We start from the raw sequence: 57539 nt of genomic DNA on the forward strand, positions 1-57539 counted from the left end.
ATCTCTTCGCCATATAAAAAGACGGTGCCCGCCAGGAAGGCGAGAATCAGGAAGACAAAAATTTTACGATACATCGGTTCACCTCAAATGTCCTATCTCCCAACATTCTATCATTCCCTGCAACAGATATAGAATGGTGAAGGCTTCTCAATCTTCTGCGTTTGCAATAGCCGCTCACATGTTGTATGTTTTAGGTCGGTTCAATTAGAAAGTAGGGAAAAAGCGTGGAGCAAAAATCATTATTACAAAATCGAATTTTCGTTCTTCTTTTTATTGCTGGTATCTTTGCAGTTGTCGGTTTTAGTATGTTCTTAACAACAGTCTCTTGGTATGCCATTAGTGAGCTGGGCTCGGCAACTGCTGTCGGATTGGTCTTAATCTCTGCCACGATCCCCCGTTTGTTAATGATGATTTTCGGCGGTGTCGTCGCTGATAAATATAAAAAAACAACCATTATGTTCACGACAAACCTTATCCAGGCCATCTTGCTGTTCAGCATGTATCTGTTCGTTGCTAGTGACCACTTAACATTGACGGTGTTGCTCGTCCTTGCTGGTGTTTTTGGGATGCTGGACGCTTTTTTCGGACCGGCGAGTGTTTCACTCATTCCGAAAGTCGTTCCGAAACAGCAATTGCAGCAGGCAAACGCGATTTTTCAGGGGGCTGACCAGATCTCTTTTATCATCGGTCCGATTATTGCCGGAATAACGATGGAATCGTTGGGGGTGGCTTCCAGCTTTTTGATCGCGACGATCCTTGTCTTTCTTTCGGCGGCAATTATCTTTCCGCCATTTCTTAAGGAAGCGCCGGTCGATGAGAGCGTACCGCAAAGCCCGTGGAAAGATTTAAAAGAGGGACTGACTTATGTTCGGCATTCAAGTTTTCTCCTGACGGGGCTTATCGTTTTGATTGCCTTGAACTTTTTCGTTTTTGGCGCCCTTCATATAGCCATGCCGTTACTCGTGGACGTGCATGATGGTTCGCCGTTGAATTTAAGTTTCATGGAGGCCAGTCTAGGCATCGGTATGCTCCTGGGCAGTTTTATTTTAAGTGTGTATACGATAAAAAGACGTCGGGGCGCGGTGACCATTTATGGATTAATAGCGTCTTTGCTTCTTTTCGTGGCTTTTAGTCAAGTACCGTCTCTTTCGTGGCTCACCGTGTTTTTATTTTTCATCGGCTTCGCGATGGTTTTCGTTTACATTCCTTTTTTTACGGTAGCGCAAGAGAAAACGGAAAACCGTATCATGGGGAGGGTGATGAGTATTATTTTCCTTGCCATGAATGGATTTGACCCGGTTTCTTATGGCATTATTGCCGGCTTTGTATCAGCGGGAATTCCGGTGCAAATGGTCTTGTTTGGATTGGGGGCGGCCGGAATGCTGATCGCGCTTCTCGTTTTTTTCAGAGCAAAGGAATTTCGAGAAGTTTAACGTGAACAATAAAAAGGAATAGAAGCTAGGGAAAAATAAAGTAAGGTGATGGGAATGCAAAGATATAAGGATACATTATTCGATCAAGGACATATCAGCAATCACATTTTAAAAAACCGGTATATCGTCGGACCGATGACGAGGGTAAGTTCCGAAGCTGACGGCACACCGAATGAACGGGTTCATCGTTATTATGAACGTTTCGCGAAAGGCGGATTTGCCGCGGTGATGACCGAGGGCACGTACCCGGATACGATGTATAGCCAGGGGTATGAAAACCAGGCAGGATTGGCAACAGAGAAACACGCCGAAGCTTGGGCGCCGATCGTACGAGACGTAAAAGCGCACGGCGCAAAAATGATCGTGCAACTGATGCACGCCGGCGGTCAATCACAAGGGAATTATTATAAGGATACGAGTGTCGCGCCCTCGCCCTTTCAACCACCGAATCCGATGGTGGAAGTCTACGGCGGCCAAGGAGATTTTCCGGTTGCAAAAGAAATGACAAAAGATGACATTGAAGATGTCAAAGACGGATTCGTCCGGTCTGCGCGTTTAGCCGCGAGTGCCGGATTTGACGGGATTGAACTTCACGGCGCCAATGGTTATTTATTGGATCAGTTCTTATCTGAGAATATTAACCAAAGAGAGGATGAATACGGCGGTTCCATCGAAAATCGCCTGCGCCTTCTCATTGAATTAATCGATGATGTGCGAGAGGCAGTGGGTGAGCAGATGATGCTTGGTATTCGCATTTCTCAATTAAAAGCGACGAATGGAGCTTATAAATGGCCGGGTGGAGAGAAGGACGCGGAAGTCATTTTCTCTAGATTAGGTGAAACGGACGTAGATTTTATTCATCTTTCCGATGATGATGCGACAACTCCCGGCTTTGGGGAAGGAACGATGACGATGTCGGAAGCGGCGAAAAAATATTCCGGAAAACCGATTATCGCTTGCGGAAATCTTAGCGATCCTGAGGTAGCCGCCGGACTCATTGCCGATGGGCAGTGTGATTTCGTCGCGATCGCCCGGCAAGCGTTGGCCAACCCGGATACGCCTAATCGCGTATTGGAAAATAAGCCGTTGGAGGCCTTTGATGCCGGAAGCATCATGAAACCGAAAGCATACGTGAAAGATCACGAACTAGAGCAACCATTAATTGAAAATGAGTAATGAAGCGTTCATAAAGAGTGGATTTGCGCGGGAATCGGTCGCCATGAACGGGTCATGAGGCCTGAAATCGCTGCGGCGTCCCGTCTTCGGTCGCCATGAGCGGGTTATGGAGCCCGAAATCGCCGATCCACTCCGGTTTCGGTCATCATGAGTGGTTCATGGAGCCCGGAATCGCCGAACCTCACCGGCTTCGGTCGCCATGAACGGGTCATTAAGCCCGAAACTGCTAGTCCACTCCAGTTTGGGTCGCCATGAGTGGATCATGAAGCCTGAAAGTGTCGGCCGTCCCCGGTTTCAGTCACCATGTGTCATGAATCCAGTGCGCCAAAATAAGAAGCCTGAGTTCTTTTTCGGTGAACTCAGGCTTTTTTTCTAAGCATTCGTTTCCTGTTCATTTGGCATTTTTTGCCCGAACATGCGATTCAGCGCAAACGCCAACAGAATTAATGCGACAATCCCTACTAACAGTGACAGCCATATGGATTCCGTATACCCGGCAATCACGAAAGCGATAACTCCGCTTGCTCCAGCAGTGAGTGCATAGGGAAGTTGGGTGCGGACGTGATCGACCAAGTCACACGATGAACCTGCAGACGAAAGCACGGTCGTATCCGAGATCGGAGAACAATGATCCCCGAAGACCCCTCCACTTAGTACAGCGGCGATCGCCAACGGCATCGAGATGTCCAAGGAAGCAGCAATCGGCATCGCGATCGGAATCATAATCGCGAAGGTACCGTACGAAGTGCCGGTTGTAAACGCGACAATCCCGGATATGATAAAAATCAGCGCCGGTATAATCGCGGGCGTAAACAACTGCTGAGCGAGGTTGCTCACGTATTCCGCCGTTCCGACTTCCGAGGCGATATCCCCGATCGACCAGGCAAGGATTAAGATGATAAACACAAGAACCATCCCTTTAATGCCACTCATGTAGATCGATACCGCTTCTTTAAACGAGAATAGTTTTTGCGCCAATCCCATAATCAATCCAATCAATCCTGCTGTGAAAGCGGCTAAAAGAATGGATATTGCGCCGTCCGCTTCACCGATGGCAACGACAAAGTCATTTTCCGGATATCCGCCCGTCCACAAAAATAGCGGTGGAATCATAGCAAGCAAGACGATCAATGGAACGAGTAAATTCATTAATTTTGGCTTGGAAGTCATTGGCTCTGCTTGGGTAATTTCATCCGCGGATGGCGGTTGCGCCCCGTCACGTTGAACTTTTCCGCTCGTCATTGTACGGAATTCCGCTTTTGCCATCGGTCCATAATCGAGCTTTAGAAAAATTATGACGAAAACGAACAAGACTGCAAAGATGGAGTAAAAATTAAACGGGATCGTCGTCACATAGGCAAAATATTCCGATTGGGAAATGCCCAGTTCCGCAAATTGGGCACCGATTAATCCCATGACAAACACGACCCAAGTGGACACAGGCACGAGCAGTGCAGTCGGTGCGGAGGTAGAGTCAACAATATAAGCAAGTTTTTCCCTTGACACTTTCATGCGATCCGTCACCGAACGCATGACACTCCCCGCTGTTAGCGCATTAAAATAATCATCAATGAATAAAAGGATGCCTACTCCTCCGGTAGATCCTTGTGCGCCCCGGCGGCTTTTTACTTTCCCGGAAATAAGCTTCGCTAATGCTTCAGCACCTCCGGTTCGTTGGAAAAATGCCATCAAGACGCCAAATAATGCTACATAAACCAACACGGTAGCATTCCACTCATCTCCGATCACAGGGATAATAAAGTCCTGAAACGTAACATAGAAGCCCATCAAGGGATTCCAGTCTGCCAACATCGTTGCCCCGATCCAAACACCGGCAAATAAAGAAGGTATCACATTACGTGTCACAATCGCGAGAACGATCGCCAGCAACGGGGGAAGCAACGTTAAAACGCCGAATTCCATTCAGTACCTACTCCTTTCATATATGTGTCAATCCCCATGAATTTTATCATTTCCCTTTACAATATACGAGATTTACCTATCAAAAACCTGCAAATGTTTTGTATTTTTTAATAGAAAGACACGTTGACTTACGATGCCAACGTGTCAAACATTATTTTAGGTGTTCGATTGAAATGCTTTGTCTTTGTATTCGGACCGCTCGACATAAACAGTAGCAGCACTGTCGCCGAGAATGTTCGTGCCGGTTCGGATCATATCAAGGATACGGTCGATGGCCGCGACGAGGGCAACCCCTTCGAGCGGCAAACCGACCGCCGTGAGCGTAATGGTCAGCATAATCAATCCCGCTCCGGGAACACCGGCTGTACCGATGGCAGCAAGTGTTGCCACGACCATTACAGTGCCGATCTCCAAAAAGGAAAGTTGAACCCCGTAAAATTGGGCGATAAACAGGACCGCGACGCCGTTATAAAGAGCGGTTCCGTCCATGTTAATGGTCGCGCCGAGAGGGATAACAAAACTGCTCGTTTTGTTGGACACCCCAACGTTCTCTTGAACGTTTTTCATGGAAAGCGGAATAGTGGCCGCGCTACTCGCGCTTGAGAAAGCAAATAGGAACGCGGGAGTCATCCCTTTAAAAAATTTCAACGGTGAAATCTTTCCAAGAAATCTGACGGTACTTCCGTAAATGAGCAAAATGTGGAGCAAACAACCAACCGCTAGAGCCGCAATAACCACGAAGAGTGGCATTAAAACGGCTAAGCCATGTTCGCCGACCACCGGTGCCAAAATGCCAAACACACCAAGCGGGGCTACCTTCATGATGCCGCCGGTAACTTTAAACATAACCTCGGCCAGAGCGTCAAAAAAGTTTTTCACTGGTTCCGCGCGCTCCCCGACGAGAAGGATGCCAATCCCTAAGGCTAATGCAAAAAAGATGACTTGCAAGATATCCGCTTGCGCCATGCCTTCGATAGGGTTCTCAGGCACAATGCTTAAAATCACGTCAACGACATCATCATCTTGTTCTTCAGCGTCCTCCAATTCCTCATCCACTTCTTCTTCGGTCGGTGGATCTATATCGGCGACCTCACCGGGGTTGAACAAAAAGCCCATAGACAGCCCAATGCCTACCGCGATGAAAGAAGTGATGAGAAAATAACCGACCGTTTTTCCGCCGAGGCGAAGCATTTGCTTTCCTGACCCCAGGCTTGTAACCCCGACGATGAGAGAGGCCAACACAAGCGGAACGATTACAAATTGAATTAGCCGCAAAAACAGATCGCCCAGAGGTTCCACGACGAAAATGGCTTCGCCGAATATGGCGCCAAATAGGATAGCGAGAATGAATGCGATCAAAATTTGATAAACTAAAGAAATTCTCACAGTTAACTCCCCTTTCGGAATAAAAAAAATAGTATAAAAATATAAACGGAAGTAGTTTGCTTCGTATTTTCTTTTATCTCCCCCAATCTTTCTGATGAAAATACAGTTTCATCCTACACTAGTATATAGGAGGTGACAAGAATGTTACATATAATCATTGTCATTATTAAATATGAGACATCTCAGGCTTGTAGAACCAATCGTCAGCATTGGAATGAATGAGGGTGAAATAAGTACTTACATTGCCAAAAACAATTTCTCTCTACTTTTTTTGCTGAAAATGTTATAAATAAAGAAGAGGAGTTGATCACGAAAGTGGCAAAAACACTTATTATGACCGCAGTAGAAGTAGAGAAAGAGGCGGTTGAACGCGGGATCGGCGAGGGGCAAAATATCGATGTCGCGCTCTGCGGCGTCGGTCCGGCCCAGGCAGCGGCCCGGACTGCTTTTGCTTTGACAAAAGATGATTACAACATGGTGATAAGCGCGGGAATCGCTGGCGGTTTTAAAAACAGAGCAGCGATCGGTGACGTGGTTATTGGCGAGCGCCTGATTGCCGCTGACTTGGGTGCGGAATCATCGACGGAGAGCTTCCTTCCCATCGATGAACTCGGGTTTGGTTCAAACGTGATTGCTGCCGATGCTTCTTCCGCTCAACAAATGGCCATCCGATTAAGCGAAAATGGTCAAAAGGTGCGAACAGGAACGATTGTGACGCTCTCGACGGTGACGGGGACGGAGGACACTGCCACGATGCTTATGCAAAGGTTTACCGATGCTTACGCAGAAGCAATGGAAGGATTCGGTGTCGCTACAGCCGCGGCTGAAAAAAATTTGTCCGTCTTGGAAATCCGTGCGGTTTCCAACCTCATAGGTCCAAGAGATAAAGAAAACTGGAACATTAAAGAAGCGCTTGCCACGCTTGAGAAGGTGGGAGTTGCTATAAAGGAGATATCCGAATGAAAATCGCTTATTCCCCGTGCCCGAACGATACATTTGTTTTTCACGCCCTGACCCACGGTTTGATTAAAGGGACACCCCCTTTTGACGTTACCTATGCGGATATCGATGTCACGAACCATTTGGCGATTGACGGGGATCCCAAGAAACACGACGTCATGAAAATTTCATTCGCGGCTCTCCCGTGGGTGTTGGAAGATTACGCGTTATTATCTTGCGGAGGGGCACTCGGACGCGGCTGCGGCCCACTTGTTTTAACCGCAAACGATGAAAATAATCCGAATGATTTACAAGGCAAACGGGTGGCGGTCCCGAGCGAACGTTCCACCGCTTACTTATTGTTTCGGCTGTGGACGGCACAGCAAGTGGAAGGCAATATTGGCGACGTCGTTGTAATGCCGTTCCATGACATTATGCCGGCCGTACAAAACGGGGACGTAGACGCCGGACTCGTCATCCACGAAGCGCGTTTTACGTACCAAAACTATGGGTTGAAAAAATTAGTCGATCTCGGCGATTGGTGGGAAAAAGACACCGGTTACGCGATTCCGTTAGGTGCGATCATTGCCCGCCGCTCCATGGATCGGGAAGCTCTTGCCGGTTGGATCAAGCAATCGGTGGACTATGCGTGGGAACACCCGGAAGCATCACGGGAATATGTGCGGACTCATGCACAAGAAATGGACGAAGAAGTCGCCCAAAATCATATTGATCTATACGTCAATGAATTCACGAAAGAACTGGGCGAAGAAGGCTACGGTGCCGTTGAAGCATTTTTGGGGCGGGCAGCCAAAGAAGGGCTCGTACCCGACGATCAATTGCACCGGTTGCGTTTTTGAAAAGATTGATAGAGCCGTGAAACGTTTATGAAGCCTGAAATTCGACCTGGGTTTCGGTTTCGGTCACCATGGAGCGTTTATGAAGCCCGAAATCGTCTCCGCGCCTCGGACCCGGTCGGCAAGAAGCGCTCATGAAGCCCGAAATCGTCTCCACACCTCGGTTACGGTCGCCATGAAACCACTCATTAACCCTGAACTCCGCGCCATCATAATGAACAAGGAGGAGATCACGTGCACGTTGATTATTTTGTCACAAAAGAATGGCTTCACGACCATCTCCATGACCCTAATATTGTGATTGCAGACTGCCGCTATGACCTAAAGGATCCGGAAGCCGGTTGGCAGTCGTATCAAAACGGCCATGTCCCGGGGGCTATCTTTTTTGATCTAAAAAAAGACCTCTCCGGTTCCGTCGCTACCCACGGCGGAAGGCATCCGTTGCCGGCGGTGGCTGATTTTGCCGCGACGGTTAGTGCTTCCGGAATCGACACTCATAAACATGTTATCGTCTACGACGACCAGCACGGATCGATGGCGGGACGATTATGGTGGTTGTTACGCTATGTCGGCCATCCCAGCGTCTCGCTTCTGGATGAGAACTATTCCGAATGGGAGGCCCATGGATACCCGACGAGCATGGAGGTCCCGATTCTTCGGCCGACCAATTTTGAACCGCAACTACAACCTGACATGCGCGTCGATATAGACGATGTGAAAGAATTAAAAGAAAAAGATAACGTCGCCGTTCTTGATGCGCGGGCACCGGAACGTTACCGCGGTGAACGGGAACCGCTGGATAAAAAAGCCGGGCACATTCCGGGGGCAGAAAATTGGTTTTGGAAGGAGAATGTCGGAAGCGAGGGTAAATGGAAATCAACCGAAGCGCTCGTCGAACGCTTCCGTTCCTTGCGACAGAAAGACGCCGTCGTCGTGTATTGTGGTTCCGGTGTGTCCGCAAATGCGAACATTATTGCTTTAAAACAAGCGGGCATCGAAAATGTGAAATTGTACCCCGGGAGTTGGAGCGATTGGGCTTCCTACGATCATAATCCTATTGCCAGGGGAGAAAAACCGTGAACACATCTGAAAAACTCGATGAATTTGCCGCAAAAATAAATACAAGTCTTGAGCACATTGTAGATTTTACAAGATGCTATCATGTGGTATTAAAGCCGGAAGGTTATTATGAACTGATGTTTTCCGATGAACAGTTCACATTGAGCGAAAAAAATTTCATCAAACTTCTCGATGGAGATTGGGAGTCCCGCAAAGGCATTTATGATGGGGCAGCAAAAGTAGAAGGAAAACTGGGGCACGCGCTGAAGTTACGCCAAATCGTAAAAACATATAACGAATAAGCAAACCCCCTTCCTGATAGTTGGAAGGGGTTATCCTTTATTCCTTATGTTCAAATATAAGTGAAGCACAATGTTTAATAATATCGCGGCGTCTTACAATTCCGATAAAATATTCTGAGTCATCTGTGACGGGAATGAAGTTTTGATCCGCTGATAGGGCGATGAGATCTTCCATCTGTGCGTGTATGAAAATAGGTATGTTTTGCACGCGTAGCGTAATGTCTTTAAGCCTGAGGCTCATCGCTTTGTCGAGCCCCTCTACTTTATTGTCGACGAGCTGCCAAAGGAGATCCCCTTCGGTGACTGTGCCGGCATACCTTCCTTCCTCATTAACGAGCGGGGCCGCCGTGTAACTATGATGGCGCATTTTTTCAAGTGCTTGTCGTACCGTTGCTTCCGGGCTTAAATATTTTACTTCTTGTTTTGGCAACAGAAAAAATCCGATGTTCAATCGTAAATTCCCCCTTTTCGTACTCAAAAGCTTGGCTTACAGAGGTGGCGATTTTAGCCGGTGTGCCTTAAAAAGCTCCGAAGGGAGGAAAGAGCCCCCTCGGATGGAAGTCTACTTAATTATAAGCGGTGGACAAGCTTTCTTGCAATACTGTTCTTGGACTATAAATCTTCTCCGATAATTTTGACCTCCGTGTGTAAGTCGACGTCGAATTTTTCCTTCACGGTAAGTTGAATATGGTTGATCAATGATAAATAATCCGTGGCTGTTGCCCGGTCGACGTTAACGATAAAGCCAGCGTGCTTGTCGGAAACTTCGGCGCCGCCAATACGCACTTTTTGCAGGCCGCTATCTTGAATCAATTTCCCTGCGAAGTGATTGGGCGGGCGTTTAAACACGCTTCCGCATGAGGGGAATTCCAACGGTTGCTTGGATTCCCGTAAATAGGTCAATTCATCCATCTTTGCTTTAATGGCATAATACTGTCCGGGCTCTAATCCGAAGACAGCTTCCAAAACGATGTAATCTTTTTTTGATATAATACTGCTTCGGTAAGAAAGTTCCAATTCTTCATTGCTGAGGGTAATGATTTCTCCTTCTTTTGTTAGGAGCGTTGCATTTACCAATACGTTCGAAACTTCCCCGCCATACGCCCCTGCGTTCATGACGAGCGCTCCGCCTACGGAACCGGGAATACCACAAGCAAATTCCATCCCTGTCAACGTCTGGCTAAGGGCTGTTCTTGAAACATCAATGATGGCAGCCCCGCTTTGTGCAATAATGGTGTTTCCTTGAACGGTTATTTTGCTTAAACGGTTAAAGTGCAGGACGACCCCTCTTATTCCGCCGTCTCGGACGATCATGTTGGAGCCGTTGCCGAGCATCGTCAGCGGGACCCCTGTTTCGTAAGCAAGAGCGGTCACTGCGCTCGCTTCTTCATACGTATGCGGCAATACGAGATAATCTGCCTTGCCCCCGGTTTTCGTGTGCGTATAGTTGTCGAGCGACTCATTTCGACGAATCCTTTCGCTCGGCAACGACAATTTTAAAGCATCATATAATTTATCATCACTCATGTTTGTTCACCCTTTGCATTCGATCCATACAAACCTTTCATTATCCATCATAGCAAGGCTACCGTATTTTTGCACTAGATTCATTTAAAATGAAGCTAACGTAGCGTTTCTAAAATAATTTATGTCAAAGGCACACATGAAGTGAGCACGGAGGGGTGTCTCTGATTATTTTCGCCTAACTTGAGCCATTTCAATCGACTGTGTAAAATAAAAACAAGAACCCTCTACATAAATAATATACATCATCATCGAAGAGGATGTGAAACCATGAAAATCATTGTTATCGGCGGAGGAATTGCAGGAATGAGCACGGCCTATCATTTGGCCCGTGAAGATGGTATAGACGTAACCTTGATCGATCAAACACATGAAGGGCAAGCGACCGCGGCGGGCGCCGGCATTGTCTGCCCATGGATTTCCGAACGAAAAGACAATCAGGCCTGGTACGAATTGGCGCGTGGCGGTGCACACTATTATGAGGCGCTCGTAGAGCGGTTAACAGAAGATGGGGAAGATCGATGGGGTTTTAAGCGCGTTGGCGCACTTGCCGTCAGCGAGGATGAAACGGAACTGGATGACATTGAAAAAAGTGCGCGTGATGCGAAACAAACCTCGCCGGAACTGGGCGATATTAAGCGCTTGGCAAACGAAGCAGCCAAGGATCTTTTTCCGCCGTTAGGGGATGGTTTCGGTGCCGTTCACCTCTCAGGTGCCATCCGCATTGACGGAAGACAACTAAGAGACGCCCTTAAGCGCGCGGCGATCAAACATCATGCAGACATCCGCCAAGGAGAAGCGCGTCTGGCAAAAGAAGATGGTCAAGTGAATGGCGTCTACTTGGAAGAAACGTTTCATCCGGCCGATCATGTCATCGTAGCCGCGGGCGCCTGGGCACCGGAATTGCTTGCGCCGGTCGGTGTCACGCTTCCGATTGAACCCCAGCGCGGTCAGATTGTGCATTTGCAAATCCCGGAAGCGGACACGTCCAAGTGGCCGATGATTCTTCCGAGAACGAGTTATTACATGCTAGCCTTTGACGATTCCCGGATAGTTGCAGGGGCTTCCCGGGAAAATGGGACAGGTTTCGATTATCGACAAACAGCCGGGGGCGTCCGGGAGGTGTTGGAGAGCGCCCTTTCGGTTGCGCCGGGGCTTGCTCAAAGCACGCTATATGAAACGCGCATCGGATTTCGTCCGGTCGGACCGGACCATCTTCCTTTCATTGGATGTATGGAAACCCCGAAAGGGTTAAGCATTGTCAACGGACTCGGCCCTTCGGGGTTAACGATGGGGCCTTATGCAGGTAAACTGATCAGTGATCTGACCCTCGGAAAAGAGATGGGAATTGACTTATCCCCCTATCATCCGGAAAGATTTGACAAGTGAAATGCGTTATTCGTGACAGCCGAACGCGATTTTTGTTAAGATTAAAAAGCAGTAAATAAAACGGCAATCACGAATAACCCGCCCTAGTAGCTCAGAGGAAGAGCAACAGCCTCCTAAGCTGTAGGTCACAGGTTCGACTCCTGTCTAGGGCGCCATTTAAAGTGATCAAAATAGACAGCCTTTTGGGGCAATAATTGATGACTTGCCGATTTTGTGCAAGTACATAGCAGCCCATGCACCAACAACGTCCAATGATAAAAGCCACCCCGCTATTTAACTTAGGCGAAATGGCTGTGCAAAGCGATTCGTGAACGTACGATCCTACGAGGTTTCTTTTATCGGCGGTTAAGGTTTAGATGCCCCGGATTTCTGTTGCGGAGGCATATACTCTTGCACATAATCATCCGTTACGTGGACATCGCACTTTTTGTTTCCGTTGATGAATGAAAAAACGCCATTGTTGAAATCAGTGCCGATTTCTTTATAAAAAACACCCGAGTGTGAACAGGAATGCGTATGGTTAAAGGAGAGACGGTATTTGTCGTCATCGGTTTTGACTAGATAGGCGCGAACCCCTGTTTCAAAATGCTCATCTTTATAGTTTTCCAATCCTCGTGTCATGGCAATGATGTGCAAGTCAACGAAGGGAAGTTCTTTGAGTAACGAATTAATAAGAGATCCTTTTGTTATTTCCTGCCAACGGTTTCTGGCGGTCTGCCCGATGACAACTTGTGTCGCTTGTTTATCCTTGGCAACTTGCGCAATCACTTTGGAGATTGGGCGTTTGCTATTTGATTTTATGATGAACTCCGTCGCGTTATATTCATCGGCGAGCGTCTCCCAGTACTCCAGATAATGGCTTTTATCATGGTCAAGGTCATCTACGTCCGCTTCATTAACTGTTAATATATAAAATGGGCAACCTAGTTTTTTGGCGATTTTGCCGCCTCTTTTAATCAATTTTTCCCCATTTGGACCGTAATAAACGCAGGTTAGAATGCATTCGTCTGTTTGCGTTTGGTTTTGATCCATATGCCTTCACCTCTTACAACAAAATAGGGAGCATTATGCGCTGTTTTGATAATGCCAACTAACAGCTTACTCCTGTTTGTTTTATGCTGTCAATGTCATTTTCGTTCTTTCTTGAAATTTTTTTGGGCGCCTATCATAGCAGGGGTGCGAAGGGTAGAAAACGATAAGTTTTATCCATGTTACCGTGCGTCATTTTTCTGTTTTTATGCACTAACCTAAAGGCAGGGGGCAAAAAATGTTACAATTCTTCAACCGTTCGACCTTATCGCTATGCAGATGTAATAGACTTTTATTACAATAGAGGAGCAGTTGTGTGCCTAAAAAGCACCGATGAGTATTTGCAGAAAATTCAAAACGACATATAATAATGATCCACTTAAAAGGATAATACGCCTTTTTTGTGCCCTTTTCAAGGGGGAAAACAACTTTCATGTTTGCTGGTATCTCGTGCCGTCATTTGGGAAGAATAAAGCTTGTCCCAATGTGAAGTACATAAGGGGTTGATACATTTTGTCCTGGTTACATATCTTCATTTTGTTACCTTTGCTCGTTGCCGTTATTATTCCGATTTTGTATAAAAAAATTGCAAGGATACATACCGGCTGGTTCGTATTGGTCGTTCCGCTGGCGATTTTCGTTTATTTGCTTACGTTCCTCCCTATGATTGCAGGCGGGGAAACGGCGATGTATACATTCCCGTGGATCCCCAGTTTTAATATTGACATGAGTTTTTATGTCGATGGCCTTGGACTCGTTTTCGGTTTGATCATCTCGGGGATCGGAACGCTCGTCGTCCTTTATTCCATTTATTATTTGGACAAAGGCCGCGAAGCGCTCCATAATTTTTATGTTTATCTCATGATATTCATGACAGCCATGCTTGGGGTTGTGTTTTCGGATAACCTCATTGTCCTTTATCTTTTTTGGGAATTGACGAGTATTTCCTCTTTCTTATTGATTGCTTATTGGTACGCGAGGCGACAATCGCGTTATGGCGCACAAAAAGCAATGCTCATTACGATTTTTGGCGGCTTTTCCATGCTGGCGGCGATCATTATGCTTGGCATAATGGGCGATACGTTCAGCATCCGTGAATTGATTTCCCAAAGTGACCAACTTGTGCAGCACCCGCTGTTTATTCCTGCGATGGTCTTGCTGTTGATTGGGGCTTTTACAAAGTCGGCGCAATTTCCGTTCCATATATGGTTGCCGGATGCCATGGAAGCCCCGACGCCGATCAGTGCCTATTTGCACTCGGCAACAATGGTAAAGGCGGGTATTTATGTTGTCGCCCGATTCACGCCGCTTTTCGGGGGTACGATGGAGTGGTTTTGGATCGTGACGGGCGTCGGGCTCCTCACACTTTTCTGGGGGTCTTTGTTGGCAGTGAAACAGCGGGATTTAAAAGCATTATTGGCTTTTTCTACGGTCAGCCAACTCGGACTTATTATGTCCCTTTTGGGTATGGGGTCAGCGGCGCTTTATTACGGCGGAGGCGAACTGGCGCACCTTCATTCCATGGCGGTCCTTGCCGCTGTTTTCCATCTGGTCAATCATGCCACTTTTAAAGGTAGTTTATTTATGGTCGTCGGTATCGTCGACCATGAAACGGGGACGCGTGACATTCGCAAACTCGGCGGTCTCATGTCAATCATGCCGATATCATTTACCCTTGCGTTGATCGGAAGTTTATCGATGGCAGGCTTGCCTCCGTTTAACGGTTTCCTCAGTAAAGAGCTTTTCTTTACAGGAACGTTAAATGCAGCGAGTCTTGACATCTTTAGAATGGAGACGTATGGATTTTTAATTCCGATTGTTGCTTGGGTCGCCAGTGTGTTTACGTTCATTTACAGCATTATTCTTGTATTTAAAACGTTCTTCGGCAACTATCAACCGGAGCGTCTGGAAAAAGAGGCGCACGAAGCGCCATGGGGGATGTTGCTTCCGCCGGCAATTTTAGCGCTGTTCGTCGTTGTGATCTTTTTTGTTCCAAACGTACTCGGCGAATATATTTTGGAACCGATGATGGCGTCGGTCTTGCCGGCATTGGTCGGGCAATTTGATTTTCATATTGAAGCATGGCATGGTTTTGAGCCGGAACTGTTTATGACGATTGCCCTCGTTGTTCTCGGTATCGTCTTGTATTTGACGTTAAGAAGGTGGATAGGGTTGTACAACCGTATGCCGAGAGCACTGTCGATTACGAATGCGTACAATTCGGGACTTAAAGGGATGGAGAGCATTTCAAGAAAAATCACGGATGCGCACATGACCGGGTTTAGCCGCGATTATCTTCGTTATATTTTCTTGATTTTTATCATGATCGTCGGTGCAAGCTTATTCATGTTGGATGGTATCTCCTTTGATGCGGGTACTGTCGCGCATATTAATATGTTTGAAGTCATTCTTTCCCTCGTGTTGGTAGGGGCCACGGCGATGGTTGTCTTCACGCGCTCACGATTGGCGGCAGTGATCTGTGTGGGCGTCTTAGGCTATATCGTCGCTTTATTCTTTGTTGTGTTGCGGGCACCGGACTTGGCGTTGACACAGCTCGCGATTGAAACGGTTACCGTCGCGTTGTTTTTGGTGTGCTTTTATCATCTTCCGCGATTGCGACAAAAGGAAGAAGGAGATGGCTTCAATGTAATCAATATGTTGATTGCGAGTGCTGTTGGGATCCTTGTAACGTTGGTGGCGTTAGCAGCGAACGGTCACCGCCTCTTTCCGTCGATTTCCGATTACTACTTGGATGCTTACGAACTGGCCGGTGCAGCAAACATGGTCAATGCGATTTTAGCGGATTTTCGCGCGCTAGATACATTGCTTGAAATCTTTGTGCTTTGTATTGCGGGTCTAGGGGTTTTCGCGCTAATAAAAGTAAAGATGGCAAGGAGGGAAAAGAATGAAAACCAATGATGTGATCTTACAAACGATCACTAGTATTTCGGCGTTTATCATTCTTGCATTTGGCGCCTATTTGTTCTTTGCCGGCCACCATGATCCTGGAGGCGGGTTTATCGGTGGATTAGTCCTTGCTTCCGCGCTCGTGCTTTTGTATTTGGCATTTGACATGGAAACGGTCCAACAAGGCATCCGTATCGATTATAAAATTTTAACGGGGATAGGCGTTGGTCTCTCCACATTGACGGGAGTCGGGGCCATGCTCCTCGGTTTTCCGTTTCTCACCCATACGTTTGAATATGTGGATTTCCCCTTTTTCGGCGAAATCGAACTGGCGACTTCCGTATTGTTTGAAGTGGGTGTATCGCTTGCCGTTGTAGGGGCTACGATGACGATTATTCTAAGTATTAGCGAGGATGCATAAATATGGAGATTTTAATGTCTGTCCTTGCCGGGATTTTGTTTACCGCAGGCACTTACCTGGTACTGGCCAAAAGTTTAATACGTATCGTTTTAGGGACGGCAATTATAGGTCACGGTGCCTTGCTTTTGCTGCTCACGATGGGCGGGATTAAAACCGGTGCGCCGCCGTTACTGGGGTTGGAGAGCACTGCTTATACCGATCCGCTGCCACAAGCGTTGATTTTAACCGCCATCGTCATCAATTTTGGGACGCTGGGATTTTTCCTCGTACTCTCGTATCGTTCTTATCAAGAGTTGGGGACAGATGATATGGAGGAATTAAGGGGCACTGAAGATGAATAATTTAGTTATTTTACCTTTGCTCATTCCGTTGTTAACGGGTGTGCTACTGATCTTTTTCCGAAAACAAATACGTGTGCAACGCTATGTGACAACCGTGTCTTTATTGTTGTTAACGGTCGTAACAATTGCGCTTATTCACCAAGTTTCGGTGGAAGGTACACAAACGTTGAATTTGGGCGGATGGGAACCGCCTTATGGCATTGTGCTCGTTGCTGATATGTTTGCGTTATTACTCGTACTGGCAACGGTGATCGTCACCTTTTGCTGTGTGCTTTATGGCTTTCGAACGGTCGGGGAAGAAAGAGAAAAGCATTATCTTTACACGTTTATTCATTTTATGATCGTCGGCATCATGGGGTCATTTTTAACCGGTGATCTTTTTAACCTATTCGTATTTTTTGAGGTTATGTTGCTTTCTTCTTACATACTCATTTCCCTCGGGGGGGAGAAAGGCCAACTGCGGGAGTCTTTGAAGTATGTGGTTATCAATATTGTCTCGTCCATGCTTTTTCTGGTGGCGATCGGATATCTGTACGCCATTACCGGTACGTTGAACTTTGCCGATTTGTCGGTGAGAATTGCGGAGACAGGACAAGATGGGTTAATTACAACGGTGGCTATCTTTCTTTTGCTCGTGTTTGCCATCAAGGCAGCCCTGCTTATGTTTTTTTGGCTCCCGGGCGCTTATGTTGTTCCGCCTATGGCCATTTCTGCCATGTTCGCGGCATTGTTGACAAAGGTCGGCATTTATGCCATTTTCCGGACATTTACGCTCATTTTTTATCACGAAGCGGTCATCACGCATGAGTTGATTGGTTGGTTAGGGGTCGCAACGATGATACTCGGCGGCATCGGTGCCGTAGCATACTGGGATCTCCGGCGAATTCTGGCTTACAATGTCATTATCGCCGTTGGGTTTATTATGATCGGACTTGCTGTTTTTACGGAAGTCGCGCTGGCCGGTTCCATTTACTATCTGATTCATGACATGATCGTTAAAGCGTTGTTGTTTTTACTTGGCGGGGTTATGATCGGGTTGACCGGTACCAACCAACTGCGTGAGATGAGCGGTATGATTCGCAATCACGCGTTACTGGGGTGGATGTTTTTCCTCGCTGCATTTGCGTTAGCAGGCGTCCCGCCGCTCAGTGGATTTATCGGCAAGCTGTTGACGTTGCAAGGGGCGATTGACGAAGGCTTCTATGTGATGGCTGCGGTCGGTTTGATCACAAGCCTTATGGTGCTTTATTCAGTCATGAAAATATTTATGAACGGCTTTTGGGGAGAAAACCAATTGTCCGTTGAAGATGAGAAAATGTCCACAAAAGGTTTGTTGTTCCCGTGTGCAATATTGGCGATTCTGAGTGTCGGTCTTGGGGTCGGTGTTGAATGGGTTAATGTGTATGTGTTACAGGCAGCGGAAGTTTTGAACAATCCGCAAGCATACATCGACGCTGTATTGCAAAATTGATAGGAATGGGGTGAACCAATGCCTTTTCAAATATTGATCAACTTAATCATTGCCTTTTTATGGGTAACGTTACAAGATGACTGGAGTCTCCCTACGTTCACGTTAGGGTATTTACTCGGGCTTGCAATCTTGTTTTTGATGCGGCGTTTCTTCAATGAAAAGTTTTATTTACACAGAATCTGGGCGCTTATCGTGTTGTTTTTAATATTCATGTGGGAGTTGATTCATTCGACCATTGTCGTTACCGGACAAATTTTGCGACCGAAATTAAATATTACACCCGGGATTTTCAAGCTGGAAACAGAGCTGGAAAGCAATTGGGAAATTACGACACTCGCTTTGCTTTTTATGCTCACCCCGGGATCGGTTGTTGTAGAAGTTTCCCCGGATCGGCGAACGTTTTATATGCACGCGATGGACATCCCCATCTCCAGTGATATGGTAATCGCGTCACACACGCGATTTGAAAGAGCAATTATGGAGGTGACGCGCTAATGTTTGACGCTGTCCTGCTTTTGATGCTTTTTTTATTGGCGATCGCGATATTGGCGGGGTTATACCGAGCGATAAAAGGACCCTCGATGGCCGATCGTGTCATCGCGCTAGATCTTATCAGCATTATGATGATCGCGTTGATCGGGGTGGTTTCCCTTTATTTGGAGACGGAAGCTTTCTTGGAAGCGATATTGTTGCTCGGAATTCTGGCATTTATCGGGGCAGTAGCCTTTGCGAAGTATATTGAAAGGGGGGTTATCATTGAGCGCAAGCGTGATGATTGAAGTCATCGTTGCCATTTTATTGATCGTTGGCGTTGTCATGATTCTCATTAGCGCTTTTGGGCTCGTTCGCCTCCCTGATGTGTATACACGTTCACATGGGGCGACGAAAAGCGCAACCCTCGGTGTGCTATGTACGTTAACCGGGGTTTTTATACACTTCGGTTTGATCGAAGGTTTTTTTAGCGTCCGTTTGCTCTTGGGGATTGTATTCGTGTTTTTGACTGCTCCCGTTGTCGGCCATGTCTGTTGCCGAGCGGCATATCGTTCCGGTGTGCCGCTCTATGAGGAAAGTGCACAAGATGATCTGGAGGAAGTGTTAGGAAACGTTGAAGAACGGCAAAGGCAAAGAGAAGAACAAATGAACATTAGGCGCCCAAAGAAGGAAAACGTTTCCGAATGACGGGCGTTTTCTTTTAAAAGAAAAGGAGAGGATCATGAATTTTGAACGGATTCAATCGAAAAAAATATACGAAATCGTCGCTGATGACATCAAAGGTCGTATTGATAACGGGGAGTTGCAACCGGGGGATCGGTTGGATTCCGTGGAAAGGCTGGCACGCCAATTTAACGTCGGGCGCTCTGCCGTTCGGGAAGCATTGAGCGCCTTGAAGGCGATAGGATTGGTGGACATTAAACACGGGGAAGGGACATTCATCAAATCTGCGAATCGCCTTTCGTTAAAATTGTCGGTATCCGCTTTATTAAGCATGCGCCCGGAAGAAATTAGCGAACTCTTGGAAGTAAGGAAAATCGTAGAAGTTGGCGCTGCCGGGAGCGCGGCTTATCGTCGGGAAGAGCACCAGCTGCCGGTGATCGAAGAGGCCTTGCAACAGATGGCTGTGCCGATTAGTGACGGGAAGCTCGGTGAAGAAGCCGATTGGCAATTTCACCTCGCGATCGCGCGAGCCACGCAAAATAACATGCTTGTCGATCTCTTGGAAAACATTGCTAAGAAAACGAAGCAGACGATGCTTGAGACGAGACGCATTTGGCTTTTTTCCGAAAAAGTCAGCGCGGAGCGTCTATACGAGCAACATGTATGTATCTATGAAGCGATAAAAGCAAAAGACGCCGTGCTTGCACAGCAGCGCATGCGTGAACATTTGGAAAGCGTGGAACAAGTTTTATTTCACAAGGAGAAATAACGAAGAGAAAAAGTTGTTGGACGATGAAATCGCTTTCGTTTATACTAAGAGAACAGGTCATCAGATGACTATGAAGGAGAGGAGGCTTTTTTTGTGAAGGTATCACTTTTTATTACGTGTTTAGGCGATATGTTCTATCCAAATGCCGGAAAGGCAACGGTTGAATTGCTGGAAAAATTCGGTTGCATGGTGGATTTTCCGGAGTCGCAGACGTGTTGCGGGCAGCCGGCTTTTAACAGCGGGTATCACAGCGATGCACAAAAAGCCGCGAAGCAGACGATTGAAGCATTTGAAAATTCTTCCTATGTTGTAACACCGTCCGGGTCATGCGCGGCCATGCTGCATGAATATAGCCATTTATTGGAAGGGGAGCCTGAGTGGCAATCAGAAGCAGAGGCGTTGAGCGCGAAAAGTTATGAGTTGACACAATTTCTCGTTGATGTGCTTCAAGTCGAGAACACCGGTGCTTCCTTTCATGCCAAAGCGACGTATCATACGTCTTGTCATATGTCGCGCCTACTCAGGGAGACGCGTGCGCCGCAAACATTACTTAGCCACGTGAGCGGTTTGGAAATGGTGGACTTGCCCCATAAGCACGATTGTTGTGGATTTGGAGGCACATTTGCCGTTAAAATGCCGGATATTTCAAAAGAGATGGTCGATGAGAAGGTGAGCTGTGTTCAAGCTACCGAAGCCGATATTCTCATCGGTGCTGATCCCGGTTGCCTGATGAACATCGGCGGACGGATGAGTCGCGAAGAGAGCCCCGTCAAAATCATGCATATAGCCGAAATTCTAAATCATACGGAAGAGAGGTGATCCCATGCCGCTGCGAGTGGGGGAAAAAGATTTTCAAACACGCGTTAACAATGGCTTGGACGATGCCTTTATGCGCGGCACCGTCCGCTCGGCCCAAGAACAATTGCGAACTAGAAAACAAGCGTCCTCGGAAGAACTGGGCGACTGGGAAGCGTGGCGCACGCTCGGGGAAGAAATCCGCACCCATACGCTCGAACACCTCGACTATTATCTGGAGCAGTTAAGCGATAAGGTGGCGGAGCGGGGCGGTCATGTTTATTTTGCCAAAACCGCTGAAGAAGGGAACGCTTACGTGCGTGACGTCGCTCGTCAAAAAGAAGCGAAAAAAATCGTAAAGTCGAAATCGATGGTCACTGAAGAAATGTCGTTAAATGACGCTCTCGAGGACGATGGGCTAGAGATTGTGGAGACGGATTTGGGGGAGTACATTTTGCAAGTGGATGACCATGACCCGCCTTCCCATATTGTTGCTCCTTCCCTGCACAAAAACCGCTCACAAATTAAAGACGTCTTTGCTGATAAAAAGGGTTATGGAGACAGCGACGATGCGAACGATATTACCCGCTTCGTCCGAGGTGAATTGCGCGAGGAATTTTTGGATGCGGACATTGGCATCACGGGCTGTAATTTTGCCGTCGCCGAATCCGGATCGATTTCACTCGTTACCAATGAAGGGAACGCCGATTTGGTTACAGCTTTGCCGAAAACCCAAATCTCGGTGATGAGCATGGAACGGATCGTTCCTACGTGGGAAGAGCTGGATGTCATGGTGAGTCTGCTTTGTCGTTCTGCCGTTGGCCAGAAGCTAACGTCCTATATTACCGCTTTAACGGGACCAAAAGGCGAGGGGGAGATCGATGGTCCGGAAGACTTCCATCTCGTGATTGTTGATAACGGCCGCTCCGATATCCTCGGGACGCAATTTCAGTCGGCTCTTCACTGTATCCGATGTGCCGCCTGTGTGAACGTATGCCCGGTATACCGCCACGTCGGTGGCCATGCTTACGGTTCCATCTATAATGGCCCGATCGGCGCGGTGTTGACGCCGCTTCTCGATGGTTACGAGGATAACAAGGAGCTTCCTTACGCCTCTTCTCTCTGCGCCGCCTGTACAGAAGCATGTCCGGTAAAAATTCCCTTGCATGAGCACTTAATCGCTCATCGCCAAATTATTACGGAAAAAGAAAAACTCGGTCCCATGCCGGAAAAATGGGCGATGAAAATGTTCGGCACGGGGGTGTCTGCGCCGAAACTTTACCGACTGGCGTCTAAACAAGCGCATCGTGTCATGCGGCCGTGGACGAAAGGCTCGAGTATTTCGAATGGGCCGGGACCATTGAAAGCATGGACACGTTTTCGCGATTTACCGGCGCCTGCCGGGGAACGTTTTCGTGATTGGTTTGCGAAGCGAAGGAGGTCATCGTCCGATGAGTAGAGGATCGATTCAAGGGAGAGAAGATTTTTTAAATCAAATCGCGGAGAAAATCGGGCGACCGCGGAGTGAACATGTGGAGATGCCCGAGTGGCAGTCGCAACCGCAATGGGATGTTTTTGCAGATGAGAATGCCGACCAACTCGTGGAACGGTTTAAAGCGCAATGCGAAAACATTCATACCGATGTGGTTGAAACAAATGTTGCCGGGCTTCGGGAAGCGGTAGCGGAAACGATCGGGGCGTATCAAGCAGATTCGGTCATCATGTGGGACGATGACAGACTTGAACGCACGGGGCTTGATGATGGGTTTCGATCGCAAATGAGCGCGTTGGGCGTGGAAACGACAGTGTGGGACACGGCGAAGGGAGAGGAGAACATCAGGGTAGCGGAACGCGCCGGCGTCGGCATCACGTATAGCGATATCACTTTGGCCGAATCAGGCACGGTTGTCTTGTTGAATGCGCCTGAGAAGGGCAGGGTTGTGAACCTCTTGCCGGAAAATTATATCGCCGTCATCCCCCGCAGTTCGCTGGTGCCGCGCATGACGCAAGCAACCCACCGCATTCATGAACGCGTGCAAAACGGGGAGGACATCCCTTCGCAGATTCACTTCGTCTCCGGACCATCCAACAGCGCGGATATTGAAATGAGCCTCGTCGTCGGTGTGCACGGACCGGTAAGGGCGACGTATATTATTTTGGAGGATGCGTGAGGGGAGGGGCGGCCCAGGTTGCCGTTTCGAGACTGTACCGCACCAAAGGGTAAAAAAAGGAAGGGATTGTCCCAAAAAGGATGGAAGAATTGTATCGAAAGGTACAATAAAGCGATAATTGTCCCAAAAAAGGTGGGCGACTCGCACTGAAAGGTACGATAATGAATGAGTTGTTCCTCAAGAGGGGTCACCGGTAGCTTGTTGTGATCTCTCAATGAGTTGTTATATCGACACAACGAGATCCCCATGATGAATAGTCTTATAAAATTGTGTAACGAGCTCCTTCCGGGGCTCTTTTTATGCTATACTTATAAAAAAGAAGGGAGTGGACAATGAAAACTATAAAGGAACATGAACCATCAACCGAATTAAAAATTTTACGATTATTAAATCCGAGAATGACTCTCCCGGATCATCATCATTATTTGAACAAAAAGTTAGCGCCGCATTCCCCTTCAAAATCTTCGATTTAGTGGAGGTTAGGCGCTAAGGTCTTGGTCTGTTTATTTTTAAAATCATATTGGTTAAGGATAAGATTAGACTTTGAATAAAGGGTAAGTTATAATAAAACAAACAAGTGTTTCTGTTATAAATAGATAACCTTAGGGAACTTTTGGAAGGAGGATTTGATGATGGACATAGCCAAAACGCTGTCGCATAAGATTAAGAATCACTCTCGTATCTTTGATGCAACGCTAGATATCTACAACGACGCACTGGCTTTTATTATCGAAGTCATAGACAAAGAGTTTGATAATCTCGATGAGATGACGACAAAATCTATCGTGCCCGCGGTAGAAAGGCTTATTCACATAACAAAATCAAACCCTCATCCGAAGTACCAAGCATTTAACGCTCGATTTTATAAATTTCCTTCGTACTTTCGCAGAAGTGCCATTGCTTCGGCGTTCGGGAAAGTAAAAAGCTATCGATCCAATTTACGTAACTGGGAAGAAGAGAAGTCAATCGCTCTTTCCGATGGGAAAAGTTTTAAAAAGAGTCCTCCGGGGTTGCAATTAAAACACAAAGAGTTTCCTGTATTTTATAGGGGCAATATGTTCAAGAGAACATCGGATACAACAGCTCAAATCAAAATCTTTCATAACAATGATTGGGTCTGGGTGGATATCACCTTCAAAGAACAAGATTTATATAAACGTGGCGTTTGGGATTGGAAAGAAAACAACCCTACGCTTGTTAAAGTCGGAAAAAAATATTTCCTAAACGTTAGTTATCAATCAAAAGCGGCATTAAACAAAACCAAAATCGACGACCAAAAAGTATGTGCGGTAGACCTCGGGATTAATAATTCTGCGGTTTGTTCGGTGATGGATATAAAAGGCACTGTCTTGGCTCGTAAGTTTATTAATCTGCCAAAAGAAAAAGACCGGTTATATACATTGACGAACAAACTACGCAAAGCGCAACGGGTGTCGGGTTGGATTGCTGCGCCTAATTTTTGGCGACAAATCAATGGTCTTCAAAAGCACATCGTAAACAACACGTCTCATGAAATTGTGGCGTTTGCAAGCGAAAACGATTGCGACGTCATTGTTTTCGAATACCTTGATAAAATGAAAACGCCGAAAGGGTTTTGGGGCGCAAAAAAACTTCGCTTCAAACTCCGTTACTGGCGCAAGAAAGGGATTCAGAACAAGGTAACGGAGATGGCGCATTATCAAGGCACACGTATGTCAAGAGTGAATGCTCGGAATACGAGCAAGTTGGCATTTGATGGTTCCGGAGAAGTCGAGCGAAATTGGAAAAAAGACCTCGCCACATTTTCAAGTGGAAAAGTCTATCATGCCGATTTATCAGCTTCTTATAATATTGGGGCACGATATTTTGTTCGTGGCATTCAAAAATCCATGTCGGAAACGAAATGGTTGTCGCTTCAGGCAAAAGTCCCTGATGTGGCAAAAAGGACATATACGACCTTGTCTTCATTAATTAGCCTTACGAAAGCAAGAGAGTCGCCGAAGGCGTCTTAACCGCTTTTATTTGTGCTGTATTTAAGATAAGGGATGCTCCATCAAAATCTTCGATTTAGGTGGAGAGGTTCACTCAAGAAAAAGGGTTTGCCGGCGAGTTGAAACTGGACGTTTGGTTGGAAGGCCTTACGAATGATTGTCTTGTCGTCAATGACTTGTTACTCGAGTACAAAGGAAAGCTTTTTCAGATTGATTCGCTGGTGATTTTCCAAAGAATGATCTATGTCTTCGACTCGAAATACCACGAAGGCGACTTTTATCTTGATGATAATAAATGGAAAACGATTGTCGGCGAAGAAATAAACAGTCCCCTGCCCCAAATGGAACGAGCCGAATCCCTCCTGAGAAGGCTGCTTCAGCAACGCCTCAACGTCAACATCCCGATCGAATCCTTCCTTGTTTTTACTCATCCTGAATTTTACCTGTACAATGCCCCTCCGACACTGCCTGCTATTTTCACTAACCAGTTTCACCGTTTTATGAAAAAAATGAACAACATCACGTCGACAGTCAATCGAAGTCATGAAAGACTGGCTGAACAATTGGTTGCTCGGCATTTAAAAGAATCGCCTCATACCCGTTTGCCTGAGTATGAATATGAACAATTGAAAAAAGGCGTTGTGTGCGATAAATGTGCATCCTTTATGGTTGCAAGTGGATATGTATGGATGTGTGCAGGGTGCGGTTATAAAGAAAAATCCGAAACCGCGATCATCCGTAGTGTAAAAGAATTCAAGCTCCTTTTTCCAGATCGAAAAATAACCAGTGCCATAATTCGTGAATGGTGCGCGGTGGAAGGTGATCGGAAAAAAATTATAAGAATTCTTAACAATTATTTCAAACGAGTTGGAAAAGGACCAGCTTCATATTATATTGATTGATTATGTTGTCCCTTAAAAGGCAAAAAGGCACTTACGAACATCCGACGTGTTATAATAAAAGGTAGGTGGTGATGACTGTGGAATTTGCACGTGAGCGATTTAATAAAACAGTTACAGTGGATGATCTTGTTTATGCTCTCGAAGAAATGGGTTATTCGGTTACATTGCAAAAGGACAGTTTAACGGATAATGAACGTAAATTCGCCACGGATAAATTATTTTCCGAACCTGAAGTCATTGATCAATTAAAATACGCTAAGGAAAACCGGGACGCAGATTTCACTGCTTACAGTGGGGATACGGAAGAATTTGCGAAATTGGTAGAAAAGATTAATGGAAATCAAAAGTAATAATGATTATGAAGTGATCTGGATTGATCGCGCAAGGATCAAACTTGCTGAGATGTCCAAGTTTAATATTGATCCTAATTTGGTTTTTCGGAGATCACTCTCTCTCCTATCCAAAGATCCTAAAAAAGTGGCGTATGATCTTGTGAATACTGACAATGATGTGGGTTATGAATTCAATGGTTACTATTGGATATTAATCAATAATGTCATTGTGATTTATGAGGTTTTGGACAATGAAAATAAAGTGTTAGTGGATGCCAGCTTCTTTGCGAATACAGCCTGGGCACATTATGTTTTTTGGCATATAGAACCTGAGGATTGGGACGATATAAAATTTTGATGTAAAACTCTGCTATTAGCAGAGTTTTATTTTAGGTTAAAGAGAAATTATATATTTTTGAAACAAAAATAAAATGTTTTATTCAAAAACATAAAACAATGTGATACGATGATTTTAGAAATAAACAAAAATAAATCATAAATGGAGGTACTTAATGGTTACAAATAAATGGGATAAGAGTGGTGTGCTTGTTAAAGAGACTGCTGTTGAACAGCTCGTTTTTCGATCAAATTTATTAGGATCTGATCGTGCGATTGCAAATTTTGGCGGAGGGAACACATCTGTAAAAACCACAGAAACGGATTTTAGAGGAAGGGAAATCGACGTTTTATGGGTGAAAGGGAGCGGATCCGATCTAGCTACGATGGGTGCGCAACATTTTACAAGCCTTAAGCTTGATGATATCTATCCTCTTTTGGAACGTGAGGACATGAGTGACGAAGAGATGGTGAATTACTTAACTCATTGTATGGTGGATAGCTCTCACCCTCGCTCATCCATTGAAACGTTACTTCATGCCTTTTTACCTTTTAAACATGTTGATCATACACATCCTGATGCGATTATTAGCATTTGTTGTGCAGATAATGGGTATGAAATCGCTGAAGAAATTTTTGGGGATCGTTTTGTATGGGTTCCTTACGTACGCCCGGGTTTTCGTTTATCAAAAATGATAGCGGAAGGTGTTAAAAATAATCCGAATGCTGAGCTTGTTTTGATGGAAAAACATGGACTAGTGACGTGGGGCGAAACTTCACAGGAGAGCTATGAGCGCACCATTCAAATCATTCAGGAAGCGGAGCGATACATTGAACGATGTAGTGAAAACAAAGAATCTTTTGGAGGTCAAAAATATCAAGCACTATCCCAAGCAGAAAGAAGTGATATTTTAGGTGAAATATTGCCGCTTATTCGGGGCAGGTTAGTGACGAAAAGAAAATGATTTTAACAACGAACGATGATGATCACGTCTTGCGTTTTGTGAACAGTCAAGGCGCCAAAGAATTATCACAAGTTGGTGCAGCTTGCCCGGATCACCTCGTTCATACCAAACGCACCCCGCTTTTCATTGATTGGGACCCAAAAAACGAAACGATCGAGATGTTAAAACAAAAAATTGAAGATGAGATTCCCAAATATAAAGAAGAGTACCGGCAGTATTTTGCCCGAAATAAAAATGATGGTGACGAAATGTTTGAGCCTGCTCCTCGGGTTATTTTAATCCCTGGTCTCGGCATGATCAACACCGGAAAAAATATCAAAATGGCAACTGTCAGTGGTGATCTCTACTATAGAGCGATTGCCGTCATGGAAGGAAGCACTGCACTTGGAAACTTTGTTTCTCTGAATGAAAATGAATCTTATAACATCGAATATTGGCCGCTCGAACTTTATAAATTATCACTTGCCCCTTCTGAAGCTGAGCTATCAAGAGAAGTTGCCCTTATTACCGGTGGCGCCGGCGGAATTGGCAGTGCAACAGCAAAAAATTTCCTTGAAAAGGGTGCTCATATTTTGCTGGCAGATGTAAATGTGGAAGGTGCCAAAAAGCAAGCGGAAACATTTAACCGAGCATTTGGAGACGGTCGTGCAACAGCTATTGGCATAGATGTAACCGAAGAACAGCAAGTAAAAGCTGCTTATAAGTCAGCGGCTCTCGCATACGGGGGCGTCGATATTATCGTCAACAATGCCGGCCTTGCATCCTCTAGTCCATTAGAAGAAACGACATTAAGTGAATGGCAAAGAAATATGGACGTCCTCGGAACTGGGTACTTTTTAGTAGCCAGAGAAGCGTTCAAGCAAATGAAAAAGCAGGACACAGGCGGGAACATGGTCTTTGTTGGCTCCAAAAATTCCGTTTATGCCGGTAAAAATGCAGCCGCTTACAGTTCTGCCAAAGCACTCGAAACCCATTTGGCACGTTGCATTGCCGCAGAAGGCGGTGAACATGGCATCCGTGTAAACGCTGTACTGCCTGATGCTGTTCTTCAGGGTTCACAAATCTGGAATTCATCCTGGCGAAATGAACGTGCCGCTGCCTATGGGATTGAACCGGATGAGCTGGAAGAACATTATCGCAAGCGGACAACATTGCAAGTCAATGTGCTTCCGGAAGACATTGCCGAGGCTATAGCTTTCTTCGCTTCAGAACGGTCTGCAAAAACGACCGGTTGTATGTTAACGGTAGACGGAGGCGTGCCGGCGGCATTTACAAGGTAAAAAATATAAGGGTTCAGAAATGGAGTATTATCCAGAAAATAAGAAGCAAGAAATTTTATGCCCGGTTTTGATCTCTACCAGAGGTTGTTCAAGGCTTCTCAAAATAGAAAAATGAAGGGGGGACTACGATAATCATTCTTTTACAAGCAGTGAGGTGAATCCATTCTCCATAAGTTTTCTTTGATTGTTAATAGATTTTAGAGGAATCCGTTGATGACAAGGGTTCATGCGCTCTAGAGAAAGTGATGTCTATCCCATCTGTATCATCATCGGTACTTAATATTTTCAACCTGATTCTCGAGCAAGTCTGCTCATCCATTGAATAACCGAAAAGATCTATCATAATTAAAGGTGATTTCCCCTTTTTTGGTGTAGAACAGAATCTAATTGACTTTATTTGATTGGATTCATTGGTGAAGACAAGTTCCGCTTGCTTCTAAAAACTTCTTTTTTAAGCCATTTCAAAAGCAGAGAGGGATCTTTTCTTTTTTAAACGAGAAACTAAACTGTTTATCGTAGTTCCCTGGAACGGAAAAGCTCAGCATTGCTTTCGTTCCCGTTAAGCCAAGCTGTATCGGTTTATCCTCAGGAAATTCATCACAGAATAATGTGTGTTCTTTAGACATCCTCCCCGATATATATCGGGGAGGATGAATAAGGGTCATTCATGAGCAATTTTAAATAAACCTACACGAGTTTCAAAATCAGTTGCGATCTTTTGGCTGATTTTAGGATCAGTAATGATTGTGTTCACTTTGTTAAGGGGCAGTAAATGAACAAGAGACTTCTTTTGAAATTTACTTCTATCCGCCAAAAGGATTAGCTCATCAGCAATTTCACTCATTCGAAGCTTTGTATTGGTTTGCATTTCATGGCTTTCACTAAGTCCCCAATTTAAATCCACCGCACTGCAAGATAGAAAAAATTTATTAATATGGTAATCATCAATAATTTTGTCCGTAGAAAAATCGACGAGGGACATGGATTCCCGCCGCAAATAGCCTCCTGTCAAAATGACCTGTATATGCGGGGATTTATTCGCTAATTCGACTGTAACGGAAATGGAGTTTGTAATCACGGTTAAAGACTCATGTTGGATGGCTCGAGCTAGATGTAAGCAAGTCGTACTCGCATCCAATGCGATGATGTCTCCTTCTTCAATAATTGAAAGTGCTTCGCGAGCGATTGCTTGTTTTTCTTGAAAGTGTTCACTATCGCGCTCCATCATAGGCAGTTCAAATCCCTCGTGTTGAGGTTTCATAGCCCCACCATGTACACGAATCAAGAAATTGCTTTGCTCTAACGTTTCAAGATCTCTTCGAATGGTCTCATCTGTAACATTGAAATGTTTGCTTAAATCTGTGACTTTGACTTTTTGTTGTTGATCCAACATTTCTAAAATAGAACGTTGGCGGTCATTTCCTATCAATACCGTCTTACTACCAGTGTTAATCAACTAAAAACACCCTCTCTTAAACGTTTACTTTTATCTTTTATGATATCGCACCTTCCATAAAACAACAATAGTTTTCGGGAAATAAGCAACTCAATTATGATTGAAACAAAAATAAAATTTTTATTTTTGTTGGATAAATGCTTGATTTAAATATTTGGATCAAATATAATGATAGACAACATAGAAAGTTTTATAGATATTTGTAAGCGGATGCACATTGTGATGTTATAAAACATTCATGCAATTAATTTAATTGGAGGTAATGATAATGAAGGTTACAAGATCATTGGGTATGACAAGTATTTTATTGTGTGGAATTGGTTTGGCAGCTTGTGGTGGAGAAAGTGAAGATAATGGAAGCTTAACTGTATACACAGCTTTTCCGGAACAAGAGGCAGTTTCTTATCTTGAAGCATTTGAAGAAGAAACTGGAATTGATGTAAATTTTGTAAGGTTATCTGGTGGTCAAATTTTAGCAAGGATGCAATCGGAGGAAGGAAACCCACAAGCCTCAGTTTGGTATGGAGGGGCAACAGAAGAGCTAATAAATGCTTCTAATGAAGGGCTTCTAGAGGCGTATGAACCGGAAAGCGCTAGTGTCATTCCGGAAGAGCATACCGACGATGACTGGATGTGGACACCGGTTAGTTTAGCAGCTGTAGGTTTTGCTTCAAATGAAGATTGGCTTGCACAAAGCGGTGTAGATGCACCGGAAAGTTGGGAGGACTTATTGGATGAATCATTTTCCGATAATGTAAGTATTGCTCATCCTGCAGCATCAGGAACTGCGTATACTGTACTTGCAACACTTGTTCAGCTTATGGGTGAAGATGAAGCATTTGACTATCTAGCCGAACTGAACGAAAACATTAGACAGTACACGGATACTGGACCAGCACCTGCAAATAATGCTGGTTTAGGGGAAGTAGGTACCGGTATTGCCATGACACATGATATTTTTGCTCCAATATCTGAAGGATACCCTATTGAAATATCCTATCCTGAAGATGGAACAGCTTATGAAGAGGTTGGAGTAGCCCTTATAAACGGAGCGCCTGAAGAGGAAAAAGAAAATGCAAAAGAACTCATTGATTGGACTGTGAGTAAAGAAGCCCAAAATTTAATTGCTGAACATAATAGATTGCCTCTTGATAGTAATGCTGAAATCCCAGATGATGCTGTTCCTTTAGACGAGCTAAACACAATTGATTACGATGGTGAAAAGGCAGCTGAGATGAGAGGTGAACTCATCGATCGTTTTGAAGAGGAGATTGTGGGAGAAGGTGCTGCGCTAGATTGAATATCAATCTTAAGGTTTTTACAGACAAATGATTATAAAAAGATGTCTCTATAACAACTTACGTGAACAAGATTCTACACTCAAGTAAAAAGAAAATCCAAATTACCTGGCAAATTAGTTAGATATCAAAAACCTCATACGAAAGGGTAATTTGGATCCTTTTTTGTTATTTTTCATCTCCGAGTATTAGGATGTGCCGTCAACTCTGAATAGGTCTTGCTTATACTACGCTAGTGGACACTGTTAGCCTCCTTCCCTGAATTTAAAAGCTCACGATCAAGGGTGAAGAGCTAACATATAAAAAGTTTCACCGTTTGGATATTCATACCGATAAATGTGCAAGAGCCCACGGCTCGTGCCCATAAAATGGTATGTATCATTTAAGTACTTGGGTATGTCTAAACATCCAGACAGTATTTATGAGTGGAGAATATACAATGGATGGCCACATTACGCTATCTGGTTAGAATAAACATCTAAATACTTCACCCTCAACGAAATACAGTTTTTTAGGGAGGAGCACAATGTCAAATTTGCAACATGACGTCAATCATTTAAGTGAAAATAAGGGTAAAAAAATAAAGGGAAAAAGAATAAGACAATTATTAAAACAACCAGCCCTCCTCGTTATTGTGTTATCAATTTTTACCTTTTTCTTTGTTTTTGCCGTATACCCTTTGATTAGGGTTTTCATAGTAAGTATTACGGGAGAAGAAGGGTTTAGTCTACAGCGTATATACGAAATGATCACAAATTCGTACTTTTTAGGCACACTATGGAATAGTTTGCGCTTAGGGATATTTTCGGCTATTTTAGCAACCATTGTTGGGTTCATTTTTGCTTTCGCAATCACCAGAACTGAAATGAAAGGGAAAAGGTTCTTTAATCTGATTTCCCTTTTACCTATCATATCTCCGCCATTTGTTCTTGCCCTTGCCATGATTCTTTTGTTTGGGAGAGACGGGGCAATCTCAAGCGGCATTTTCGGAATAGAAAATTCGGATGTATATGGGCTAGGTAGCTTAGTATTTATTCAGACCTTGGGTTTTTTCCCTCTTGCTTATTTAAACCTAAAAGGTGTACTAGAATCCATTGATCCATCTCTCGAGGATGCCGCTTTAAATATGGGAGCCTCACGGTGGCGAGTTTTTCGAACGGTCACGTTGCCATTGGCTGTTCCGGGTATGTTTAGTGCATTATTATTAGTGTTCATTAAGTCTATTGAAGATTTTGGGAACCCTATGATTATAGCCGGGGAATACAACACATTGGCGGTTCAAGCGTATTTACAGATTACTGGGATGTATAATATAGATACAGGCGCTTTTTTAGCCTTAGCTTTACTATTACCGTCGTTGACGGCTTTCCTTATACAAAAATATTGGATCAGTAAGAAATCTTATGTAACCGTTACGGGGAAACCTAGCCAATCATCGATGAAAATCCATGAGAAGACCATCGTCTATCCATTATTTGGGCTATGTGTATTATTTACAGCTACCATATTGCTCTTCTACGGTTCAGTGGCATTTGGTTCGCTTGTGCAAGTTTGGGGCGTCGATCACACATTTACGCTTGATAACTTTAGATATGTCCTGTCTTTAGGATTTGAAACGATACAAAACTCGTTGATGCTTGCTATCGGATCAACGCCGATTACAGCTTTGCTTGGGATGATTATTGCCTATTTGCTTATTCGCAAAGAGTTTATAGGAAAAAAAGTTTTAGAGGTTTCAACCATGCTCAGTTTTGCAGTTCCAGGAACAGTGATTGGGATTGGCTATATATTAGCCTTCAACGAGCCGCCATTGACGTTAACAGGAACAGCCATTATTTTGATTATGACCTTTGTTGTCCGTAATATTACCGTAGGTATAGAAGCCGGCACAAATAGTTTACGTCAAGTCGATGTCTCCATTGAAGAAGCCTCTGCAAATCTAGGGGCAAACGGCTTTAAAACGTTTTTCAAAATATCGTTGCCATTAATGCGATCAGCACTTTTTTCAGGATTAGTGTACGCCTTTGTCAAATCCATGACACAGATTAGCGCGGTCATATTCTTGGTTTCCGCATCTTGGAACCTTGTGACTGTTTCCATCCTCTCTCAAATTGAATCTAGTCGAATGGGATCGGCGGCCGCATATGTGATGATATTAATCATTATCATTTTAATAGCACTGGGATTGCTACAATTGGTTGTTAATACATTAGGACCAGCACGACCTAGGAGGGTGAAAAAATGACATCAACGGAACTAAAAACCCAGACGAGCTCCCCAGTTAGAATGAAAAACTTATCAAAGATCTTTCCGACTCAAGCTGGAGAGACGGAGCATGTAGCTGTTCATTACATTGATCTAGAAATAGAAGCGGGAAGCATGGTGACGTTACTTGGCCCTTCCGGGTGTGGGAAGACAACGACTTTACGTATGGTAGCAGGGTTTGAATATCCTACAACTGGGACCATTGAGATTGGGAATGACATGGTTACAACTACCGCTCCGAATAAAAGAGATGTCAGTATGGTGTTTCAAAGTTACGCTCTTTTTCCGCACCTTACCGTCTTTGAAAATGTGGCGTATGGTTTAAAAATTAAAGGGATGGCAAAAAAAGAAGTTCAACAAAAAGTAGCTAGTATTTTGGATCTTATGCATCTATCGAAGTTTCGGGATAGAGCCCCTTCACATTTATCAGGGGGGCAGCAACAACGCGTAGCCCTTGCCCGGGCTGTTGTAACGGAACCTAAAGTTCTGTTATTTGATGAACCGCTATCAAACTTGGATGCAAAACTTCGTGTTTACATGCGAGAAGAACTACGTAGAATTCAACAACGTTTAAATATCACCAGTCTGTATGTTACGCATGATCAAGTTGAAGCGATGGCGATATCAGATAAAGTTGTCATTATGAACAACGGGCATATTGAACAAGCTGGTTCGCCCCAAGAGATCTACGAGGATCCGAAAAATCAATTTGTAGCTGATTTCATTGGGAAAGCAGATTTTTTGGAAGCACATGTTATCAATGTCAGTGAGCAAGTTATCACCATTAATTTAGAAGGCTATCACTTAGACATCAACAACAGGTCACAAGAGAAGTACGCGGTAGGTGATAAGGTGCATTGTGTTGCACGGCCTGAGTATTGGTACGTGAGCGATCATGGCCATGTAAAAGGCATGATTCAAAAGAAGACATATTTTGGTTCTTTTATAGAATATGAAGTTATAATTAAAAATCAGACAATTGTATTTGAAGATTATACCTTTAAAATTAATGGGGTTTACGAAGTAAATGATGTTATTCATTTGGATGTAAAACCCGGTACCTTGAGGGTGTTTCCGTATGATGGAAATTATTAAACGGATGAATTGATGGTAAAGATTACTTTGTTATTTATCTAATGGGATAATATGGAAGTTAAGGGGGAGGGTGCGATAATTCGAATAAAAAAACGCTTAGCGAATGCCAACGAAAGATCCTGAAGAAATGGCTTGTTAAACGTAGGACCGTCTTTTTTCCTGGCCTGAATCTAAGCAGCAAACGGGATTTGCAAGTACGAACCTATCCCTACTTGCTTCGGGATATGAGTATTACCCGCCTCAACCAAGTATGGGGGTGAGTATTATGGCACTAGGAGATGGATTTGATAACAAAATGCCAATCAATTCATAGAGGTGATAAAAGTGAAAAAAGTGATCGTAATAGGGGATGCACTTGTCAGTAGCGAGACGCTAGAAAGAGCAGTACATCAATTAAATGTAAATGAACCAATCGAGGTGAAGCGCTTTGAGTGGTACTCCAATCTGGAAAAAGAGCAATTTCAAGAAAAAATATTTCAGATTGAAGCAGGCGGATCAGAAGCTGTCAAAATATCTGAAGGTATCATAGGAGAATTAGAGACAGCAAATTACCTGTTAGTTCATATTGCTCCAGTGTCGAAGAAAATGATCGAAACAGCTCAAAAATTAGAGTTTATTGGTACCTGTCGGGGCGGAACGGAACACATTCATTTAGAAGCGTGCAACCGCAAAGAAATTCCAGTTATTCATGTGATTCGTAATGCAGAACCTGTAGCAGATTTTACACTTGGTCTAATGCTAGCAGAAACAAGAAATATTGCCCGTTCACATTATTATATAAAACAAGGGCAGTGGGTCAAAGGTTTTGCGAATGATCCTTATAAAAAAGCGCTCAGCCAACATACAGTAGGATTACTGGGATTAGGATACATCGGTAAGCTTGTATTAAAGCGATTAAATGGGCTAGGTGTGAATGTGATAGCCTATGATCCTTATGTTGATATAGAAAAATTAGATAATCTGAACGTGAAGCTAGTAGAGCTCAATGAATTATTTCGCCAATCAGATATTTTATCCATACATGCACGCTTAACAAATGGGACAGCTAATCTCGTAAATAAACATTTATTGCGTCTAATGAAGCCAGGCAGCTATATAATTAATACAGCTAGAGCAGGGTTAATAGATAGAAAAGATTTACTTGAGGTACTTAAAGAAGGCGCTATTGCAGGTGCGGCTCTAGATGTTTCATGGACAGAGCCTCTTGAAGATAATGATGATTTTTTAAGTTTGGATAATGTCACGTTAACATCCCATATAGCTGGAGATACAGTTGATGCTATTCCAAGGTCTCCGTATTTATTAATAGATGTACTGAATGATTATCTGAAAAATAATACGAGTGATATGCTTGTTAACATGAAGTAACGAATGGAAACCCCCGTCCCTCTTTCTCCGTGTTAATCCGAGGTGCTTCCCTGGCATAGAGTATGATCACAAATAAACGAGGAAGATGATCTAAATCGTAATGCATAGTAACTATTATTTCCATCCTATATCAGGGAAAGGTATACTTCGAAAGGAAACGGGCGCTGAAAAAGAAAAGTTCAAGATGGCCAAAAATGAAGGACGGCGAAAATGAGCGAATTCTGGCACGAACTATCGAATCAGTAACTATGTGTTTGAGATCACGGTAGCCAGTAGATCATCTTTATTTAGAATTAAGCTAAAAAACTTCCACATACTGAGCAAAAGATCGACAGCTGTTTATGGAGGTTGACGGTTTCCGAGATACCTGTAGAAAAACGGTCATGGATTTTAAGAAAATCCATGACCGTTTTTCTCTTTTCTTAAAAGAATATTCATATCGTTCATTTTCAGGAAAATAAGATTTTCATAGATTACAAACGAGCACGCACCGGCTTCCTCGAAAACACATACGTATCTTTCCCGGCGTTCCATCCGGCGATCGCGAGGAGGAGGCTGGCGCCGGTGAGGATCAGCAGTGGCAAGGTCCACGCACTTGTGAAATCATAAAGGGATCCGAGTAATATCGGTCCGACAGCTGCCAGTAAATAACCGAACGATTGGGCCATACCCGATAGCTGGGAGGCTTGCGGGGCCGAGGTCGTTCGTAAATTGAATAAAATAAAAGACAGACTTATGCTGGCCCCCATGGAAGCTCCAATAAATGAAGTGAACACAAAATGGAGGGGCAAAGAATTTCCGACAAACAATAATCCGCTAAATCCGATTAAATAAAAAAAGATAATGACTAACACGATGACTCGTTGATTTTGCATGCGCGAGGCGAGGATCGGTGTTAAAAAATTGGCGGGCAGCCCGCAAAGTTGCATAAAACTAAGTAACCATCCCGCTGTTGCGGCATTAATCCCGTTCGCTTGCACGATCTCGGGGAGCCACGTGACCAAGCTATAAAAAATTGTGGATTGTAACCCCATAAACGCGGTGACATGCCAGGCGAGTGGAGAGCGCCATAGTTTTGGGGCTTCTGCTTCGCGTCCTCCATTTTCGGCGGGCTTTTGCGCACTTCGGAGTTGACTCGTCCAAACCGCCATGGCTGTTACGGTAATCGTGCACCAGAATACGAGTGCGCCTTGCCAATCCAATCCGAGATTTATGGCAAGAGGGATGCTGAGCCCGGAACCAACGGTTGCAAACAAACTCATCGCTGTTGTGTAAACACTCGTCATAACGCCTGTATGCTTTTCAAATTTCAGTTTTACAAATCCAGGTAAAAGGACGTTGCAGATAGCTATGCCGATGCCAATAATGGCGGTTCCCATAAATAAAGTGGTAGGATACCCTCCTGATCGCAAGAGAATGCCGATGAGTAACGTACAAAGCCCTGCAAAAATTGCCCATTCGAGCCCCCATTTTCTCGCTAGCCTTGGGGAGGCGATGGAAAGGCCGGCAAACGCGAGCAAGGGAAGGGTCGTGAGTATTCCTGCTTCGCTATTCGTTAGTTGCAGATCATCCCGGATCATGCCGATCAGCGGCCCGACACCCGTGATTGCCGGGCGTAAATTAAAGGCGACGAGGATGATCGCGAGGATGATCCATACCTTTGGGTTAAATATACGCTTCTTCATGACGTAACAGGACTCCTTTGCTGGGAAATACTCACCTCCTTATTGTAGCACGTAAAAAAAAAGATGCCTTGAAAAGCATCTTTAAAAATTGTTCCGAAACCATTCGCTTGCAGCCTCGATTTCAGATTTCGTGAGTTGATGGCCGGCATTTTCCCAAAATAAGGCGACGTTTGATCCGGCCGCTTCCAGGGTGGTGGCCAGCTCTTCCGTCTCTTCCGGGCGGCATATCGGATCTTGTTTTCCGGCTCCGATGAATACAGGCGTTTCTTTGAGTGAGGGGAGCGTGACATTCCGCAACGGCACCATCGGGTGATGTAGGATCGCGCCTTTCAGTATATCTTCATAGTGATAAAGCAAGCTGGCAGCGATATTTGCGCCGTTGGAGTAACCGACGGCAACGATTTGCCGCCGGTCAAAACCGTAATTTGCGGCTGCTTCGTCGAGAAACTCCGCAAGCTCCTTCGTTCGTTTTACGAGATCTTCTTCGTCAAAAACACCTTCGGCCAACCGTCTAAAGAACCTCGGCATGCCCCCTTCGGACACATTACCGCGAACGCTTAAAACGGATGATGAAGGCGAAATCATTTGCGCCAAAGGCAGTAAATCGTTTTCATCCCCGCCAGTTCCGTGCAACAGTAAAAGAACCGGCGCTTTTGTGTTTGTGCCTTCTTTGAAAATATGATGCATGGGTCATTCCTCCTTAAGAACGCTTCGTATCCAGCGGTTTTAGTTTTGCTTCAATTTGCTCGCGTTGCGATTCTAGATAGGGCGGCAACGCCAACGATTCGCCTAAATGAGCAAGATCTTCATCGGTGTCAAAGCCGGGACCATCGGTGGCGAGTTCAAATAAAATCCCGTTTGGTTCGCGAAAATAAAGGGAGCGGAAATAGTAACGCTCGACAAATCCGGAGTTCGGCAATCCGGTGTCGTTAATATGGCTGATCCATTTCTTTAGCTCTTCTTCGTTGTCAACGCGAAAAGCGACGTGATGAACGCCGCCTCGTCCTTGGCGTTCAAAGGGAAGCTCCGGCGCTTTTACGATATGCACTTCCGCACCGGTTCCACCTTCGCCGGTTTCAAACACGAGGACATCGCCGTCATCGGCTGTATAGTCGGCATTCTCTTTTCTGCGGAACCCCATCACTTTTGTCAAGATTTGGGCTGTAGGATCGGGGTCACGAACGGTCAGGTAAATGGGGCCAAGACCGAGAATGCCGTATTTTTGCGGCACTGGTGCCTGCTCCCATGGAACCCCACCCGCGACGCCTGTATTATTTTCATCAGAGACGAGAAGGAGGCGTTGATCTTCAAAATCTTCAAAGGCAAGGGTGTTTCGTCCTGCGCGCACGCGAATATCTTCATGTTTCACGTCATGCGCTTCAAACCGTTTCTTCCAATAGTCAAGGGCTTCATCATTTTTCACTCTTAACGAGGTCCCGGATATGCTGCTCGCTCCGCGATGGTTGGGTGCAGCCATCGGGATTTCGAAAAACGTAAGCTCAGTGCCGGGATTCCCGCGCTCATCGCCGTAAAATAGATGATAAACGCCAACGTCATCCTGATTAACTGTTTTTTTGACGAGCCGCATGCCCATGATTTCGGTATAAAATTTAACATTTTCGCGTGCATTGGCCGTAAGTGCCGAGAGATGGTGAATGCCTTTTAATTCCATGTTTATAAACCCTCCTGTTTTTGGAGTTTCGTTAAAAGATGGAGTAATTGTATTTGTTCGTCTTTGTCCAACGTTTGGAATTGAGATGCTTGAAAATTTTCTTGTTTGGGAACGACCTCTTGGTAGAGTTCCTTTCCTTGCTCAGTTAATGTAATATATTTCGTTTTCCATTCTTGTCTGCGTGTAATTAATGCTCTATTTTCCATTCTCTTAATCAATTGCGTGATGTTGCCCTTTGAGACGAGCAGTTTTTGCGCCAGTTCTTGCTGTGTGATCGGTTGATGCGTTCCGATTTGGACGAGGAGATCAAATTGGGCGATCGACAGATCATATGGCGCCAAGTGCTGGTTGGATGCTTTGACACTTTGCTGAAAAAAATGGGCAAGCCTGAACCACAAGAGCAGTCCTCGTTGCTTATCGTGCTTTGATAAACCCATGGCGTCCCTCCTTCGCTTTCAGTTTATAACTAAACTGATGAATGTGTCAACATTTTTGTTTTTTACGAATGAAAACCAACCATAACGGGTAAAGCAAACGAGAGACGACTGGAAGGGAGAATGTGCGATGAAATATCGACAATTAGGAAAGACAGACATACAACTATCAGAAATAGGGTTAGGGACGATGAGTTTGCCCCTCGATCAGAAAAAAACGACGGCCATTGTGGACGCTGCACTTGAAAAAGGGGTGAATTATTTCGATACCGCCGATTTATATAAATATGGTGAAATTGAAGAAATGCTCGGTAAGGTCATCAAAGGTCGACGCGATGATTTTATTTTGGCTTCCAAAGGTGGAAATCATTGGGAAGAAGGAAAGGATGATTGGTTTTGGGATCCTTCCAAAGCGTATATTAAAGAAGCCTGTAAGGCCAGTTTGAAACGGCTCGGCACTGATTATCTTGATGTATATCAATTGCACGGCGGGACCATCGAGGATCCGATCGATGAAACGGTCGAGGCTTTTCAGGAACTTCAGCAAGACGGTTACATCCGGGAGTGGGGCATTTCTTCGATTCGTCCGAATGTGATCAAGAGATACGCGGGCACGGGGATCTCCAGCGTAATGATGCAGTACAGCCTCCTTGACAGGCGCCCGGAAGAAGAACTCCTTGATTTTTTATATGAAAAGGATGTTAGCGTCATTGTTCGCGGACCGGTTGCAAAAGGAATGTTGAGCATGAAAGCAGCTGAAAAAACGCCGGCAAACGGTTTTCTCGGACACACTCGTGCGAAAATTATGCGTGCTGCCGAAAAGGTGCAGCAAATGCGAGGGATGGAAGCGGCCGCACAAACGGCAATTCAATATGTGTTGAAGCATCCGGCTGTTACATCAGTGACTGCAGGCGCAAGCACGCCGCAACAAGTGCTTGAAAACATCGGCGCTTCCGAGTTGGAGCCGTTAACGGAAAAAGAATATGAACGGTTGCAAAACAGCATTCCTGCAGAGGTTTATGAACAGCACCGTGTATAAAGTGATAAAAAAGTTGACTTACATTTGACACCTTTCTTGTACCTTGATATAATTCATCTTGAAATCAAGATAAATAATCCGAAAGCAGTGAGCCCTATGGAAGAACAAGATCTATCGTTGAAGTTGCTCGTTGTGTTAATGAAGGCTGAGCATGCCATTGCAAGTGCAACTCAAGCGGATATGAAGCGTTACGGGTTAACGCCGTCGGAGTTCGCGGTGTTGGAATTGTTGTATCATAAAGGCGATCAACCGATTCAACAACTCGGAAAGCGGATTTTGCTAACGAGCGGAAGCCTTACCTATGTCGTTGACAAACTGGAGAAAAAAGGCATGTTGGAAAGGATCCGTTGCACCGAGGACCGCCGTGTCGTTTATGCATCCATTAATGAAGCAGGAAAGACATTTATGGCGCGTGTATTTCCACAGCATCGAGCGTCTGTTCATAACATATTCGCGCAGTTGAGCGACGAAGAAAAAGAAACGATGATCGCGCTGCTAAAACGAGTAGGATTGTCTCTTGATGAGTAAATTAGATTTTGAGCGGGCACCGTCCGTCGAAAACATAAGGAGGAGATTTCATGAGTAATGTCAAGGTTGCAGTCATCTACTACAGTTCCACAGGAACGAACTATCAAATGGCACGTTGGGCAGAGGAAGCATTAAAAGAAGCGGGTCATGAAGTGAAAGTCGCTCGAGCGCAAGAACTCGCGCCGGCCGAGGCAATCGCACAAAATCCGGCATGGGAGCAGCACCTCGAAGAAACGAAAGATGTCCCCGTAGCCTCACCGGACGATCTTGACTGGGCAGATGCCTTTATTTTCAGCACACCGACACGCTTCGGAAACGTTCCGGGACAAGTGAAGCAATTGCTTGACCAAGGCGGCGGTCTTTGGGCGCAAGGAAAACTTGTCAATAAAGTCGTGAGCAGCATGTCCTCTGCTCAGAACCCACATGGCGGGCAGGAAGAAACCATTCATGCCCTCTACACAACCATGATGCACTGGGGCGCGATTATCGTGCCACCAGGATATAGCAACGAAGTGATTTTCAGCTCCGGCGGGAATCCTTACGGAACTTCCACGACGGTTGACGGCGAAGGGAATATGCAAGAAGACATCGAAGAAGCGGTTAAACACCAAGCGCGACGAACAGCAGAAGTTGCTACTTGGGTGAAAAACGGCCAGCAGTAAGATGAAAAAACCAAGCCCGATATTGGGGCTTGGTTTTTTTAGGAAAAAATCTTATCAATTTGCTCAATCTCGTCTTCTGTTAGGTGGACATCGGCTACTTTTAAGTTGTTCGCCACTTGTTCAGGCCGTTTCGCACCCGGAATGATCGCGTCGAGCGATGGGCGCGAGAAGTACCAAGCGAGAACGATATGCGCGATTTCGGCCTCTTTTGCGGTGGCGATAGCTCGAAGTTGGTTTACTTTTTCCAAGTTACGTTTGAAATTCTCGCCTTGAAAAGAAGGTCTGCGTGCACGCACATCCGCAAATGTATCGTCTTCGTTATATTTTCCTACCAATAAACCGGACTCAAGTGGGAAATAGGGGATGAACGTGATGTTTTTCTGTGCAGTATAAGGAAGCAGCGTCTGTTCTGCTTCGCGGATCAACAAGTTGTATTCCCCTTGTAATACGTCTACATAGCCATCTTTATTTGCTTCTTTCAATTGATCAGGCGAAAAGTTGGACACACCGATGGATCGGATTTTTCCCTGATCTTTCAATTCTTTCAATGCACCGACGGCTTCAGCTTTCGGTGTATCTTCATCCGGATAATGGATGTAAAATAAATCGATATAGTCGGTTTTAAGTCGTCGGAGGCTGGCGTCCACCGCTTCTTTTAAGAAAGATGGGGAATTATCTTTTATTGTTTCTTCTCCGACAAATTTATTGCTGCCTTTGGTGGCAATCACGATGTTTTCCCGCTTGTATTCCTTCGCCACTTCACCGATCAGCTCTTCCGAGCGCTCGGGTCCATATATATAGGCGGTGTCGAGATGATCGATGCCATTGTCGAGTGCGGTACGGACGACATTTCTTCCTTGTTCCTCATCCAACATATTCGGGTAAATGTTGTGACCGCCGACTGCGTTCGCCCCGAGTCCTATTGGATTCACGGATACATCTGATTTTCCTAAATGAATGCGATTTGCCATATGGTGTTCACTCCTTATGCTAGTCAAACTTTCAACAACCATCACTTTACCCTGAAGTATTATCGGCTAAACATTGAATAAGTTTCATGATTTACGGGGATCTTAATGTTTGGAAAAGATTTGGCGGAGGGGGTCTATACATGGCTACAAGTGAAAGCACCGCGATGGATAAGCAACCGGCAATGGAACATATTATTATATTACGAGGCGCGGTTATTCGGAGTTTGCTCGTTTTCGCGTTTATGTTTATCGCTATCTTTATTTTGCTTCGTTTTTATGTGGATTTTTTAACCGGAGATCATCATTTGGTGATGCTCGGCCCTCTCGATACGTTGCGGCTTTATTTTACCTTATCGGGCGTCCTTGGGCTCGGTTTGTCAGCGCCGTATTTGGCGTTTGAAGCTTGGCGTTTTGTAAAACCGGCGTTAAGTGAAAAAGAAGCCGCTGCATTGTTCAATTATATACCGGCGATATTCTTTTGTTTTGTGACAGGGTTGGCGTTTGGCTTTTTTGTCATTCATCCGCTCGCGTTTTCATTTCTTATGAACCTCGGGGAAGTGCACTTTGAGATGATGATCACCGCCCAGGAGTATTTTTCCTTCATGGTGATGTCCACTCTGCCGGTAGGGTTTTTGTTTGAATTGCCGGTCGTGCTCATGTGTTTAACGTCATTTGGCCTTTTGAATCCCTATTCGTTGAGAAACGTTCGCAAATATGCATATTTTGCTTTGTTTTGTATTTCGGTATTGATTACACCGCCGGATTTTTTAACGGATGTTCTTATCGTTCTGCCGTTTATTATTTTGTATGAAATAGGTATTCTACTGTCGATTCGGGTGTACAAGCGTAAACAGGAAGAAGAGGCAACCGTATAAAATACGTAGGAAATTAAGGAGGAAAGGAGGGGAGAACGTTGGCGAGAGGACAATCAAGGAATAACAAAGGCAAAGACAAATCGAAGCTATCACAAACCCCCGAACATCTGAAAGAAAAGGATGAAAGGCACGTAGAATATGCTTCCGAACTAGCAGATCACGATGAGGCAGATCAAAGAGAAAAAGAGAGACGGAATCATTAACGAAAAATCCTAATCGCCTTATCCGATGGACAGGAATTTTTTACTTGCTGTGGCGCCCGAAATCGGTAATCCTCCAACAAATCGGTCACCATGGATGGCCCATGGAGCCCGAGTGCGGGTGAATGCGTTGTTTTCATTCGTCATGAGCGGTTCATGAAACCCGAATTGAAGAAGGTGGAATGGAATGGGTAGCCATGAACGACTTATGGTGACCGAAACGGAGGCTAACACCGGCTTTCGGTCGCCATGAATGGTTAGCCGAGCACATTTACCAAAAAACCGATCCCTGCACGATGGCAAGGATCGGTTTTTTTACTGCAGTTTTTCAGCCAACGAACTGTAATAGTCGCAAATCGCTTCCAATCCTTTGTCGAAATTCTCAAGATGGAAATGTTCATTCGGCGCATGGAAATTTTCTGTCGGCAGTCCGAATCCCATCAAAACAATCGGAATATCCAAAATATCGCTGAACGTTTCCGCGATCGGCAACGAGCCTCCCATCCGTGTATAAGCGGTCTCTGCTCCATACGCTTTGGAAAGCGCGGCGCCTGCTGCTTGTATCGCGGGGTGGTCAAAAGGTGTCACGAAAGGTTTACCTTTGTCAAAATGGGTTGTTTCAACTGTGACAGCATCTGATGAATGCTTTTCGATATGTTGTTCCAACAATTGTAAAATATGATCAGGGTCTTGGCCCGGAACGAGCCGACAACTGATTTTTGCGCTCGCTTTCGAAGGCAGGACGGTCTTGATGCCTTCGCCTTGAAATCCGCCGTGCATGCCATTAATCTCAAGCGTTGGGCGTACCCATGTCCGTTCTAAAAACGTGTATCCTTCCTCGCCATAGAGCGCCGGCACTCCCAGGTCAGCGCGAACGGCTTCGTCATCATGGCCGAGTGCGTCATACGCTTCTTTTTCCTCCGTAGTCAAAGGGACGACGTCATCATAAAAGCCTTCAACGCTGACGCGTCCCTTATCATCATGCATGGATGCGAGTACATCGGCGAGTGCATGCAATGGGTTTGGGACACCACCGCCGTATAGCCCGGAATGAAGGTCTCCTTTCGCACCGGTCACATCGATTTGTAACCCGGCAAGGCCACGCAGGCCGTAACAAACTGTCGGTTGTCCTTTTTCAAGCATCGGGTTATCAGAAATGACGAGGACATCGGCGTCTAGCAATTGCTGCTTTTTGTCCACGAAATCATCAAGATGCGGACTGCCGATTTCCTCTTCGCCTTCAATGCAAAATTTCACATTCACCGGCAATTCTCCGTGTGTTTCCATTAACGTTTCCACTGCTTTGAGATGCATAAACACTTGCCCTTTGTCATCCGTAGCGCCGCGGGCATAGATTTTCCCGTCGCGGATGTCCGCTTCAAATGGTGGCGTTTCCCATAATTCAAGCGGATCAACGGGCTGCACATCATAATGGCCGTAAATAAGTACAGTCGGTTTGCCTTTTGCATGCAACCAATCTCCATAGACGACTGGATGTCCTTCCGTCGGCATGATAGCTACGTTTTCCATGCCGATGTTTTTTAACGCGTTTGCCATCCATTTGGCTGTTTCTTCGATATCTTTTTTATGTTCCGGTGAGGCACTAACACTCGGAATGGCAAGCAACTCTTTTAGCTCCCGCAGATGGCGATCTCTCTCTGTTTGTAAAATAGTTCTTACATCTTGCATGATTGAATCCTCCTCATCGTACTCACGTCCACCTCTATTGTAACGGAAGTGGAAATGGATCGGAAGTCATCAGTAAAAGAGGAATTTAATGGGTGCTCACAGGAATCTGTTGTAAATTAAACGATTGCCTATTCATCTTCATTTAGTCTATAATTTTTTGTGAGCGCTTACATAATTTTAGAGAGGAGACCCACAAATGTCCAACTTCGGAAATCAAATTCAATATCAAATCTATGCTACAATGCAAAATCCCAATCCGGACAGGCTTCCGGTAATTTATGAGGAATGGGAAGCACGTGCCCGCGAGATATTGGAAGACGGCCCATTTTACTACATCGCCGGGGGTGCCGGTGGTGAGAGCACGATGAAGGCAAATCTACATGCTTTTGACCATTGGAAAATCGTCCCGCGTATGCTTCGGGATGTGCAAGATCGTGATCTGACGGTTGATTTATTTGGCAAAACCGCTCCTTTTCCTTTTTTGTTAGCACCTATCGGGGTGCAATCGATCATTCATCCGGACGGGGAACTGGCTTCTGCAAAAGCGAGTGCAAAGCTGGGCGTTCCTTATATCACAAGTTCAGCATCGTCGAAATCGATGGAAGAGATCGCGGAAGTTATGGGGGACGCAGAGCGTTGGTTTCAATTGTATTGGAGCAAAGATACGGATGTCACTGCCAGTTTTATCCGGCGCGCAGAAGCATCGGGATATTCTGCCATTGTCGTCACATTGGACACGCCTATGTTGGCATGGCGGGAACAGGATTTAAAAAATGTCTATTTGCCGTTTTTAATCGGCGAAGGCGTAGGAAACTATTTTACAGATCCCGCTTTTCGTTCCAAACTTTCCAAAGCCCCTGAAGAAAATCCGACGGCAGCTATCATGCACTGGGCGCAAACGTTTGGCAACCCGGGCTTGACGTGGGACGACCTTGAATTTTTAAGGGAACATACGCGTTTGCCGATTTTGTTAAAAGGCATTCTTCATCCTGATGATGCAAAACGAGCCGCGAACTACGGCGTGGATGGTGTCATTGTTTCAAATCATGGCGGCAGGCAAGTCGATGGAGCGGTTAGTGCCCTTGAATCGCTTCCGCGTATATCCGAGGCTATCGGCGGGCAAATGCCTATTTTCATGGATAGCGGTATACGGAGAGGCGCGGATGCTGTAAAAGCCATCGCGCTCGGAGCGAAAGCAGTACTTGTAGGAAGACCGCCGATGTATGGGTTGGCTGTGGCCGGCGAAAAAGGAGTGAAAGAAGTCTTGCAAAACATGATCGCGGATATGGACATAACGATGGCACTGGCAGGAAAAAAGACCGTCACGGATATCGATATCTCCATGCTGACGGAATAAAGGCGCAAAACTTTTGTCTATGATTTTTTAATTGGCAAATTAAGAAAAACGAAAAATTTTTCTTGAGAATCTACGAATAAACGGCTACAATAAAGGAGAAATAGAGAAAGGCATTATTGTCATTAAAATCAGACAGGGGGAGGAAATATTTTGAAAAAATTTAAACACAAATTGGTAGGCGGTGTGCTCGTACTTTCGTTGGGTGGTATGCTTGCGGCTTGTACAGACGATCCGCAAGATGCCGATGAAGACGGTGAGGGTGATGCGGCAGAAAACGGCGAAGACGTGGAAGATGACGAAGCTGCATCCAGCGATGGCGGGGATTTAATTTTAGCGATGGGTTCGGATGCGGTTGACCTTGATCCTCATGGGTCTAATGACACATCTTCTACACAGGTGCGTTCTCAAATTTACGATAAACTCGTGGATTTTGATGAAAATATGGAAGTTCAACCGGAACTGGCGGAAGATTACGAGCAAATTGAAGACGATGTTTGGGAGTTTAACTTAAAAGAAGACGTCACCTTTCATGATGGGGAACCTTTCGACGCAGATGATGTTGTGGCCACTTTAGAACGGGTCACTGATGAGGATTTTGCCTCTGAGAAACTGTTCATGTATGAGATGATTGAAGACGTCGAAGCGGTTGATGAGCATACGGTGCATATTACGACGGAGTATCCTTTCGCACCATTAGAGTTCCACCTGGCCCATGATGGTGGTGGAATGATGAGCGCAGCGGCCATAGAAGAAGAGGAGAATGGGGAGCGTAACCTCGATACGGAACCCGTAGGTACCGGGCCGTTTGAATTGGAAAACTGGGATCAGGGAAATGAAGCCGTGCTTACACGATTTGATGATTACCACGCTGGAGCGGTCTCCATTGATTCGGCTACGTATCAAGTCGTGGATGAGCAGTTAACCCGAATGAGCATGCTTGAAAATAACGAGGCCCATATTGCGGATGACATTGAACCGTCGCAAATGGACCAATTGGAAAATATGGATGGCGCTAATGTTTCTGCAGTGGAAAGTGTACGAATGGATTATATTGGCATGAACAATGAAGCGGAACCTTTTGACGATCGGGATGTCCGTCGTGCCCTTAACATGGCAGTGGATAAAGACACGATCATTGAAGGGATCTTTGAAGGATATGGGGAAGAAGCCATTGGCGCGTTAAACCCACTCGTTTTTGGTTACAACGATGATTTGGAACCGATTGAATATGACCCTGATGAGGCGCAGTCCTTGTTGGAAGAAGCAGGCTACGAAGATGGATTTGAAGCGACGCTTCTAGTTGAAGATGTCGATCAGGTGAATTTGCAGATTGCTGAAATTGTTCAGGATGATTTGCAAGAAATAGGTGTGGATCTTTCCATTGAGCAACAAGAATGGGGCGCTTTGCTCGACACAACGGCTGAGGGTGAATTTGAAATGGTCATGCTCGGTTGGACAGCCGTAACCGGTGATGCTGACTACGCGATGCATCCGTTGTTCCATTCCGACAACCACGGCGCTCCGGGAAATCGAACGTTTTATGATAACGAAGAGGTCGATGATCTCTTGGATGCCGGTCGTCAAGAAGCAGACGACGATGAACGAATTGAAATTTACACAGAAGCACAGCAAATCATCATAGATGACGCGACGATACTTCCGTTGACCCACGATGATTTCCGCGCAGGAATTTCCGATAGTGTTGAAGGACTTATTCACAAAGCGGATGCTAATTATGATTTGCGAGAAGTTGAACTCGTCGACGATGACGTGGAAGGCGACGGCTATTAATCGTTTTTGTAACTGTTTTGGAAGCCTCTCTGAAACGTTTTCACGTTAAATGAGGGTAAGATAAAAATTGATTTAAATCCCTGGAATGTTGTCATATCAGCGTTCTTAGGGATTTTCTTTGTGTGGAGAATACGGCAAGAAACAGCAGGATTTCATTTTGTTTTACACAAAATTTACACAAGCATACTGTTAAACACCTCCACGCTTCTTTGCTCATCCCTCTCCTCCATTTCTTTTATCAGGTGTGAATACGTGTTTAACGTGGTATCGATGTCAGCGTGCCCCAGCCTACGTGATATATATTGTATGGATACATCTTTGTACAACAGTACGCTGGCATGCGTGTGCCTTAATCCATGTACAGTTATACGTTGTGCTTTTAATTCATCCAACATGCCAACCAGCACATTATTCGCCGTCCCGTTGTTTATGACTTTATATTTTGACGAAGGACTGTAAAAAACAAGTTGATAAATGTTTTCTGGTGTGTTTTTAAATAGCTGTTTAAATCGCCTCATTGTTTCATGATCAATTTTTATTTTGCGTACAGATGCTTCGTTTTTTGTCTCGCCGAAACCATCTTGCATATTTTTCTTATAACCCCATGATTTGTTTATGTTGATTATACCGTTAAAAAAATCGAAATCGTTTCTTTGCAAACCAACAATCTCCCCGAACCTCATTCCCGATGTCAGCGCAAGCAAAAGCAAGTAGTGCGTTGTCGATCTGTCCAACCTGTCATAAATCATTTGCAACAATTGCTTGCTTTCATCGTATCCCAGATGTTTGTCCGATGCTTTTTTAGATGGCGTACCAGTGTAAACCACATCCCTCGTAAAATCAACACGTATGATCCCTTCGTCAATGGCATCTTTGATACAAGCCCGTATGTGCGAATTTAACTTTTGGGCCGACGTTTTGGCGTGGTTTTTTCCGTAGTTATTCAAAAAATCTTGGTACGCATTCCTTGTTATACTTTGAAGCGGCTCATCTCCAAAATAACGCTTTACCGCTCCGAGCGAATCCATATACTTTTGTAGCGTGATGCTTTCGATATCTGTCTTAAATCTCTTTATCCAATTCTCTAAATACTCATCAAACGGTACAGGTTGGAGTTGAGGTGCAACCCCTTCCTCATTTCAGTTTCGACTTCCGCAGCAGCCGCCTGCGCTTCTTTCTTGGTGCGGAAACCACTCTTTCGGATCGGCTTAGGTTTTGCGCTAATGGTGTATTGCCACGTTTTACCACGCTTTTGGAAACTAGCCATTTTTCACCCCTCCTTTATAGAATATACTCATTGATCAAATCTTCCGGAATATTATATTCGTGCAAAGCTTCGCTGATTGTTGTGTTTTCTACTTCCAATCGTTCTGCAAGCAGGTTTACAGCAAAGAGATTCGCTTCTTTCTCTATTCTGTCTGTGGAAAATAGCGTATTACGTCGCAAAAAAGGTGTGCTTGCGTCCGTATGTAAAACTGAATGCCCGAGTTCATGAGCACAAATAAACAGCCTTTCTTTCTCACTTACTTGCTCATTGATATGAATGCTTTTCATTCTAAACTGCTTCGTATAAAAACCAAGTATGCTGCCTAAAGGTCTGTTCAAAACCGTGATATTTAAACTGTCAGCGATTTCAAAAGGGCAGCTTGTTTCATATTTTCTTTTTAATTGATTGACTTTCCCCTTGATCATCTTGTTCACTCCTTTACTTGCGGTATTTATAGGGGGTGAACTTTTGTTTTGCCATTTTCTTAGCGATACGCATGGAATACTCCAATGATTGGATTAACATTTCACGATCCTCTTCGTTCATATCACCCATTTCTTTCCCGTCAAACGCGGCATATCCATCATTACTTAAGCCGTCGATCATTTTTTGTAGTTCTTTTTGTATGTCTTGTTCGTCCTTATTCGTAAGCTCTGGTAGATCCACTGTATTATTTTCAGCCATTTCTTGAAGTTCATCCGTGGTGATGTTCAAAGCTTTACATACCTTCATGACATTATCGACAGAGGCATTACCGATTCCTCGTTGTAGCATAGATCGCAATGTTGTATATGGTAAGCCTGCTTTTTCCGCAAAAGCTTTTGTGCTTAGCTCAGTTTCTCCGATTAGTTTCTTAACTATTTCAGTTCGTTTGTCGGGTTGCATATCGATACCTCCAATTTATACGAAAAACCGTATCCCTACATATTATTATATACTATTCTGCGCATTTGTAAACACCTTATGCACGAAATTTCATATTTATTTTCTATTTTCCTGTTGACATAACACGAAATTGAGTATATTATTTGGTCATGATACGAAATTGAGTATATCAAATTAATAAAGGAAGTGGGTGTAAACATGCTCAGAAATCTACGTGCGGAATTAGCGCGTCGCAGTATTCTAGTTAAGGATGTTGCGGAGCTTTTAAATGTTCGTGCTGCAACTGTGTCCGACAAAATCAACGGATATTATGACTTTACGTATGATGAAGCTTATCTAGTTAAGCGCACATATTTTCCAGATATAAACATCGAATATCTGTTTGAAAAGTCCACGGAGAATGCCAGAAAGGAGGCGGTGAAATGACCGCCCAGCAACAATTAGATGTGAATTTGTCCATTTCGATCCCGGAAGATAAGGTGCTTGTTTCAAAAGTTGAGTTGCAGACTTTGAAAGAGCAGCAACTATCCGGAGTCTACTGGAGCATGAAAGAGTTTGAAGAACGGACAGGAAAAAAACAAGAATGGCTAAAAGAAAACATTCTTTACCGTCCTAAATTCAAAAAGGAACTTGAAGGATTCGTTTACTATCCACAGTCACAAGGGCAAACATGGAGTTTTCAGGCTAAAGAAATGGCGGCGTTCTTGGATAAGAATTTTAATCAAATATTTAACGGGGACTGAAAGGAGCGAGCGCATGAACGAACTAATCGCAACACAAGAAAGCGAAAGCGGAGATATTTTAGTTAGTGGTCGAGAACTGCATGAGTTTTTGGAGGTGAACAGCAACTACACAACATGGTTTAACCGAATGACTGGTTACGGTTTTGAGGAAGGGTCTGACTTTATTCCAATTATGGAAGAAAGTCGAGGTGGCAGGCCTTCGCAAGACCACCACCTAAAACTAGACATGGCAAAAGAAATATCCATGCTTCAACGAACCGACAAAGGTAAACAGGCTCGCCAGTACTTTTTGCAACTAGAAAAACTATGGAACAGCCCAGAAGCAGTTATGAGACGAGCGTTACAATACGCTGACCAAAAAGTGACCGAACTCGAACAGAAAATGCAGCTAGACAAACCCAAAGTTATGTTCGCCGACGCCGTCGAAACATCAACATCTAGCGTCCTTGTCGGGGAGTTATCAAAAGTCCTCAAACAAAACGGGGTCGAGATTGGTCAAAATCGCCTTTTCAAATGGCTTAGAGGAAATGGATACCTCATTAAGCAAAACGGCGAATCTTACAATCTACCGACTCAGCGGAGCATGGACAAAGAATTATTTGAGATTAAGAAACGGACCATTAATAACCCAGACGGGTCTATACGAACAACACGAACACCGAAGGTTACCGGGAAAGGGCAGGTCTATTTTGTGAATAAGTTTCTGGAGGACCAACCCCATGCAACCTAAACCCACAACCATCCTGCACCTATTCTATTGTTCTATCATCGGTTGCATGGTATTAGCGGCGATATTCTAAAGGGAGGTGAATCAACATGCCAATAAACGCAGAAAACTGGATTAGTCGAGTTATTGAAAATAAAGAGAATATCACAAACGTGATCGCTGAAAAAGAGACAAAAAGTAAACCAAATCATGAAACAGGTTGGATGGATACGGACACGACAGGCAGACAATGGATCACATTTGAGATTGTAAAGAAGCGATAAACATGTTTGGAGATATGGCAGAAAGCTCATCGGATCGATTGCAAAACAAAGTGTCTCAGATGGAAAGGCTAGCTGAATTGGCAAAACAACACAGGCCAATCATGGGCATCGGCGGCGACAAACTTGCTTACATGCAAACAATGTCCGCTTATAACAGACTGGCAGAGTCGATTGAAAAGGAGAGGGAGGAGGACGAATAAATGAACATTGAAAAACCGGTGCTTACGAGGGAGCAGGCGGAGAGGTTGGAAGAAAGGCTCGCAGGAAGGGAAGAAGTATTTGAATACGATGATCTAGTGATAGCACATGCGCTAGATTCATGGCTTTATCCAAAAAACGCCTGTTTCAACGATCTATCAATCAAAGACTTCGCTACTGCTGTTTATTACGGATACGAAGTCGAGCAAACGCCGGAGGAAGCAGCCAAACAGTATTTCGACTGCCTAAATCCCAGGCAAAGGTTTTCCGCAAGAAATATATTAGACATCCTCGACATCAAAATCGAAGGCATTAATAAGGAGGACCCAAAATGCAACGAATCTTAAGCGATCTCAGCGAAGATGTAGAACTCATGAGCAGTGATGCGATGTTGTCCGTGAAAGTCGAGCATTTAGAGCGGATGCTTAGTTACATCCATGAATTACGAGCAGAAGGGGTGGTTTTGTGAGTTATAAAGTAGCGGTGATGGAAACTGCGAGGGAATTGGATTATGTGTGGGGCGAACTTCAAAGTGCTGGTTGCATCGGGGTTAGTCGAAACTTCTTAACCGGACAAATGGAAATTCAGATGCGTGAAGATGCGTTTTTTCAACTGTTTTCAAAGTATGAAATAGAACCATGGGAACATGAGGGAAGTGAAAATGAGTATCATGTAAAAGCTTTGAACGGTGATCTCATTTTCTTCACGCTCCTAACCGAATCCGAATACCAGTATTACGTACAAAACGCCGACCAAGCGGCAACTTGATCGGCAGAAAAACAATATTTAGTTGTGGACATTGTAACACAGGTGGTGAGGGATTGGAATATAAAATTATACAGAGCGGTAGCAAAGGTAATTGCGTGATTATAGATGATGTAATGGTGGATTGTGGTGTGGGAATGAAGGCGATCAAAGAACACCTTTACGACGTTAAATATTTGCTGTTGACCCACACGCATAGTGACCATATGAAAAGACCCACGTTAGCGGGTATTAGAACGTTCTTTCCGAAAATACAAATTCTAGGAAACTATGAAGTACACCAATACTTTCCTGTAGATACCATTGTCAACGCTGGGTTTGATGTTGTGACAGACGACTACACGTTTCTTCCGTTTGAGTGTGAGCATCCGGTTTTGACGTATGGGTTTACATGGACAAGCAAGGATAACGAAAAGCTTATTTACGCTACCGACACTGCCAGTATGAGCGACGCTCCAAAAGGTCCCTATGATTGGGTGTTTCTAGAGTCCAACTACGATCCCAAAAAGATTGAGCAGGTCAAAAACAACTGGTCAGGTCGATATAACCCGTATTTGTCGGCAACAATGACACATTTGAGTACGAAACAGTGTAAGGAATTTTACTTTATGAACCGAAGGGACAAGGATTCAAAACTGATAGAGCTTCACAAGTCCAGTCGGTTTTATTAGGAGGGGATCACATGGAAGAACAACAACTAACCATTGATGTAAGTAGCATTCAAGTTCAACCCGGAAATGTAACCTTCGATGGTTATGAAAATCTGAAAGACGAAGCGCTATATCTAGCTAAACAGATTGAGGTTTTGAAGGTCGACGAGGAAAATATCAAAACATCTAAAAAGATGCTGGCAACGATAAACAGCCGTGTGAAAGAACTTGAAGATAAGCGCATCTCCATCAAAAAACAGATGCTTGAGCCTTATAACGAGTTTGAAAAACAGGTTAAAGAGATTGTCAAGATTGTCAAAGAAGCGGATGAAACGGTCAGGGGTCAGGTTAGACAGCTTGAGGAAGAAGAAAGGCAAAGTAAACGTGAGCAGATTGAAATCCTTTGGGATAAGCGTATTGGACAATACCAATTTAAAGACTTCTTCCGGTTTGAGGATTTTCTACAAGCAAAACACCTCAATAAGTCAACATCCTTAAACACAGTCGAGAAGGAACTTGTCGATTGGTTAGAACAGCGGGATCAAGAAATTAAACACCTTCAGACACTGGACAATAAGGACGAAATCCTTGCTGAGTACAAGCAATCTATGAATCTAGTTGATTCGATCAATACGGTCCAGAACCGTCACAAGGAAAAGGAACAGGTTAGTCAGCAGATGGACAAGGGGAGTAAGAGTAAGTCTTACATGATTGTATTCAGTAATGAGGCAGAATATGAGTTTGCAAAAATGCTCCTTAACGAGAAGGAATTAAACTTTGAAACAAAGGTGGATGAATAACATGGGTGAACAAATATTAGAGCAATTGGAATTGGTAGACGTAGAAAACGACGGTAACAAAGCGGTGCTTACATTTTTAGATGAGGACAACGGCGAAATCCGGGAAGTCAATTTTAACAAACAATCGTTCGATCAGGATAAAGGAAAATTTGTTGATGATCCTGACAAAGCCGAAAAGGTTGAGGAATGGAGTCAAGAATATTTTAACCTTCCTTTTGATCAACTGGGACAAGCTGTCGGGGATCGTAAAGATGTTTACGCCTACGACCGGTTTAACGCTCTCTGGCCTGTGAAAATGATCAGCAAATTTTCCAAGGACGATGAGGGTCAGATTTTTGAAACGGAAGTCACAAAGGTACATGACGACGGTAAAGCGATGCATATTGAATTTGAGTACGAAGGCGACACTTACGAAAGTAAGATGACTTATGCGGATTACTTGGAAGCTAAAAAACAATGGTTCGTTAATCCACAAAAGCAGAAAAAGCAATACGCGAAGTTTGAAGATAAGTTTGGGATTTCTCCGGATAACATGGAGGAATTAGAAGGTAAATCGATCATGGTGGAAGTCAAGGTCGCTTTTGGTAAGTTCCCTTATGCAGAGATCAAACCGTTTGCTAAGAAAAAGAAATAAGGTAGGGGTTCTTCCCCTCCTTTCTCTTCAAAGGAAGGTGAGACAGTGACAGACAATCTATTGTTCTACGACGTGGAAGTGTTTAAACATGACAGCATGGTTGTTTTCAAAGACATTAACAAAGCCACTATACGCACATTTCTTAATGGCTTTTCCCAATTAGGTGAATTCATTCAAGACAAGGTGTTAGTGGGTTTCAACAACTATGGTTATGATGATGTGATTTTATATGAAATGACCAAGAATGTTCCTCAATCAAAAATCAAAAAAACCAACGACGACATTATAGGCGGAGATCGAAAACGAACAAACCAACTCCCTTGTAAAACTTATGATTGTTTCCAGCAAATTGATGTCAGCCGTCCAAGTCTGAAAAAAATTGAAGCCAACATGGGACGTGCTATTTACGAATCTCAAATACCGTTTGATATCGACAGGAAATTAACTGACGAAGAACTGGAAGAGACATTGAACTATTGTGCCTATGACGTTGAACAGACGATTGATGTTTATAAGCAGCGCGTGAACAGTTATTTCAAACCCAAGGAATATCTTGTCAGTATGTTGGATAAGTCTTTCCCGGATAACGCATATAAGTGGAACACAACGACTATCTCTTCAAATATCTTGGTAGACAAGTCTCTTACAAAATGGGCTTGGTTGGAAGTGCCGGAACATATCCTAAACCTTGCTCCTGCTGAGGTTGTCGATATGTGGAAAACCAAAGACAAGGGTAAGAAAGTTACGCATGAGTTCGACAACAAAATTGAATGGGGCTTCGGGGGGTTGCATGGGGTACACCATTCCATCAAAGAAGCGGATAACGTAAAACTTCTGGATGTTGGTTCACTGTATCCCAGTATCATCAAAAATCTAACCCACAAAAAAGTGCTTGAGGACGGTACACGCAAATACATCCAAATGATTCAAGACCGCATGGAAGCGAAAGAAAACGGCGATAAAGAAAGATCGGACGCTCTAAAGCTGATTTTAAACAGTGTATATGGAAACTTGAAAAATAAGTATAGCGATCTGCTAAACCCGAACGCTTCTAAGACCATTTGTGCCTACGGTCAGTGTATTTTGTATGAATTATGCCGGAGACTTTCACACCATGCAACGATCATTAATATTAACACAGATGGTGTGGCGTTTGTTCCCCATAATAACGAGTTCCATAGAATATGGAAAGATTGGGAACAGGAGTTTAACTTTACCCTAGAATTGGATGAGTTTGACAAATGGTTTCAAAGGGATGTTAACAACTATATCGCTGTGGGAAAAGATGGAAGCATTAAAACCAAAGGTGGGGACACGAACAGATACGGCGGGAACAGGTTCTTTCAAAACAACAGCGCTAGAATATTGGACATTTGCCTTGTTGATTATC

General features: G+C 44.5%; 63 protein-coding genes, 1 tRNA gene and 1 pseudogene (2 of these 65 cut by a window edge). 47 read left to right on the top strand and 18 right to left on the bottom strand.

Annotated features, from left to right (window positions below; all coding sequences use genetic code 11):
* Nucleotides 1–74 carry the beginning of a TVP38/TMEM64 family protein gene (locus HUG15_RS04965; protein ID WP_200127531.1) on the bottom strand. It extends 571 nt beyond the left edge of the window, so 74 of the gene's 645 nt are visible here — the first part of the coding sequence; the start codon lies at nt 72–74; the stop codon falls past the left edge of the window.
* A gap of 150 nt (nt 75–224) precedes the next feature.
* Here HUG15_RS04965 and HUG15_RS04970 point away from each other — a divergent pair, with 150 nt between their 5' ends.
* Together HUG15_RS04970 and HUG15_RS04975 are read left to right on the top strand one after the other, a co-directional pair.
* The gene (locus HUG15_RS04970; protein ID WP_200127533.1) at nt 225–1433 is read left to right on the top strand and encodes an MFS transporter; all 1209 of its coding nucleotides are present in this window, start codon (nt 225–227) and stop codon (nt 1431–1433) included.
* Between the two features lie 54 nt (nt 1434–1487).
* Nucleotides 1488–2609: an oxidoreductase gene (locus HUG15_RS04975; RefSeq protein ID WP_200127535.1), complete on the top strand. Its 1122-nt coding sequence runs from the start codon at nt 1488–1490 to the stop codon at nt 2607–2609.
* Between the two features lie 372 nt (nt 2610–2981).
* Here the strand turns inward: HUG15_RS04975 and HUG15_RS04980 are convergent, their stop codons facing one another.
* Entirely contained in the window at nt 2982–4532 is a 1551-nt protein-coding gene (locus HUG15_RS04980) for a Na+/H+ antiporter NhaC family protein (RefSeq protein WP_200127537.1), read from the bottom strand.
* Between the two features lie 156 nt (nt 4533–4688).
* A complete protein-coding gene (locus HUG15_RS04985) occupies nt 4689–5918 on the bottom strand; it encodes a dicarboxylate/amino acid:cation symporter (protein ID WP_200127540.1) in 1230 nt (409 codons plus the stop codon).
* A 315-nt stretch (nt 5919–6233) separates the two neighbouring features.
* On the opposite strand from HUG15_RS04985, the gene HUG15_RS04990 reads away from it, so the two are divergent.
* From HUG15_RS04990 to HUG15_RS05005, 4 genes are all read left to right on the top strand, one after another.
* Nucleotides 6234–6881, top strand: a complete 648-nt coding sequence (locus tag HUG15_RS04990) for a futalosine hydrolase (RefSeq protein WP_343073147.1) — start codon at nt 6234–6236, stop codon at nt 6879–6881.
* Nucleotides 6878–7717 (top strand): 1,4-dihydroxy-6-naphtoate synthase, encoded by an 840-nt coding sequence (locus HUG15_RS04995; RefSeq protein WP_200127542.1) that lies wholly within the window; start codon nt 6878–6880, stop codon nt 7715–7717. Before HUG15_RS04990 ends, HUG15_RS04995 begins: the two co-directional genes overlap by 4 nt.
* Before the next feature lie 231 nt (nt 7718–7948).
* Nucleotides 7949–8794: a sulfurtransferase gene (locus HUG15_RS05000; protein ID WP_200127544.1), complete on the top strand. Its 846-nt coding sequence runs from the start codon at nt 7949–7951 to the stop codon at nt 8792–8794.
* Nucleotides 8791–9075 (top strand): hypothetical protein, encoded by a 285-nt coding sequence (locus HUG15_RS05005; RefSeq protein ID WP_200127546.1) that lies wholly within the window; start codon nt 8791–8793, stop codon nt 9073–9075. Before HUG15_RS05000 ends, HUG15_RS05005 begins: the two co-directional genes overlap by 4 nt.
* A 37-nt stretch (nt 9076–9112) precedes the next feature.
* On the opposite strand, the gene HUG15_RS05010 is transcribed toward HUG15_RS05005, so the two are convergent.
* The gene (locus HUG15_RS05010) at nt 9113–9526 is read right to left on the bottom strand and encodes a CBS domain-containing protein (protein WP_200127548.1); all 414 of its coding nucleotides are present in this window, start codon (nt 9524–9526) and stop codon (nt 9113–9115) included.
* 161 nt (nt 9527–9687) lie between these two features.
* Entirely contained in the window at nt 9688–10602 is a 915-nt protein-coding gene (gene murB / locus HUG15_RS05015) for a UDP-N-acetylmuramate dehydrogenase (protein WP_200127550.1), read from the bottom strand.
* 267 nt (nt 10603–10869) lie between these two features.
* On the opposite strand from murB, the gene HUG15_RS05020 reads away from it, so the two are divergent.
* A complete protein-coding gene (locus tag HUG15_RS05020; protein ID WP_200127552.1) occupies nt 10870–11988 on the top strand; it encodes an NAD(P)/FAD-dependent oxidoreductase in 1119 nt (372 codons plus the stop codon).
* 80 nt (nt 11989–12068) lie between these two features.
* Nucleotides 12069–12143: transfer RNA gene (locus HUG15_RS05025), tRNA-Arg, on the top strand.
* A 190-nt stretch (nt 12144–12333) separates the two neighbouring features.
* Here HUG15_RS05025 and HUG15_RS05030 read toward each other — a convergent pair.
* Nucleotides 12334–13020, bottom strand: a complete 687-nt coding sequence (locus HUG15_RS05030) for an adenine nucleotide alpha hydrolase family protein (RefSeq protein ID WP_200127554.1) — start codon at nt 13018–13020, stop codon at nt 12334–12336.
* A gap of 510 nt (nt 13021–13530) precedes the next feature.
* Between HUG15_RS05030 and HUG15_RS05035 the strand changes: the two genes are divergently transcribed.
* From HUG15_RS05035 to HUG15_RS05110, 16 genes and pseudogenes are all read left to right on the top strand, one after another.
* A complete protein-coding gene (locus HUG15_RS05035) occupies nt 13531–15936 on the top strand; it encodes a Na+/H+ antiporter subunit A (RefSeq protein ID WP_200127556.1) in 2406 nt (801 codons plus the stop codon).
* The gene (locus HUG15_RS05040) at nt 15923–16345 is read left to right on the top strand and encodes a Na(+)/H(+) antiporter subunit B (RefSeq protein ID WP_200127558.1); all 423 of its coding nucleotides are present in this window, start codon (nt 15923–15925) and stop codon (nt 16343–16345) included. Before HUG15_RS05035 ends, HUG15_RS05040 begins: the two co-directional genes overlap by 14 nt.
* A gap of 2 nt (nt 16346–16347) precedes the next feature.
* Nucleotides 16348–16686, top strand: coding sequence for a Na(+)/H(+) antiporter subunit C (locus HUG15_RS05045; protein ID WP_200127560.1), 339 nt, complete (start codon nt 16348–16350; stop codon nt 16684–16686).
* The gene (locus HUG15_RS05050; protein ID WP_200127562.1) at nt 16679–18157 is read left to right on the top strand and encodes a Na+/H+ antiporter subunit D; all 1479 of its coding nucleotides are present in this window, start codon (nt 16679–16681) and stop codon (nt 18155–18157) included. The genes HUG15_RS05045 and HUG15_RS05050 overlap by 8 nt, the downstream gene beginning before the upstream one ends.
* An 18-nt stretch (nt 18158–18175) precedes the next feature.
* Entirely contained in the window at nt 18176–18652 is a 477-nt protein-coding gene (locus tag HUG15_RS05055) for a Na+/H+ antiporter subunit E (RefSeq protein WP_200127564.1), read from the top strand.
* Nucleotides 18652–18936, top strand: coding sequence for a Na(+)/H(+) antiporter subunit F1 (locus HUG15_RS05060; protein WP_200127565.1), 285 nt, complete (start codon nt 18652–18654; stop codon nt 18934–18936). Before HUG15_RS05055 ends, HUG15_RS05060 begins: the two co-directional genes overlap by 1 nt.
* Nucleotides 18914–19336 carry a Na+/H+ antiporter subunit G gene (locus HUG15_RS05065; protein WP_246516501.1) on the top strand — a complete coding sequence of 141 codons (423 nt, stop codon included), beginning with the start codon at nt 18914–18916 and terminating at the stop codon, nt 19334–19336. The genes HUG15_RS05060 and HUG15_RS05065 overlap by 23 nt, the downstream gene beginning before the upstream one ends.
* A gap of 34 nt (nt 19337–19370) precedes the next feature.
* A complete protein-coding gene (locus HUG15_RS05070; RefSeq protein WP_200127566.1) occupies nt 19371–20081 on the top strand; it encodes a FadR/GntR family transcriptional regulator in 711 nt (236 codons plus the stop codon).
* Between the two features lie 93 nt (nt 20082–20174).
* Complete coding sequence (locus HUG15_RS05075; protein ID WP_200127567.1) at nt 20175–20900, top strand: (Fe-S)-binding protein; 726 nt, start codon at nt 20175–20177, stop codon at nt 20898–20900.
* Nucleotides 20901–20904: 4 nt separating this feature from the next.
* Nucleotides 20905–22335: a LutB/LldF family L-lactate oxidation iron-sulfur protein gene (locus HUG15_RS05080; protein WP_200127568.1), complete on the top strand. Its 1431-nt coding sequence runs from the start codon at nt 20905–20907 to the stop codon at nt 22333–22335.
* Nucleotides 22328–23047, top strand: a complete 720-nt coding sequence (locus HUG15_RS05085; protein ID WP_200127569.1) for a LutC/YkgG family protein — start codon at nt 22328–22330, stop codon at nt 23045–23047. The genes HUG15_RS05080 and HUG15_RS05085 overlap by 8 nt, the downstream gene beginning before the upstream one ends.
* Nucleotides 23048–23679: 632 nt before the next feature.
* Nucleotides 23680–25038, top strand: coding sequence for a transposase (locus HUG15_RS05090; RefSeq protein ID WP_200127570.1), 1359 nt, complete (start codon nt 23680–23682; stop codon nt 25036–25038).
* Nucleotides 25039–25136: 98 nt separating this feature from the next.
* Nucleotides 25137–25919 carry a nuclease-related domain-containing protein gene (locus tag HUG15_RS05095; RefSeq protein ID WP_211202347.1) on the top strand — a complete coding sequence of 261 codons (783 nt, stop codon included), beginning with the start codon at nt 25137–25139 and terminating at the stop codon, nt 25917–25919.
* 77 nt (nt 25920–25996) lie between these two features.
* Nucleotides 25997–26269 carry a hypothetical protein gene (locus tag HUG15_RS05100; RefSeq protein ID WP_200127574.1) on the top strand — a complete coding sequence of 91 codons (273 nt, stop codon included), beginning with the start codon at nt 25997–25999 and terminating at the stop codon, nt 26267–26269.
* Nucleotides 26253–26609: a hypothetical protein gene (locus HUG15_RS05105; RefSeq protein ID WP_200127576.1), complete on the top strand. Its 357-nt coding sequence runs from the start codon at nt 26253–26255 to the stop codon at nt 26607–26609. The genes HUG15_RS05100 and HUG15_RS05105 overlap by 17 nt, the downstream gene beginning before the upstream one ends.
* A 154-nt stretch (nt 26610–26763) precedes the next feature.
* Nucleotides 26764–28832: pseudogene (locus tag HUG15_RS05110) on the top strand (bifunctional aldolase/short-chain dehydrogenase).
* A 461-nt stretch (nt 28833–29293) separates the two neighbouring features.
* Here the strand turns inward: HUG15_RS05110 and HUG15_RS05115 are convergent.
* Complete coding sequence (locus tag HUG15_RS05115; protein ID WP_200127578.1) at nt 29294–29458, bottom strand: hypothetical protein; 165 nt, start codon at nt 29456–29458, stop codon at nt 29294–29296.
* A 35-nt stretch (nt 29459–29493) separates the two neighbouring features.
* Nucleotides 29494–30288, bottom strand: coding sequence for a DeoR/GlpR family DNA-binding transcription regulator (locus HUG15_RS05120; RefSeq protein WP_200127580.1), 795 nt, complete (start codon nt 30286–30288; stop codon nt 29494–29496).
* A 268-nt stretch (nt 30289–30556) separates the two neighbouring features.
* Between HUG15_RS05120 and HUG15_RS05125 the strand changes: the two genes are divergently transcribed.
* From HUG15_RS05125 to HUG15_RS05140, 4 genes are all read left to right on the top strand, one after another.
* Nucleotides 30557–31588, top strand: a complete 1032-nt coding sequence (locus HUG15_RS05125) for an ABC transporter substrate-binding protein (protein WP_200127582.1) — start codon at nt 30557–30559, stop codon at nt 31586–31588.
* Nucleotides 31589–32112: 524 nt separating this feature from the next.
* On the top strand, nt 32113–33831 hold the full coding sequence (locus HUG15_RS05130; protein WP_200127584.1) for an ABC transporter permease: 1719 nt from the start codon (nt 32113–32115) through the stop codon (nt 33829–33831).
* A complete protein-coding gene (locus HUG15_RS05135) occupies nt 33828–34946 on the top strand; it encodes an ABC transporter ATP-binding protein (protein WP_246516502.1) in 1119 nt (372 codons plus the stop codon). The genes HUG15_RS05130 and HUG15_RS05135 overlap by 4 nt, the downstream gene beginning before the upstream one ends.
* Before the next feature lie 324 nt (nt 34947–35270).
* On the top strand, nt 35271–36314 hold the full coding sequence (locus HUG15_RS05140; protein WP_200127586.1) for a 2-hydroxyacid dehydrogenase: 1044 nt from the start codon (nt 35271–35273) through the stop codon (nt 36312–36314).
* Between the two features lie 473 nt (nt 36315–36787).
* Here the strand turns inward: HUG15_RS05140 and HUG15_RS05145 are convergent, their stop codons facing one another.
* The 4 genes from HUG15_RS05145 to HUG15_RS05160 form a co-directional block, all read right to left on the bottom strand.
* The gene (locus tag HUG15_RS05145) at nt 36788–37999 is read right to left on the bottom strand and encodes a CynX/NimT family MFS transporter (protein WP_200127588.1); all 1212 of its coding nucleotides are present in this window, start codon (nt 37997–37999) and stop codon (nt 36788–36790) included.
* Nucleotides 38000–38080: 81 nt separating this feature from the next.
* Nucleotides 38081–38686, bottom strand: a complete 606-nt coding sequence (locus tag HUG15_RS05150; protein WP_200127590.1) for an alpha/beta hydrolase — start codon at nt 38684–38686, stop codon at nt 38081–38083.
* Between the two features lie 13 nt (nt 38687–38699).
* Nucleotides 38700–39671 carry a ring-cleaving dioxygenase gene (locus tag HUG15_RS05155; protein ID WP_200127592.1) on the bottom strand — a complete coding sequence of 324 codons (972 nt, stop codon included), beginning with the start codon at nt 39669–39671 and terminating at the stop codon, nt 38700–38702.
* A 2-nt stretch (nt 39672–39673) separates the two neighbouring features.
* Nucleotides 39674–40108: a MarR family winged helix-turn-helix transcriptional regulator gene (locus HUG15_RS05160; protein WP_200127594.1), complete on the bottom strand. Its 435-nt coding sequence runs from the start codon at nt 40106–40108 to the stop codon at nt 39674–39676.
* A 127-nt stretch (nt 40109–40235) separates the two neighbouring features.
* On the opposite strand from HUG15_RS05160, the gene HUG15_RS05165 reads away from it, so the two are divergent.
* The 3 genes from HUG15_RS05165 (at nt 40236) to wrbA (ending at nt 42334) form a co-directional block, all read left to right on the top strand.
* On the top strand, nt 40236–41144 hold the full coding sequence (locus tag HUG15_RS05165; protein WP_200127596.1) for an aldo/keto reductase: 909 nt from the start codon (nt 40236–40238) through the stop codon (nt 41142–41144).
* 96 nt (nt 41145–41240) lie between these two features.
* Complete coding sequence (locus tag HUG15_RS05170) at nt 41241–41672, top strand: MarR family winged helix-turn-helix transcriptional regulator (protein WP_200127598.1); 432 nt, start codon at nt 41241–41243, stop codon at nt 41670–41672.
* Nucleotides 41673–41722: 50 nt separating this feature from the next.
* Nucleotides 41723–42334 carry an NAD(P)H:quinone oxidoreductase gene (wrbA, locus tag HUG15_RS05175; RefSeq protein ID WP_200127600.1) on the top strand — a complete coding sequence of 204 codons (612 nt, stop codon included), beginning with the start codon at nt 41723–41725 and terminating at the stop codon, nt 42332–42334.
* A gap of 38 nt (nt 42335–42372) precedes the next feature.
* Here wrbA and HUG15_RS05180 read toward each other — a convergent pair whose 3' ends face one another.
* The gene (locus HUG15_RS05180) at nt 42373–43305 is read right to left on the bottom strand and encodes an aldo/keto reductase (RefSeq protein ID WP_200127603.1); all 933 of its coding nucleotides are present in this window, start codon (nt 43303–43305) and stop codon (nt 42373–42375) included.
* Nucleotides 43306–43445: 140 nt separating this feature from the next.
* On the opposite strand from HUG15_RS05180, the gene tatC reads away from it, so the two are divergent.
* Together tatC and HUG15_RS05190 are read left to right on the top strand one after the other, a co-directional pair.
* Entirely contained in the window at nt 43446–44180 is a 735-nt protein-coding gene (gene tatC, locus HUG15_RS05185) for a twin-arginine translocase subunit TatC (protein WP_200127605.1), read from the top strand.
* A 38-nt stretch (nt 44181–44218) separates the two neighbouring features.
* Nucleotides 44219–44383: a YfhD family protein gene (locus tag HUG15_RS05190; RefSeq protein WP_200127607.1), complete on the top strand. Its 165-nt coding sequence runs from the start codon at nt 44219–44221 to the stop codon at nt 44381–44383.
* Nucleotides 44384–44695: 312 nt separating this feature from the next.
* On the opposite strand, the gene HUG15_RS05195 is transcribed toward HUG15_RS05190, so the two are convergent.
* Nucleotides 44696–46069, bottom strand: coding sequence for a dipeptidase (locus HUG15_RS05195; RefSeq protein WP_200127609.1), 1374 nt, complete (start codon nt 46067–46069; stop codon nt 44696–44698).
* A gap of 196 nt (nt 46070–46265) precedes the next feature.
* Here HUG15_RS05195 and HUG15_RS05200 point away from each other — a divergent pair, with 196 nt between their 5' ends.
* Entirely contained in the window at nt 46266–47426 is a 1161-nt protein-coding gene (locus HUG15_RS05200; RefSeq protein ID WP_200127611.1) for a lactate 2-monooxygenase, read from the top strand.
* A gap of 150 nt (nt 47427–47576) precedes the next feature.
* A complete protein-coding gene (locus HUG15_RS05205; protein WP_200127613.1) occupies nt 47577–49217 on the top strand; it encodes a glutathione ABC transporter substrate-binding protein in 1641 nt (546 codons plus the stop codon).
* 173 nt (nt 49218–49390) lie between these two features.
* Here HUG15_RS05205 and HUG15_RS05210 read toward each other — a convergent pair whose 3' ends face one another.
* From HUG15_RS05210 to HUG15_RS05220, 4 genes are read right to left on the bottom strand one after another with little or no spacing between them, the layout of a single operon-like run.
* Entirely contained in the window at nt 49391–50293 is a 903-nt protein-coding gene (locus tag HUG15_RS05210; protein WP_343073162.1) for a site-specific integrase, read from the bottom strand.
* A gap of 8 nt (nt 50294–50301) precedes the next feature.
* Entirely contained in the window at nt 50302–50484 is a 183-nt protein-coding gene (locus HUG15_RS23465) for an Arm DNA-binding domain-containing protein (protein ID WP_343073148.1), read from the bottom strand.
* Nucleotides 50485–50498: 14 nt separating this feature from the next.
* On the bottom strand, nt 50499–50909 hold the full coding sequence (locus tag HUG15_RS05215; protein WP_200127615.1) for an ImmA/IrrE family metallo-endopeptidase: 411 nt from the start codon (nt 50907–50909) through the stop codon (nt 50499–50501).
* A gap of 13 nt (nt 50910–50922) precedes the next feature.
* Entirely contained in the window at nt 50923–51369 is a 447-nt protein-coding gene (locus tag HUG15_RS05220; RefSeq protein WP_200127617.1) for a helix-turn-helix domain-containing protein, read from the bottom strand.
* Between the two features lie 198 nt (nt 51370–51567).
* Here HUG15_RS05220 and HUG15_RS05225 point away from each other — a divergent pair, with 198 nt between their 5' ends.
* The 12 genes from HUG15_RS05225 to HUG15_RS05280 all read left to right on the top strand — a co-directional run.
* Nucleotides 51568–51795, top strand: a complete 228-nt coding sequence (locus tag HUG15_RS05225) for an XRE family transcriptional regulator (protein WP_200128849.1) — start codon at nt 51568–51570, stop codon at nt 51793–51795.
* Entirely contained in the window at nt 51792–52112 is a 321-nt protein-coding gene (locus HUG15_RS05230) for a DUF771 domain-containing protein (protein ID WP_200127619.1), read from the top strand. The genes HUG15_RS05225 and HUG15_RS05230 overlap by 4 nt, the downstream gene beginning before the upstream one ends.
* Before the next feature lie 13 nt (nt 52113–52125).
* Nucleotides 52126–52842, top strand: a complete 717-nt coding sequence (locus HUG15_RS05235) for a phage antirepressor KilAC domain-containing protein (RefSeq protein ID WP_200127621.1) — start codon at nt 52126–52128, stop codon at nt 52840–52842.
* Nucleotides 52843–52928: 86 nt separating this feature from the next.
* Nucleotides 52929–53102, top strand: coding sequence for a hypothetical protein (locus HUG15_RS05240; protein ID WP_200127623.1), 174 nt, complete (start codon nt 52929–52931; stop codon nt 53100–53102).
* A gap of 2 nt (nt 53103–53104) precedes the next feature.
* On the top strand, nt 53105–53302 hold the full coding sequence (locus HUG15_RS05245; protein ID WP_211202348.1) for a hypothetical protein: 198 nt from the start codon (nt 53105–53107) through the stop codon (nt 53300–53302).
* A complete protein-coding gene (locus tag HUG15_RS05250) occupies nt 53303–53647 on the top strand; it encodes a hypothetical protein (protein WP_200127627.1) in 345 nt (114 codons plus the stop codon).
* On the top strand, nt 53632–53769 hold the full coding sequence (locus tag HUG15_RS05255) for a hypothetical protein (protein ID WP_200127629.1): 138 nt from the start codon (nt 53632–53634) through the stop codon (nt 53767–53769). The genes HUG15_RS05250 and HUG15_RS05255 overlap by 16 nt, the downstream gene beginning before the upstream one ends.
* Nucleotides 53766–54068, top strand: a complete 303-nt coding sequence (locus HUG15_RS05260) for a hypothetical protein (RefSeq protein WP_200127631.1) — start codon at nt 53766–53768, stop codon at nt 54066–54068. The genes HUG15_RS05255 and HUG15_RS05260 overlap by 4 nt, the downstream gene beginning before the upstream one ends.
* A 53-nt stretch (nt 54069–54121) precedes the next feature.
* Nucleotides 54122–54736 (top strand): MBL fold metallo-hydrolase, encoded by a 615-nt coding sequence (locus HUG15_RS05265; RefSeq protein WP_246516503.1) that lies wholly within the window; start codon nt 54122–54124, stop codon nt 54734–54736.
* Nucleotides 54737–54747: 11 nt separating this feature from the next.
* Complete coding sequence (locus HUG15_RS05270; RefSeq protein ID WP_200127633.1) at nt 54748–55515, top strand: DUF1351 domain-containing protein; 768 nt, start codon at nt 54748–54750, stop codon at nt 55513–55515.
* Nucleotide 55516: 1 nt separating this feature from the next.
* On the top strand, nt 55517–56149 hold the full coding sequence (locus tag HUG15_RS05275; RefSeq protein WP_246516504.1) for a hypothetical protein: 633 nt from the start codon (nt 55517–55519) through the stop codon (nt 56147–56149).
* A 219-nt stretch (nt 56150–56368) separates the two neighbouring features.
* Nucleotides 56369–57539: the 5' portion of a hypothetical protein gene (locus HUG15_RS05280; RefSeq protein ID WP_246516505.1), read on the top strand. Its footprint extends 338 nt past the window's final position; 1171 of the gene's 1509 nt are visible here — the first part of the coding sequence; it begins with the start codon at nt 56369–56371; the stop codon falls past the right edge of the window.

Origin of the sequence: Salicibibacter cibarius (assembly GCF_016495725.1) — a bacterium.
Taxonomy (GTDB): domain Bacteria; phylum Bacillota; class Bacilli; order Bacillales; family Marinococcaceae; genus Salicibibacter; species Salicibibacter cibarius.

Excerpts from the sequence above, each read along its gene's own strand:
- HUG15_RS05020 (WP_200127552.1), top strand. The coding sequence starts at position 10,870 with ATGAAAATCATTGTTATCGGCGGAGGAATTGCAGGAATGAGCACGGCC.
- HUG15_RS05270 (WP_200127633.1), top strand. The coding sequence starts at position 54,748 with ATGGAAGAACAACAACTAACCATTGATGTAAGTAGCATTCAAGTTCAA.
- HUG15_RS05235 (WP_200127621.1), top strand. The coding sequence starts at position 52,126 with ATGAACGAACTAATCGCAACACAAGAAAGCGAAAGCGGAGATATTTTA.
- HUG15_RS04980 (WP_200127537.1), bottom strand. The coding sequence starts at position 4,532 with ATGGAATTCGGCGTTTTAACGTTGCTTCCCCCGTTGCTGGCGATCGTT.
- HUG15_RS23465 (WP_343073148.1), bottom strand. The coding sequence starts at position 50,484 with ATGGCTAGTTTCCAAAAGCGTGGTAAAACGTGGCAATACACCATTAGC.
- HUG15_RS05135 (WP_246516502.1), top strand. The coding sequence starts at position 33,828 with ATGACATCAACGGAACTAAAAACCCAGACGAGCTCCCCAGTTAGAATG.
- HUG15_RS05160 (WP_200127594.1), bottom strand. The coding sequence starts at position 40,108 with ATGGGTTTATCAAAGCACGATAAGCAACGAGGACTGCTCTTGTGGTTC.
- HUG15_RS05040 (WP_200127558.1), top strand. The coding sequence starts at position 15,923 with ATGAAAACCAATGATGTGATCTTACAAACGATCACTAGTATTTCGGCG.
- HUG15_RS05245 (WP_211202348.1), top strand. The coding sequence starts at position 53,105 with ATGTTTGGAGATATGGCAGAAAGCTCATCGGATCGATTGCAAAACAAA.
- HUG15_RS05150 (WP_200127590.1), bottom strand. The coding sequence starts at position 38,686 with ATGCATCATATTTTCAAAGAAGGCACAAACACAAAAGCGCCGGTTCTT.
- tatC (WP_200127605.1), top strand. The coding sequence starts at position 43,446 with ATGGCTACAAGTGAAAGCACCGCGATGGATAAGCAACCGGCAATGGAA.
- HUG15_RS05090 (WP_200127570.1), top strand. The coding sequence starts at position 23,680 with ATGGACATAGCCAAAACGCTGTCGCATAAGATTAAGAATCACTCTCGT.
- HUG15_RS05145 (WP_200127588.1), bottom strand. The coding sequence starts at position 37,999 with ATGAAGAAGCGTATATTTAACCCAAAGGTATGGATCATCCTCGCGATC.
- HUG15_RS05125 (WP_200127582.1), top strand. The coding sequence starts at position 30,557 with ATGAAGGTTACAAGATCATTGGGTATGACAAGTATTTTATTGTGTGGA.
- HUG15_RS05165 (WP_200127596.1), top strand. The coding sequence starts at position 40,236 with ATGAAATATCGACAATTAGGAAAGACAGACATACAACTATCAGAAATA.
- HUG15_RS05215 (WP_200127615.1), bottom strand. The coding sequence starts at position 50,909 with ATGATCAAGGGGAAAGTCAATCAATTAAAAAGAAAATATGAAACAAGC.
- wrbA (WP_200127600.1), top strand. The coding sequence starts at position 41,723 with ATGAGTAATGTCAAGGTTGCAGTCATCTACTACAGTTCCACAGGAACG.
- HUG15_RS05030 (WP_200127554.1), bottom strand. The coding sequence starts at position 13,020 with ATGGATCAAAACCAAACGCAAACAGACGAATGCATTCTAACCTGCGTT.
- HUG15_RS05055 (WP_200127564.1), top strand. The coding sequence starts at position 18,176 with ATGCCTTTTCAAATATTGATCAACTTAATCATTGCCTTTTTATGGGTA.
- HUG15_RS05170 (WP_200127598.1), top strand. The coding sequence starts at position 41,241 with ATGGAAGAACAAGATCTATCGTTGAAGTTGCTCGTTGTGTTAATGAAG.
- HUG15_RS05080 (WP_200127568.1), top strand. The coding sequence starts at position 20,905 with ATGCCGCTGCGAGTGGGGGAAAAAGATTTTCAAACACGCGTTAACAAT.
- HUG15_RS05230 (WP_200127619.1), top strand. The coding sequence starts at position 51,792 with ATGACCGCCCAGCAACAATTAGATGTGAATTTGTCCATTTCGATCCCG.
- murB (WP_200127550.1), bottom strand. The coding sequence starts at position 10,602 with ATGAGTGATGATAAATTATATGATGCTTTAAAATTGTCGTTGCCGAGC.
- HUG15_RS05195 (WP_200127609.1), bottom strand. The coding sequence starts at position 46,069 with ATGCAAGATGTAAGAACTATTTTACAAACAGAGAGAGATCGCCATCTG.
- HUG15_RS05115 (WP_200127578.1), bottom strand. The coding sequence starts at position 29,458 with ATGTCTAAAGAACACACATTATTCTGTGATGAATTTCCTGAGGATAAA.
- HUG15_RS05105 (WP_200127576.1), top strand. The coding sequence starts at position 26,253 with ATGGAAATCAAAAGTAATAATGATTATGAAGTGATCTGGATTGATCGC.
- HUG15_RS05240 (WP_200127623.1), top strand. The coding sequence starts at position 52,929 with ATGCCAATAAACGCAGAAAACTGGATTAGTCGAGTTATTGAAAATAAA.
- HUG15_RS05225 (WP_200128849.1), top strand. The coding sequence starts at position 51,568 with ATGCTCAGAAATCTACGTGCGGAATTAGCGCGTCGCAGTATTCTAGTT.
- HUG15_RS05060 (WP_200127565.1), top strand. The coding sequence starts at position 18,652 with ATGTTTGACGCTGTCCTGCTTTTGATGCTTTTTTTATTGGCGATCGCG.
- HUG15_RS05155 (WP_200127592.1), bottom strand. The coding sequence starts at position 39,671 with ATGGAATTAAAAGGCATTCACCATCTCTCGGCACTTACGGCCAATGCA.
- HUG15_RS05070 (WP_200127566.1), top strand. The coding sequence starts at position 19,371 with ATGAATTTTGAACGGATTCAATCGAAAAAAATATACGAAATCGTCGCT.
- HUG15_RS04995 (WP_200127542.1), top strand. The coding sequence starts at position 6,878 with ATGAAAATCGCTTATTCCCCGTGCCCGAACGATACATTTGTTTTTCAC.
- HUG15_RS05085 (WP_200127569.1), top strand. The coding sequence starts at position 22,328 with ATGAGTAGAGGATCGATTCAAGGGAGAGAAGATTTTTTAAATCAAATC.
- HUG15_RS05255 (WP_200127629.1), top strand. The coding sequence starts at position 53,632 with ATGCAACGAATCTTAAGCGATCTCAGCGAAGATGTAGAACTCATGAGC.
- HUG15_RS05275 (WP_246516504.1), top strand. The coding sequence starts at position 55,517 with ATGGGTGAACAAATATTAGAGCAATTGGAATTGGTAGACGTAGAAAAC.
- HUG15_RS05045 (WP_200127560.1), top strand. The coding sequence starts at position 16,348 with ATGGAGATTTTAATGTCTGTCCTTGCCGGGATTTTGTTTACCGCAGGC.
- HUG15_RS05130 (WP_200127584.1), top strand. The coding sequence starts at position 32,113 with ATGTCAAATTTGCAACATGACGTCAATCATTTAAGTGAAAATAAGGGT.
- HUG15_RS05220 (WP_200127617.1), bottom strand. The coding sequence starts at position 51,369 with ATGCAACCCGACAAACGAACTGAAATAGTTAAGAAACTAATCGGAGAA.
- HUG15_RS04975 (WP_200127535.1), top strand. The coding sequence starts at position 1,488 with ATGCAAAGATATAAGGATACATTATTCGATCAAGGACATATCAGCAAT.
- HUG15_RS05180 (WP_200127603.1), bottom strand. The coding sequence starts at position 43,305 with ATGGCAAATCGCATTCATTTAGGAAAATCAGATGTATCCGTGAATCCA.
- HUG15_RS05200 (WP_200127611.1), top strand. The coding sequence starts at position 46,266 with ATGTCCAACTTCGGAAATCAAATTCAATATCAAATCTATGCTACAATG.
- HUG15_RS05050 (WP_200127562.1), top strand. The coding sequence starts at position 16,679 with ATGAATAATTTAGTTATTTTACCTTTGCTCATTCCGTTGTTAACGGGT.
- HUG15_RS05250 (WP_200127627.1), top strand. The coding sequence starts at position 53,303 with ATGAACATTGAAAAACCGGTGCTTACGAGGGAGCAGGCGGAGAGGTTG.